The sequence below is a fragment of the Burkholderia sp. lig30 genome, assembly GCF_000687455.2.
Lineage (GTDB): Bacteria > Pseudomonadota > Gammaproteobacteria > Burkholderiales > Burkholderiaceae > Burkholderia.
On the sequence record NZ_JGVW01000108.1, the window covers coordinates 1 to 48364 of the forward strand.

The following is a 48364-nucleotide window of genomic DNA, read 5'->3' on the forward strand; positions in this document are numbered from 1 at the left end:
CGTCTCGGTCGCCGCGGCGACGTTCACGTCGCCGGCGGCCGCCAGCGTCGCATTGCCCTTGTCCAGGCTGATCGCGCTGCCGATCACGTTCAGATCCTTGCCTGCCACGATCGCCACGCTGTTCCCTCCGGTCAGCGTCGAACCGGTCAACTGCTGATCCGAAGAGTGATACGTCTCCGCATAACTGCGGTTCCCTTCGCTGCCGGCACTGTTGCTGTTCACGATCGACGTCGCGCTCGCCGCGCCCAGCGTTACGTTGCCGCCCGCCACGACCGTGCCACCACCGCCAAGCTCGATCTGCGCGCCTTTGGCCGTCAGGTCGCCGCCGACTGCAATCGCCGATGCACCGCCGACCTTGACGGAACTGCCGACCGCCCGGTTGATTTCCGTATCCGACACCCCGTTCGCGCGCTCGACGATCTTGTGCTCGCCGGTCTGCTGCGCGCCGAGCATCCAGTCGCCGCCAACCTGCATCCCCAGGTTTCCGCCCACGGTCAGCGCGCCCGCATTCTGCTGGACGTTGCCGCCTGTCACGATTGTCGCGTCGCCGGCGACATCGATGCTCGCCACGGGCCCGAGTGTCGTCGTGACGCGGGTCGCGCCGTCGGCGTTGACCTGCCTGCGCGTCTGCGTCGCAGTGTCGAGGATCAGGTCGCCGCCCGCCTGCAACCGCAGGCTGCCAGCGTTCACGCTCGCCGACGTCAAATCGACGTCCCCCTTCGTCGCGAGCGTCATCTGGCCGCCGCTTCGCAGTGTGCCGAAGCGGTTGTCGAGGCGTTGTCCGTCGATCGACAGGCTGTTCGATGCGCTGATCGTGCCGCTGTTGGAGAACGACTGCACGTTCTTCAGGTCGATGTCACCGGCCGCGATCAGCGGGCCGTTGCCCGTGTTCGACTGATCGGCCTGTGCCAGATAGACGACCGGCACGAGCACGGACTGGCCGTCGACGATGCGCGACTCCATCAGGATCACGTTGCTTTTCAGCCGCGCCACCTGCTCTGCCGACAGCCCCATTCCCAACGGCAGATCGAGCGTTTTGGCGAGCGTCGCGCCGGCACCCAGCAGCGCCTCGTACATCGACTGCACGTCCGTGTACGGCCCCGGCACCGCCTTGCCGGTCAACGACGTCATCTGATTGCGAACGAGCCATTGCTCGTAGAAGCCGTCGCCGAGCCGCTTTTCCGTCTGGCCCGGATTCAGTCCGAGTTGCCGCAGGTAGTAGTCGCTCGAGATGAACGAGCGCATGCGGGTGAACGCCGGATTCGTCTCGATCAGGTAGTGGGCATTCGGCGCGGGATTCGGACGGAACAAGCCGCCCTGCGGAATCGTCAGGTTCGTCAGTACATCGGCGGCCGTCGTGCTCGCGCTCACCCGGTTGCTGCCGCCGAACGGCGGCAGCGTCGCGTTGCCCGCCGGGTTGTCGATCCTCACGTCAGTGCCGCCCAGCGAACCGTTCGCCACGAAGCTCGATTCGTAGCTCGGCAACGCGTAGTGACGAGCGTCGGACGGGGCGTTGCATCCGGGCGCATCGCAGAACGAATAGCTCCAGAATTTGGAACCGTCGTAATTGCGATACCAGTATCGTCCGGTGTATGTCACCTGAATTTGCTGCGCCGCTTGCCCCTTCCAGCTGTCCTGGTCGAGCAAGCCGGGCATCGCAATGTCGCCGGCCGCAGCCACCCTGCTCCAGTAATTCTGGAACGTGCCGACCGACGAGGCGTCCAGATTCCCGCCCGCCACGATCTGCGCCGCCGGGCTGATCCTCGTGACCAGGTTCGCCAGCAGCGTCCCCGTATAGGTCGTGTACTGGTACGTGCTGTTGTATTCGCCGCCGTGCGGCGGCTCGACGTACACCCCGCCGATGCTGTCCGGGTCCTTCACCCCGACCTGGCCCGTGCGGCCGCCCAGGCTGATGCCCAGGCGTTCGAGCAGCGCCGGATCGACCTGCGTCGTCCATGCAGTCCGCATCTCGCGCCGCGTGTTCGTCACGCGATCCGCTCGCAGCGTCATGTCGCCGTCCGACTGGATCAGCCCCGACTGGTTCAGGATGCGCGCGGCGTTCCGGTAGTTTCCGTTCGTGTCCTTGCCACCGGCCAGCACCACGCTGCCAAGGCCATAAATCGCCGTCAGCGCAGAGGTATCGGCCGCCGTCGTGTCGTCGCGGTTCTGAATGTCATTGGCGAGCAGTTCGAGCGTGCCCGACGCATCCGACGCACCGATCAACGCGGCCGGACCGACGTTCGCCAGCGTCGACGCAGCCGACAACGACACGCTGCCGCCCACCATCGTGCCCGTGTTCGTCAGCGTGTTCGACTGCGTTCGCAGCCAGCCGCCCGCCGCCACCGCGCCGCGGTTGACGATGTCGCCCGCGTCGATGCTCAGGTCGTTCACGCTCGCCAGGCCGCCGGTATTGCTGAACGTGCCTGGCAGGCTGAGCGCCAGGTTGCGGCCCGCGTCGAACCGGTAGGCCGGCGTGTTCGTGAAATCGCCTTGCAGTTTCAACGTCAGATCGTTCGCGGCGCGGTACGTGCCGCCGCCGAGCAGCGTGCTGGCGCTCACCGCGAGATCGCGCGTCGCGCTGATCTGACCTCCCGCATTGGACACCGCGCCCGTCGCTGAAATGCCGACGTCGCCGCCTGCACCGGCCATGCTGCCGATCTGGCCACCGTCGTTGCTCAGGTTGCCCGTTCGAATCCGCACGTTCGCGCCGCTCAGCGTCCCGCCTTGCGTGTTGGCGAGCGAGCCGGAATCGACCGTGACGTCACCGTTTCCGCCGATCACGCCACCTTGCGCGCCGGTCGCGGTCGTGCCATTCGCGTTCGTCAGTTGGCCGATCGTCGACAGCGACAAGCCATCCCCACTGAGCGACACGATCCGGCCGGCCGTGTTGTCGAGCGACGTGCCCGATGCCGACAACGCGCCGCCACTCTGGATCGTGCCCTCGCGGTTGGCGATGTCGCCCGCATTCAGCGCCAGCGCACCGTCCGTGACCAGCGTACCGCGCTGGTTCGCGAACTGTCCGGACGTGTCGATCGCCAATGGTCCGCCCGCGGAGATCTGCCCCCCCTGATTCGACAGGCTGCCCGCGCGGATCGTCGTGCCGGCCTGGCTCGACAGCATGCCTTGGTCGTTGCGCAGCGCGCCCGACGCATACGCGTCGATTGCGCGTTGCGCGCTTGTCGTCGCGTTCGTGAGATTGAGATCGCCCGCTTGCGCGCGCAGCGAAACGTTTGCGTTCGCGGCCGTTCTCGAACCGGACAGATCCACGCCGCTGCCCGTCAGCGTGACGTTGCCGCCCGCGACGTTCTGGCCGGTCGCCGTCAATTGGTTTGCGGCCGTCACGCTCAGGCTGCCGCCATTGCCGACCGCACCGTCCGAATTCACGCCGGCGCCCAGCGAGCCGGTCGACGACACGTCGCCGCCCGAGACGTTCAGGTCCTGCTGTGCGGCCAGCGTTCCGCCATTCGACAATGTGCCCGAGGTCGTTACCGATACGTTATGCTGACCATAGGTCACGCCACTGTTCCGAATTCCGTCCCCTGCGGAAATCGACAGGTTGCCCGTCGCATTCGTCCTTCCCGTCAGCACGAGCAGACCGTTCGACTGCAGCGTCAGGTCGCCAGCTTGTGCCGCCAGCACGCCGGCGTTGCTCACGCCGACGCCACTTTCCGTGCCGACCAGATGGATGCTGTCCGCATACATCCCGCCGAGCTGGCTCACGTCGATCGACACGCCGGGCGCGGCCCCGTCGCCCCGGATCGCCGTCGCGTCAAGCGTGTCGTGAGCGACCCGATTCGCGCCGGTAACGACGTTCAGGTTCTTCGCGTAGATCGCGGCATTGACTCGCACGGCACGGGCCAGCAAGTCCACTTGATCGACGTTCGACGCGTTCAGGCCCGCCCCTTGCACCGTGATGAGGCCGCGGTCGACATGGAAACCGGCAAGCGAACCGTCCGCGCCGTAACGGGGCTGACCCGTGGTCAGCGTCGCGCGACTGGTATTGATGAAGCCGCCGCCATCGACGTGAATCCCCGCACTGTTGGCCAGCACGACCTCGGCGCGATTGCCCGCCACTTCGACGTAACCGCGCAATTGCGACGGCGCATTGCTGTTGACCTGGTTGACGATGATCCGCGCCGACTGGCCCGGCCCGAAATTCGGGTTGCCGTTGATCATGCCCGCTTGCTGCGTCCGGACCATCGTCGGCGAGTTGTTCAGGATCGAGCCGGCCTGCTGTACGTCGAACTGGTTGTACGTATTGACCGACACGCCCGCACCGGACGGCTTCGCGATATTGACCTGCGGCAGCCCGTTCGGCGTCTGGATCACGTGCGTCGGCGTGCCCGGCGTCGGCACGATCTGCGCGGGCGCGATGGCGGGCATCGCAGCCAGCACGGCGGCAGCCACGACGGCCACCGTGCCGCGCGACACACCGCGCCGGCTCGCCCGTGTTTCACCGTTGGCCGACTTGCCCGAAGCGGAAGCCGTTTCCTCCACGGCGACCGCCATCCCTCGAAGTCCGGAATACACGAGACGGTAGGTCTCTTTGTTCATCGTTCTGGAAGTGGCAATTTCTAGACCGATGAACCATAGCCGACAACATCGAAAGGATAACGATATAAATATGATGGTGTTTCGCAAACAATACGAAACCACCAAAATCAGACTGGTCTGATTGACGATCCTTTTATGTCGCGCAGAGACGTGAAAGCGAACACGAGGCCGGATGCCTCGTGTTCAGCACAGTGCGACGTCGTCCCTGCGCTTCAGCGCCGCCGCTCACAGAAACCAGCGATACTCCCGCGCGTTGATCTCGTTCATGAAATCGAGCTGCTCCTGCCGCTTGTTTTCGCAGTAAACCATCACGAACTCGCTGCCCATCCCCTCGCGCACGGCCGGATGATCCTGCATCGCGGTGACGGCCGACAACATGTCCTTCGGAAAATCGATGCCGCTGCCGCGATCGTCGTTGAGCGGCGCGATCGGCTCGATGCCCGCGTCGAGCCCATATTCCATCCCGGACAGAATCGCCGCCAGCACGAGATACGGATTCGCATCCGCACTCGCGAGGCGATGCTCGATCCGCAGGTTCCGTGCATCCGATTCGGGAATGCGGATGCACGCGTCGCGATCCTCGAAGCCCCAGCTCGCGCGGCTGGCCGCATTCACCATCGAGCCGTAGCGCCGGAACGCGTTGTGATTCGGCGCGAACACAGGCATGCAATGCGGCAACAGCGCGAGACAGCCCGCGACCGCATGGCGCAGCGGACGCTGGCCGTCCGCCGCGAGCAGGTTGCGCCCCGCCTCGTCGTACAGGCTCACGTGCACGTGCATGCCGCTGCCCGGTGCATGCAGGTACGGCTTGCCCATGAAGCTCGCGCGATAGCCGTGCTTGAGCGCGACGCCGCGCGTGCTGCGGCAGAACAGCGCCGACCAGTCCGCGGCACGCAGGCCGTCATCGGTATGGCCGAAGTTGATCTCGAACTGCCCCGGCCCCAGCTCGGCGGTGATGACCGTCGCGTCGATGTCCTGCTCGCGCGCGGTCTCCACCATGTCGTGCAAGACGTCGGCAAAGCGCGACAGGCGCTCGATATGCATGTTCGGCTGGTCGTCCCGATCGTCGCAGAGGCGGTCGCGCGGGAATTGCGGCAGGCCGTCGGCGAGGCGCGCGGCAAACAGGTAGAACTCCAGCTCGAACGCGACGACCGGCCGGATGCCGCGCCGCACGAGCCGCTCGAGCACCCGCGCCAACACCTCGCGCGGCTCGAACACGATCGGCGCGTCGGTACCGTCCGAGCTGATCAGCATCTGCGCGAGCGGCTGGCTCTCCCAGCGCACCGGCTTGAGCGTGCCGGGGATCAGCCGGCGCGTCGCGTCCGGGTCGCCGTCGTTGAAGCAATAGTCGCCGATCTTGTACAGCCCGCCCTGCGTGCCCAGCAGCACGCAGTTCTGCGGCAGCTTGAGCAGCGCGCCGGACGCGACCTTCTCGAGCGCGTCGATCGGATAACGCTTGCCATAGAAGTGGCCGGGCAGATCCAGGCAGATCAGGTCGACGTAGCGGATCTCGGGGTGAGCATCACGAAATGCACGCACTTCAACGACCAGGTCAGAAGCAACGGAAGCCATGTCCTCATCCTTCTCATACGAAAGTGACGATGCCGCGTGAAAAGCCGCGGCGAACCGGATTCGATCGGCCGGCGCGCACATCTGATGCACGCCAGTCGATCTGTACTACAAAATATTTTCGTTGGCCGGCGCGATGCCGGACACCGTTTACCCGCCAGGAACGCGCGTCAGGTGAACACCCAGATCACCCGCGTCGGTTTGTCGGTCAGGTTCGCATAGCGGAAGCGCGCATGCGCGGGCAACTGGAAGCCGTCGTTGGGACCGAGCGTGATCGGCTCCTCGTCGCCGTTCAGCCAGATCGTCAGCTCGCCTTCGAGCACGAAGCCGCCCTGCTCGTCGCTGTCGTCCACCGGCCGCTCGCCGCTGCTCGCGCCCGGCGCGAGATGGCTTTCGAGGATCGAGAAGCGTGCGCGCATGTTCGGCGACACGAGGACGTCGGTGATCCCCGCCGCGTAATACACGGTGCGGCGTTCGGCCGGGCGCGTGACCCACGGCACCGAGCGCGGCTTGCTGAGGCTGTAGAAATAGGTGGTCGGCGTGCCGAGCGCCTCGCCGATCGCGGTCAGGTCGGCGACGGTCGGCCGCGACAGCCCCCGCTCGACCTGCGACAGGAAGCCGACCGAGCGGCCGATCCTGTCGGCCAGCTCGCGCAACGTAACTTTCCTGTGCTTGCGCAGATCGCGGATCAGGATCGCCAGACTCTCTATTTCTTCCTGCTCGTTCATTGTCTATTCCTTGCTCAAACCTCAAACCGTGTCGCGCAAACGGTACCAGGCCTTGCCGATCGCCTCCAGCGGCGCCGCCAGCCGCTCGCCGCCCGGAAAGCGCCGGTTGCGGATGCGCTGGTACAGCGCGAGCAGCCGATCGTCGCCGAGGATCGCGTCGGCGACGGCGCGCGCGCCCGCGAGCGTCGGCAGCACGCCGTGGCCCGAAAAGCCCTGCAGCCAGTAGCGCTGCCCGCGGCGGCCGATATCGGGCGTGCGGCGCATGCTGATGTCGAGATGGCCGCCCCATGCGAAGTCCAGCTTCACGCCGCGCAACTGCGGAAAGGCCCGCTCGAGCGGCGGCCGCGTTGCCGCCGCGATGTCCGCTGGAATGCCGCCGAGATACGTGCAGCCGCCGCCGAACAGCAGCCGGTGATCGGGGCTCAGGCGGAAGTAGTCGGGCACGAACTGGTTGTCGATCACGCAGCTGTCTTGCGGCAGCAGCGAGCGCGCCAATGCGGGATCGAGCGGCGCGGTCGCGACCTGATAGGTGCCGACCGGCAGCATGCGGCACGCCAGATCGGGCTCGAGACGATCGACGTACGCATTGCAGGCGAGCACCAGCACGTCCGCGCGCACCTCGCCTTGCGTGGTGCGCGCCACGTAGCCGCCGGATGTCTCGCGGTAGTCGAGCACGCGGCTTTGCTCGAAGATGTGCCCGCCGTTGCGCTCGATCGCCTGCGCGACGCCGAGCGCCAGCTTCAGCGGATTCAGGTGCCCGGCTTCAGGATCGTGGAGTGCGGCGAGATAGCGCGCGCTGCCGATCCATTCGGACATCTCGTCGCGAGGAATCACGCGCAGCGCGTCGTAGCCCCAGCGCTGCGCGGCTTCGTCGCGGGCCTCATGCAGCAGCGCGACGCGGCGCGGCCGCACCGCCGCCCACAGGCTGCCCGCGCGGTAGTCGATGTCAAAGCCGTGCCGCCCCGGCAGCGCGCGGATCTCGCCGGCCGCCCAGCGCATGCTGTCCCACAGCTCGCGCGCGCCCTCGCGGCCGAGCGCAGCCTCGATCGGCGGCATGTCGCACGACCAGCCGAGCAGCGCCTGGCCGCCGTTGCGGCCGGATGCGGCCCACGCGACCCGGCTCGCTTCGAGCACGACGACGCGCTTGCCGGACAGCGCCAGGCGCAATGCGGTATGCAGGCCGCTGAAGCCCGCGCCCACCACGAGGACATCGGCGTCGATGCGCTCGTCCAGCGCGGGGCGCAACGGGATCGGCGCCGGATGCGTACCGGCGTAGTAGCTCGCGACGTGGTGGGCCGACTGAACGAACATGCGCGCTCCGATGAAAATTCGGCGGTGAACTTTCATGAAAAATTAGCACGCCAATTTCACGGTCGCAAGCGGATCGAGGGGACGCAGGATGGCGCGAAGCTCAGGGGAGCGAACTCATTGCCGCTATCGCCTTGCCCGGCCTCGCTCACGCCGCCCCTTTCAGGGTTTTCCTCATATTCCGGATCGGCGGATCGAACCACGACGCTCGCGCCGCAGCCGCACTGCCAGACTTCGAACACGCTCACTGGCGCAAAGCCAGTCGCGTCGCGGCGATACGCTGACGCTTCGCATCTTCGAGCAATGCCTTGAGCTTTCTCGCAGCGGATGAATCCCCGTTCGGGTGGAGCGTCGCAAGATCGGCCATGACAAGCATGGCCTGACGCATATCGTCGTAGTAGCGCAATTGCGCGTCGCGGAATGGCTGACGCGGAGAACCCGCCGGCAGAGGCGCATGGCTCACCGTTTCGTGAAGCGCGTTCCATTCCGGCCATACCGTCGTATGGATCTGTGCGGCGACCTCCGCCTGCCTCGACGGTATCCGGACCATTGCCGCGATCGTCTTCAGATCGGCGACGGCTTTCTGCTCAAGGGGGACCGTCTTCTCCTCCATCACGGCAAAGGCCAGCTCCTTTTGCCCGTCGGGGCTGGACGTCGCGCGCACCGCCTGCCAGCCGAGCCCGGCAAACACGAATGCGGCGAGCGAGCATGCGAGCGCACCTGTTCGACGCGGGTCCGGACGCGGTTCGCTGCGGTCAGCCGGTCGCGCCAGGATCCAGCCCATCGCAAACCCGGCGATCAGCCCGCCAAAGTGGGCAGCGTTGTCGACGCCGGGATGCGTGAGGCCATTGACCAGACTGTAGATAATGATCGAGGCCACCGTCCTGAAGCGTTTGGCGTGGAGGGTGCGCGGCATCGTGGACCAGAAGCGAACCACATAAGCGAGCAACGCGCCAAGCACACCGAAGATGGCCCCCGATGCGCCCGCACTGTTGAGTCCGTAGTGCAGGCACAGGCCCGTGAGACTGGCGGCCAGTCCCGCAAACAGGTAAAGCGCCGCAAAGCGCGCGTTGCCGTACAGGCGCTCGACGATGATGCCCACATACCCGAGCAGCAGCATGTTCAGGACGATGTGTGCGAAGCCGAGATGAACGAACATCGACGTCAACAGCCGCCACGGCTCGCCGTTCACCGTGTCCGGGCCGAAGTTCGAGCCGAACGCGATGGCCGAGTGGAGGCTGATCTTCGGGAAACCACCGCCGGTCCTGACCATGATCGCGTAGACGAGCACGTTCAACGCAATGATCGCCCACGTCACCCAGACGCGCGGCGTCAGCGTTTCCACGCCGTCGAGAAAATTCTCGAGCGCCGCCGCCTCGGCCGCAAATGCCGGCGTGACCGTATTGGGCAGCCTCGACGCGATCTCGCGGGCCTCGCGCCGGCTTCGCGCACGCAGGACGACCGTCCGGAGCCGCCCGTCTTCGCTGGCGGCTTCGAAGCCGACCAGCCGCTCATTGACGACGACATTGAAAATGTCAGGTGGAGCGAGCTGCAGCTTCGTTTCGATGCGTGGACCGAACAGCCTCGGAGCCGATGCGTCGATGCGCACCCGAGCGTCGGTGAACTCGATCGCGCCAATGGCCTTGAACGCGCGCGCACGATATTCGCCGCCCCTTCGCTCGGTGCCCGAGCCGTATGCAATGTCATAGCGATCAGGCATCGCGGGGGCACGACTCAGTCCGGCAGTATTGGCGTTTTCAGGCTCCCGCGATGAATCGACACCGTTCATAATCCGCCCCCGTGATCATGGCGTGAACTACATCAAAGCGACACGAGACCCAAGAGAAATCATCAACAAAGAAATTCGCATCGCCGGATGAGATGCCATGTTTTCCGAAAATGTCGCCCTGCGCATGAGGGCACTTTTTGTATAAATCCCCCGACTACGAAAGGTTACACGCCGTCGATAACGCCGACAATGGTGTATAAGCCGATGCGGCTTATACACTTGAATCCCGGAAGCGCCCTGTCCGTCATTTCGGCGGCAATCGGATCCCGGCATCGAGACGGATGCATTCGCCGTTGACATAGCCGTTTTCGACGATGAACTGCGCCAGATGCGCCACCTCGTCGGGGCGGCCGAGACGTTGGGGGTAGAGCGGGCTTTCGGAAAGCGCACGGACGGCGTCTTTCGGTAACCCGTCGAACATCGGTGTATGGATCAGCCCTGGAACAATGGTGTTCACCCGGATTGCATACCGCGACAGATCGCGTGCAATCGGCAGCGTCATCGACACGACGCCGCCCTTCGACGCGCTGTAGGCCGCCTGACCGATCTGGCCTTCATAGGCTGCAATCGACGCCGTGTTGATGATCACGCCACGGTCGCCGCTTGCAGCGTCAGGTTCATTCCTGACCATCTCCACCGCAGCCAGGCGCAGCACGTTGAATGTTCCCACCAGATTGACGCTGATGACCTTCTGGAAGTCGGCGAGCGGGAACGGGCCGTCCTTGCCGATCGTCTTGATCGCGTTGGCGATGCCGGCGAAGTTGCAGCACACGTGGATCGCGCCGAAGTTCGCGATCACCCGTTCGATGCCCGCCTGAACCGACGCTTCGTCGACGACGTTGATCCTCGCATACATCGCATGCGGGCCGAGTTCGCTTGCGATCGCCTCGCCGCGCGCATCGTCGATGTCCAGCACGGCAACCCTGGCGCCCAGTGCCGCAAATCGGCGAACCGTCGCTTCCCCAAGACCGGACGCGCCGCCGGACACGACAACAACTTTATCGGTGATATTCATGGATGGGTTTCTTCAAAAATGGCCTGCCGCTCCCGCCGGACAATGCCCGCCGGGAATGAAATTCGATGACGCCGCCGCTAACGTACGGACCGGCTCTCGTCTTCCCAAAAGCGCTCGCGCAGCTTGTACTTGAGGAGTTTTCCGGCACCTGAAAGCGGCAGCTCGCCACGGAATTCGACGCTGCGAGGACATTTGTAGCCTGCAATGAGATCCTTGCAATGCGCCTTGACCTCGTCCTCGGTCGCGTGAGCGCCTGGCTTCAGCACGATGACGGCATGGACGCTCTCACCCCACTTTTCGTCAGGAATACCAATCACAGCGCACATGGCAACTGCCGGATGTTTGGCAAGCGCGTTCTCCACCTCGACCGAATAGACGTTCTCGCCACCGGTGACGATCATGTCCTTGATGCGGTCGACAATGAAGACGAATCCGTCCTCGTCCATGTAACCGCCGTCGCCGGTATGCATCCACCCGTCGCGAATCGCCGCGGCCGTTTCGGCGGGCTTGTTCCAATAGCCCTTCATGACCCCCGCGCCGCGCGCCACCACCTCTCCGGCGCTGCCGCGCGGCACCTCCCTGCCCTCCACGTCGACGATGCGAACCTCCGCATAGAACGTTGCGCGGCCGGCCGCGCGCAGCTTGCCCATCTTGCAGCCTTCCGGCGTGTGGAAAAACGGCGGCAGCACCGCGGCAACGGGCGACAGTTCCGTCATGCCGTAGAGCTGCATGAACGCTACGCCGGGAAGCGCAGAGAACGCACGACCCAGCACCGCCTCGCTGATCGGGGAAGCGCCGTATTGAATCAGCCGGAGACTGCTGGTGTCGTGAGCCTTCACGGACGGGTGATCGACCAGCATCTGGATCATGGTCGGCACCAGCAGCGTGTCGGTGACGCGCTCCCGGGCGATGACTTCAAGCGCTTCCGCGGGGGTGAACGCGGGCAGGAAGGCATGCGTGCCACCACGCAACAAGATCGCCAGCATGAGCGTCACATCAGCCACATGAAACATCGGTGCCGCGTGCAGGCCGACGCAGTGGTCGGCGATGGCGCCCTCGGCGAGCATGTTGAGCGCATTGCTGAACAGGCTGGCATGGCTCAGCATCACGCCCTTCGGGATGCCGGTTGTCCCGCCGGTGTACAGGATGCCCGCGAGGTCGTCCCCCGAGCGCATGGCGTCAGGGACCGGCTCGGCCGCAGCGAGGATGCCCTCGCACGGCAGCATGCCTGCCGGTGTCTCGCCTTCGCCGGCGTGGATCACGGTGCGCAGCGCCTTTGACTTGCTGCGCAACTCGGACACCATCGGCACGAACGTGTCGTCGACCAGCAGAATCGCGGTGTCGCAATCATCGAGCGAATAGGCGATTTCAGTCGGGCTCCAGCGGATGTTGATCGGATTGACCACACCGCCTCCCCAGAAGACCGCGAGGTAGTACTCCAGGTAGCGGTCGGAATTCAGCGAGAGCATGGCGACCCGGTCGCCGGCATGCATGCCCTGCGCCTGAAGCGCGGCGGCCAGCTTCGCCACGCGCTGGCCAAGTTCGCCAAAGGTCCGGCGACGCCCCCGGAAGGTCGTCGCGACGGCATGGGGATGGTGTTGCAACGCGCGATGCAGCCCAAGTGTCAGATGCATGAGGAATCCTGACTGAGTATCGAGGTTAAAGGATCGGGAAGACGGCTCAAGCGCGTTCGAAGATGGCCGCGATACCCTGCCCGCCGCCGATGCACAGCGTGACCAGCGCGTACCGGCCACCCGTTCGGTGCAATTCGGCGATCGCCTTCGTGGCAATGATCGCCCCGGTAGCGCCGACGGGGTGGCCCAGCGAGATTCCCGAGCCGTTCGGATTGACCTTGGCCGGGTCCAGATCCAGTTCCCGGATCACCGCACAGGCCTGGGCGGCAAACGCTTCGTTGGCTTCGATGACATCCATGTCCTGCGTCCTGAGGCCGGTGCGCTCCAGCACCTTGCGCGTGGCCGGAACGGGACCGATACCCATATAGGCAGGCTCCACCCCGGCGTGGGCGTAACCCACCAGCCGCGCGAGGGGCTTGAGGCCCAGCGCCTTGACCCGCTCGCCGGTGGCCAGCACGACGGCGCCCGCGCCATCGTTGATGCCCGACGCATTACCGGCGGTGACGAGGCCGTCCCTCTTGAAGACGGGCTTCATGCCGGCAAGCGTTTCCACCGTGGCGTCGGCACGCACGTGTTCGTCCGTATCGAACAGCACGGTGCCTTTGCGGGTCCTGATTTCGACAGGGACGATCTGCTCCTTGAAACGGCCTTGCGTAATGGCCAGCGCGGCGCGGCGCTGGCTTTCGGCGGCAAGCGCATCCTGCGCGTCGCGCGAAATGCCATAGCGCGCGGCGACGTTCTCCGCCGTGATGCCCATATGCATTTTTTCCCACGGGTCATGCAGGATGCCGACCATATAGTCGATCAACTCGGCGTTGCCCATGCGTGCGCCATAGCGCGCGGCGGTGTCGAAGTACGGGCCGCGGCTCATCGACTCCGCCCCCCCGCCCACGGCGATATCGCAATCCCCGTGGCCGATGGCCTGCGCCGCCGACACGATCGCCTGCAGGCCCGAACCGCACAGGCGATTCACGTTGAAGGCCGGCGTTTCGATCGGGCAGCCTGCGTCGATGGCCGCGACGCGGCTGAGGTACGCGTCGTTCGGTTCCGTGGGGATGACGTTGCCCATCACGACATGGCCGATCGCATCGGGGGCCACACCGCTGCGCTCGATGGCTGCGCGCACGGCGGTAGTGGCGAGCCGGGTGTTGGGAACATCCTTGAGGGCGCCGCCAAACGTGCCGATGGCGGTGCGGGCGGTGCCGACAACATAAATGTCGTGCCGAATCATGGTTTCTCTCCGGAAGTCAGAATGGATGGATCAGTGGCCGGCAAAGCGGGCATCCTGGCGGGCGTAGAAGGCGTCCACGCCGGCTCTGAAATCTCGTGTGGCCGCGCATGCCTCGAAGGCCGCGGCTTCGGCGCGCAGCTGGTCCGGCAGGCTGCGGTCGAAAGACTCGCGCATCAGACGCCGCATCGCGCCATAGGCCAGGGTCGGGCCGCACGCCAGACGTTGCGCCAGCGCATGGGTTTCGGCGTCGAGGCGTTCCGCGGGCACGACCCGGTTGATCAGCCCGAGCCGCTCGGCGTCGACCGGGCCGAACGTTTCCCCCAGCATGGCGATTTCGAGCGCGCGCCGCAGCCCGACCAGACGAGGCAGCATCCACGAAGTGCCCGAGTCGCAGCTTGCGCCCAGGTTGATGAAGGCCGAGTTGAGGCGCGTGCCTTCCGCCACCCACACGAAATCGGCGTGCAGCATCAGGCTCAGGCCGGCGCCGGCCGCCACGCCGTGCACCTGGGCGATCACGGGCGCGTTCATGGTGGTCAGAATCGAGATCGCCTCATGAAACGGCGTGATCAGATCGATCGCGCCTTGCACGGGGTCGGCCCGCAATGTCGCCAGATCGCCGCCGGCCATGAATGCGTTGCCGGCTCCACGCAGCACCACCGCACGCACGGTCGCGTCGGACGCCAGATCCCTGGCGGCGGCCAATAGCGCACGGGCCATGCGTACGTCCAGCGCATTGAGCGCAGCCGGGCGGTTGAAGGTGAGCGTGGCCACCGCAGCGTCGCGCCGCAATTGCAGCACGGAGGGTTGCGACGTATCGGTCGAAGGACGAGCAGTCATAGTCATGGCCGTATCAGGAAGTCCATAAGCGACGGGGGGTTCACCGCCTTGATGGAACCAGGCCCCCACCGGCCATGATCCCGTTCCACCGCCAAACGCAAGTCACGCCATCCAGGTGCAACAACCGCATGGCAGCCGCTGTGGCGGCCTTTGTTACTTTTAAGTAACATAGTTACGTTTCGGTCAGATTATAGAATCCGAGCAATACTCAACTATCAGTGCTTTCCCGGGGCGCTTCTCATGTCCAACCACGCATCGGTACCCAAGGCGCGACAGCCCGCCACGAACGACTCGCCATGGACGCCCGCCGCCGAGCGCGAACAGCAGCGCGAAGCCAAGCGAAATGCAGTCCTGTCGACCGCCGCCCGACTCTTCAACGAGCGGGGGTTCCATGCCACGTCGCTCGACGACATTGCGGCCGAGCTCCATGTGACCAAGCCGACGCTGTACTACTACGTCAAGAACAAGGACGACATCCTGCTGCAGTGCGTGCGCAAGGGTCTGGAGATGATCCTGGAGGGCATCGAGCAATCGCGCAGTGCGGGTGGCAAGGCGGTCGACCAGCTTGTGGCCTCGATGCACGTGTATGCGCGCATCGTCACCATGGATTTCGGCATGTGCCTGATCCGCGTGGGTGACGAACAGTTGCCGCCCGACAGCCGCAAGGAGCTGCGGCGGCTCAAATCGTTGATCGACCAGCAGTTCCGCCGTCTCGTGGCGGAGGGCGTGGAAGAAGGCTCGCTGGCGCCCTGCGATCCCAGGATGGCTGCCTTCGTGATTGGCGGGGCGCTAAGCTGGATCGGGCGCTGGTACCAGCCCGGCGGCGAGTACGTTCCCGATCAGGTGGCCGACCAGTGCATTGCGACGCTGTGCGGCGGGCTGCTGCGGCGCCCGGGTGCGACCGCCCAATCCGCACCCGCGGCCGCGAAAGGCGGTGCCAAAGCCGCCGCGCGCAAGCGGACGGCGAGTTGACGCGCGCCGAGGCGGCAGCGCTGTTGCATTTTCGATGTCACGCCGTCGCCGGCCCGCTCGCGAGCCAGCGAACGAACCACGCGGCGGCGATCCGCGCGACGGCATCGAGCGCGCCCGGCTCCTCGAACAGATGGGTCGCGCCCGGGACGATTTCGATCGCCGTGTCGCACGTCAGGCGCGCAGCCGCCAGCCGGTTCAGATGCAGCACCTGTTCGTCCCGCGCACCGACGATCAGCAGCGTCGGCGCGACCACGTGCTCGAGCGCATCGCCGGCCAGGTCGGGACGGCCGCCGCGCGACACGATCGCGCGCACGGCGGGTTCATGCGCGGCCGCGACGAGGGCCGCCGCCGCGCCGGTGCTCGCGCCGAACAGGCCGAGCGGCAGCGCCCGGCACGCCGGCTGAGCGCCTACCCAGGCGATCGCGGCTGACAGCCGGCGCGCAAGCAGGCCGATGTCGAAGCGGTAGACGCCCGTGCTGTCGTCGGCACGCTCCTCGTCGCGGTCGAGCAGATCGAACAGGAGCGTCGCGAGTCCCGCGCTCACCAGCGTCGCGGCGACCGCGCGGTTGCGCGGACTGAAGCGGCTGCTGCCGCTGCCGTGCGCGAACACGACGATGCCGCACGCGTCCTGCGGCATCGTCAGCGCACCGTCGAGCCGGGTATTGTCGATCGGGATCGCAATCTCGCTCACCTGCATGCCGAACCTCGCTTGCCCCGCCCCGGACGAAACGACCGTCAACCGGCCGAACACCTCGCGCGCGCGTCGTGCCGCACTGGGGGAATCGCATCGATACCTATCACGCTATGTCTCGTGAAGCGGGGCGCGATTGATCCAGGTCAGTCGCGCGCCGCCGCGGCACCGCATCAGGCGCGGCGGCCGGCGGCGGATAACGGTCGGAATCCCAGGGCATCGCCGCGAGGTGAAGCGCACGAGCGTCAATAGAGCAGATACGCGGCCCGTTCGCGCACGAACGCCGCGCTTTGCGCGTCGGCGACGCGCTCGATCGCGTCGAGCGGACGCCCCGCTCCGAGCATGTCCGCAATCGCCCGCGAACCGACCGACGCGCGGATCGCATCGATACGGAAACGGTCCGGATAGCGCCGATGCAGCGCGAGCGCGAGCGCGAATCCCACGGCGCCCGGCTGCATGGCGCCCGGCAACCGGACGATCCGCACGCCTTCGCACAGCGCGCCGCGGTAGGTGCCCTCGGCCGGCACGAACCGGGTCGGCGCGAATTCCGCGTTCACGTGCATCGCGCGGAGATCGTCCGCGAGCGCCCGGCCGTCGATCCACGGCGCGCCGACCACGCCGAACGGCGTTGCGGTGCCGCGTCCCACACTGACATCCGCGCCCTCGATCATGCCGACGTCCGGATACAGCGACAGCGCGACGGTATCGCGCAGATTCGGTGACGGCGGCACCCAGCCAAGCCCGGTATCGTCGAATCGCATCGCACGCCGGTAGTGTTCCATCGGCACGACGACGAGTTCGGCACCGATCCGCAGGCGGTCGTTGAACAGTCTCGCCAGTTCGCCGGCCGTCATCCCGTGCATCAGCGGCAGCGGGGAGTAGTTCGTGAACGATCCGCCATCGGCATCGGAGACCGGTCCGCCGACCTGGTCGGCGCCGAGCGGATTCGGCCGGTCGAGCACCACGACCGGAACATGCGCGGCGGCCGCCGCCTCGAGCGTGTAGCCGAGCGTCGCGAGGTAGGTGAAGAAGCGCACGCCGGCGTCCTGCAGGTCGAATACGAGCACGTCCACGTCCGACAGGTCGGCCGGCGCCATCCGCCGCCGCGCGCCGTAGAGGCTGCGGACCGCCACGCCCGTGCGCGCATCGACCGTATCGCCGTACGTCGTGTCGAGATCGGTGCCAAGCCCGTGCTCCGGCGCGAAGATCGCCGTGACACGCGCCCCCGGCGCCTGCGCCAGCAGGTCGATCGTGCGCCGTCCCGCGCGATCGAAGCCGCTGTGGTTCGTGACGATGCCGATACGCTTGCCGGCAACCGCCGCGAATCCGCTCGCCGCAAGCACGTCGATGCCGGCCAGCACCGGGCCTGCCGACGTCGGCAGGCGCGCCGCCCGGGCGACGGCCGGCGCCATTGCAGGCACGCGCGCGGCGAGCTGCTCGCCCGACACCGGCGGCGCGCCGCTCGACACGCTGCCGAGCACCTGGGCGCGCAGCGGCTGCGCGTCGCCCGTCGCATCCGGATACAGGCGGCTCGTCAGCACGATGACGAAGCGGCGGGTAACGAGATCGATCCACAGTCCGGTTCCGGTATAGCCGAGATGGGCGAGCGTGCCCGCGGCCGGCAGCCGGTAGCGGTTTTCGACGAGCGGCGGCTGCAGCGCCCAGCCGGCCGTGCGCGCGTCCCCGTCGGCGTCGAGCGTCGCCGGCGCCTCCAGCATGGCGACGCTCGCGGGCCGCAGGATGCGCCGGCCGGCGAGCTCGCCGTCATGAAGCAGCATGCGTGCGAAGCGTGCGAGATCGTCGGCGGTGGAGAACAGGCCCGCGTTGCCCGACACGCCGCCCATCGCCGCGGCGATCGGATCGTTCACGCGCGCGAGCGCAACGGGCTGCTCCCGCGCGCGCGTCGGCGCAATGCGCGGAATGGCGCGGACACCGGGCCGGAATTGCGTATCGCGCATGCGCAGCGGCGCAAAGACGTGCGCGGCACACCATGCGTCGAGCGGTTCGCCGCTCACACGCGCGACGATTTCGCCGAGCACCACGTAGTTGATGTCGCTGTAGATCACGCGTACGCCCGGCGATGCGACCGGCGGCATGGCGGCGACGTCGGCGAGGACCGACGCGCGCGTGCGCAACGCCCGCGCCGACGAGACGCCTGCAGGCAGGCCCGACGTGTGCGCCAGCAGCTCGCGGACCGTGATGCCGTCCTTGCCGTGCGCGCCAAAGGCCGGCCAGTAGCGCGCGGCCGGCGCATCCAGTGCGAGCCTGCCCCGCTCGGCGAGCTGCATGATCGCCGTCGCGGTCGCGACGGCCTTCGTCAGCGAAGCGAGATCGAAGATCGTGTCGGCCGTCATCGATTCCGGCGCGGGCGCAGTCGCGCGCAGGCCTTCGGCGATCCGGTAGCGGACGCCCTGCGCATCGCCGACCAGCACGACCGCGCCGGCAAGATGACGATCCGCGATTTCGGCTGTGACGGCGGCGGTGATTCCGGCCACCGCCTGCGCGCCCGGATCGCGGATATCGTCGGCACCGGGCGCGGCGCACGGCACGAACGGCAAAAGCAACAGGCAAACGATCGACCGCACGGTCACGACGCACCTCGTGCAATGCTTGAAAACACATTAATCGTCACGACAATGACTGTTATCGTATATTTTTACGTACAACAATCATCAAAATGCTTTTTGATCTGGCGACCGCTCAGGAAGGAAGGACGCCGCATGAAGAAGCTCACTGTGGTCTACGCCGGCTGGGGCGAGCGGTTCCCGCTGGCGCAACTGCCCGACGACGGCCGCAACCTGCTGTTCCAGTACACGCCGGAGGCGCTAGGGCCCGAACTGTCGCCCGACCCCTGAAGCTGTCGCGGGACGCGTACGGCAATTTTCCCACTCACCAGCATCGCCTGCCGGGCCTCGTGAGCGACGCGCTGCCCGACGGCTGGGGCATGCTGCTGATGGATCGACTCTTCCGCAAGAACGGCATCGATAATCGCCACGGTCTCGCCTCTCGACCAGCTGGCCTTCATCGGAGAAGACGCGATGGGTGCGCTGGCGTTCGAGCCCCCACTGCGCAGCATCTGGAAAAGCGTGACATCGAACTGCTCGGGATTGCGAGAAGCGTGCGCAACGTCCTCTCGGGAAACGGCGAGGACATGCTTCGCGAGCTGGCGCTGATGGGTGGCTCCCCGCACGGCGCCCGCCCCAAGGTCCGCCTGAACCTCGATCCGGTCACGGACGCTGCGTCAACGGCGGAGGATGCGCCCGGCACGCCGTGGCTCGTCAAGTTTCCCGGACAGGGAGAGAATCCGGAGGTCTGCGCGATCGAATACCTCTACGCCGAGATGGCACGGCTGGCGGAAATCCCGATGCCGGCGACGCGCTTTTTCGCCCTTGCCGATGACCTGACCGCGTTCGGCATCGAGCGGTTCGATCGCGTGGACGGGATGCGTGTCCCCGTGCATACGGTTTCCGGACTGGCGCATGCGGATTTCCGGCACCCGACGCTAGACTACCTGTCCGTGCTCCGACTCACCCGCCTCCTGACGGCAGACGAGCGCGAGGTTCTCCAGATGTACCGGCGTTGCGTGTTCAATGTGGTGTTTCACAACCGGGACGATCACTCGAAGAACCTGTCGTTCCTGATGCAACGGAGCGGTTGGTGGTGCGTCACCCCCGGATACGACCTGACCTTCAACGAGGGTCCGGGCGGCTATCACCAGATGGATGTCTGTGGCGAGGCGATGCGGATCGAACGCTCGCACCTGCTCGATCTGGCGTCGAAGGCGGGACTCGGCAGGAAAGATGCCCTGGCGGTCATCGACCAGGTATGCGAGGCCGCGGGACATTTCCCGGCCGCGGCCGGCAACATGCCCATCCGGCCCTCGACCTGGGCGCATATTTCTGCGAAGGTCGCACGCTCGCGCCAGTGGGTCGGCACACGCACATAATCAAGCGCGCGGCCTTGCTTCGCGGAGGATCGACCAGCGGGGACAAACCCAATACCCGCGCAGACACGTAGCGTCTTACCTTCCCGCCCCCGTCGACAACACGTCTTTCATCGACCACGCACGCGCCCGGACGCGCGGCGTCGGCCGGCAGAACGGCCCGCCACCCGTTGCAGCGGCGGGCCTCGAGTGCGGTCCGCCCGCGACCGGATCGCGTTCGGTCGACTTCGACTCAACCGAACGCGCCCCGCGTCAGATCCCTGTCGAACTCCGCGGTCCACGCCGTGCCGTGGCCGGTGCGGTATCCCTTTTCCCGGTGTGTCGAGCAGCGGGTGACGGTCACGTAGCCATGCAGCGGGTAGACCTCGTCCACGGTCTCCGGCGTATCCGTCTCCTCGATCGTGAATTCCGACTCGGCGAAGTGATGGCGTTGCAGGACGGCGACGAAATTCGCCTTTTCGTCTGGAGCAATGATTGACATCTCGCGCCCCCTCTTGACTGAACGAGTGACGCTTTCAAGCTAGCACACCTGCGCCGACGCTGTGGCGCAACATCGCCGCCTATGGCAGACCCGCGAAATTTCGCCAATAATGGCCGAACATCCACTACGGGAGGATGGCGGCCATGGATTACCGTCCCGAAGCCATCCGCACGATCGCTCTGGTCGGGCACGCCGGTTGCGGAAAAACATCGCTCGCCGAGGCGCTGTTGCACCAGGGCGGCGCGGTTCACGCGCCGGGCAGCGTGAACCGCGGCACCGCGCTCTGCGATTTCGATCCGCTCGAACGCAAATACCACCACTCGCTCAGTTCCGCCGTCGCCCACGTCGACTACCGCGACACCCGCATCTATCTGCTCGATACGCCCGGCTACCCGGACTTCGCCGGGCTGTCGATCGGCGCGCTGCCCGCGGTCGAGACGGCCGCCGTCGTGATCGACGCGCGAACCGGCATCGAAATGACCACCCGCCGGATGATGACCTGCGCGCAGCAACGCAAGCTGTGCCGGATGATCGTCGTGAACGGCATCGACGGCGAAAAGGTCGACCTTCCGGCGCTGCTCGCGCAGATCCAGCAGATGTTCGGCAAGTCCTGCCTGCCGATCAACCTGCCCGCCCACGGTGGCCGCGACGTGGTGGACTGCTTTTTCAATCCTTCGGGCGAAGCCGACTTTCTTTCGGTGGAAGCCGCGCACAATGCGCTGATCGACCAGGTGATCGAACTGGATCCGGCGTTGATGGAGCTGTATCTGGAACAGGGTCAGGCGATCCGTCCGGAACAGCTTCACGAGCCGTTCGAGCGCGCGTTGCGCGAAGGCCATCTGGTGCCGGTCTGCTTTGCGTCGGCGGCCACCGGCGCCGGCATCCCCCAGTTGCTCGACGTGTTCGTGCGCCTGTTGCCCAACGTCACCGAAGGCAACCCGCCGCTCTTCTACCGCGAAACCGACGGACGGGTGGAGACCGTGCGTGCGGAGCCCGCCGCCGACAAGCACGTGCTCGCGCACGTATTCAAGATCGTGATGGACCCGTACATCGGCAAGATGGCGGTGTTTCGCATCCATCAAGGCACGGTCATGCGCGACAGCCAGCTCTATATCGGCGACGGGCGCCAGCCGTTCAAGGTCGCGCACCTGCTGATGCTGCAGGGCAAGGAACACGCCGAAATCCAGCGAGCCGGCCCCGGCAACATCTGCGCGGTGGCGAAGGCCGACGAGATCGACTTCGATGCCGTGCTGCACGATGCGCCCGAGGACGGCAACATCCACCTCACGCCGCTCGATTTCCCGACGCCGATCTATGGCCTCGCGATCGAACCGGCGCGCCGCGGCAACGAACAGCGCTTGTGGGAGGTGCTGCAAAAGCTCGCGGCGGAAGACCCCTGCCTGCTGATCGCGCACCCGTCCGGCACCAACGAGACCGTCGTGCGCGGCCTCGGCGAGCTGCACCTGCGCTACATGCTGGAGCGGCTGACCGACCAGTACAAGCTGGACGTGGTGACACGGCCGCCCACCATCGCGTGGCGGGAAACCATCGGCGGCAAGGCGGAGAGCCACTACCGCCACAAGAAGCAGACCGGCGGCGCCGGGCAGTTCGGCGAAGTCATGCTGCGCGTGGAGCCATTGCCGCGCGGCGCGGGCTTCGAATTCGTCGACGTCGTCAAGGGCGGCGCGATTCCGTCCCAATTCATGCCCGCAGTGGAGAAAGGCATCCTGCAGGTCATCGAGAGCGGGCCGCTGGCCGGCTTCCCGATGCAGGACGTGCGCGTCACGGTGTTCGACGGCAAGAGCCATCCGGTCGATTCAAAGGAAGTCGCGTTCGTCACCGCCGGGCGCAAGGCCTTTATCGACGCGGTGCTGAAAGCCCGGCCGATCGTGCTCGAACCCATCGTCGACATCGAGGTGATGACGCCGGAAGCGGCGATGGGCGACATCATCGGCGACCTGTCCGCACGCCGCGGCCAGGTGCATGGCACGCGCACGGCCGGCGGCAATGCGATGGTCATCACCGGCAAGGTGCCGCTTGCCGAGCTCAACGACTACCAGTCGCGCCTGAATGCGATCGCGGGCGGACACGGCAATTACAGCATCCAGCTGAGCCACTACGATCCGGTGCCGCCGGCCCAGCAGGAGCGGCTGGCGGCGCAGCACAGGAGCCGCGTGGGCAACGCCGAGTGAGACCGTCCGACGCGGATCGAAGAACCTCGGCGCGGAACATGCCGGCGCCGACGAACCCGATGGAGCACATGCGATGCGCTGCTGCGCGGCATCCATTCTGATCGTGTCGGCCTGCGCCGCCGGATTCGCGGCACGGACCGGCGCCGAGGAGCACACCATGAGCCTGACCCTGACGTCGCAATCCTTCCACGCGGGCGGCGAGATTCCCGCGCGCCACACCTGCAAGGGAGCGGACGTGTCGCCGCCGCTTGCGTGGTCCGGCGTACCCGCCAACGCGAAAAGCCTCGCGCTGATCGTCGACGATCCCGATGCGCCCGACCCGGCCGCGCCCCGGATGACGTGGGTCCACTGGGTGGTGTACAACATCCCGCCGACGGCGTCCGGCTTGCCGGAAGGCGTGGCCACGGGCGCGCTGCCGGCCGGCACGCTCGAAGGCACCAACGACTTCCAGCGCACCCGGTATGGCGGGCCATGCCCGCCGATCGGCCGTCACCGCTATTTCCACAAGCTGTACGCGCTCGACACGGTGTTGCCCGATCTTCACCACCCGACCAAGGCCGCGCTGGAGAAGGCGATGCAGGGCCATGTGCTGGCGCATGCCGATTTGCTCGGTACGTTCGCGCACTGACGGCACTGACGCGCGAAAATCATCCGTGGCGCGCGTTCTTCGCGACAGGCCGGGGACGAACGCCCCGCCGCCCGTCGGCGGGCGCGACGATCAAACGCAGATGCGGATCGGAATCCGCCGTCCGCCAGAGGGCGAAGCGTACCGCTCGAACCGGCCGGCCACCGGCGTGCGGCACTTCGGGCACGCGCCGTCGGCCGTCAGCCGGTAATGTTCGATCCGGTGCCAGTCGCGCACGATGAGCGCGGCGCCGCATCGCGAGCAGAAGGTGGTGCCGCCGTCGACGTCGCGGACGTTTCCCGTATAGACATATCGCAGCCCCTCCGACAGCGCGATCGCCCGGGCGCGCGTCAGCGTTGCGGGCGGAGTGGGCGCGACGTCGGTCATTCGGTAATCGGGGTGGAATGCCGTGAAGTGCAGCGGCACGTCCTCGCCGAGCGCTGTCGCGATCCACTGCGCTTCGGCGCGGATTTCCGCATCGCCGTCGTTCTTGCCTGGGATCAGCAGCGTCGTGATTTCCAGCCAGACGCCGGTTTCGTGCCGCAGATACTCGAGGGTCTCCAGAACCGGCGCCAGATGGCCGCCCGTGACCCTGACATAGAAATCGTCCGTAAAGGCCTTCAGGTCGACGTTGGCGGCATCCATCGTCGCGTAGAAGTCGCGGCGCGCCTGCGCGCCCATGTAACCGGCAGTCACGGCGACGGTCATGATCCCTCGCGCGTGGCAACTGTCCGCCACGTCCATCGCGTATTCGGCGAAGATCACGGGGTCGTTGTAGGTGAACGCGACACTCCTGCAGCCATAGGCCTGCGCGGCCTCGGCGATGGCGTCCGGAGTGGCGGCATCGGCGAGCGTATCCATGTCGCGCGACTTGCTGATGTCCCAGTTCTGGCAAAACTTGCAGGCCAGATTGCACCCCGCGGTGCCGAACGACAGCACGCTCGTGCCGGGGTAGAAATGATTGAGCGGCTTCTTTTCGATCGGATCGACGCAGAACCCCGACGAGCGGCCGTACGTGGTCAGGATCATGCGGTCATCGATCCGCCGGCGCACGAAACACGCGCCGCGCTGCCCTTCGTGCAGGCGGCAGTTGCGCGGGCACAGGTCGCACTCGATGCGTCCGTCTTCCAGAAAATGCCAGTAGCGGCCGGGGTAAGTCGAGTCCTTCATATCGGCAGGAGCTTCCATCAGCGAACCTCCGGATTCATTATCGACCCGATCGGCGCGTGCCGCGCTCCGTCACCATTTGAATGTTCCGGATTCGGCGGACGGCGGGAGCCGACGGCCATCGCGGCGCGCGTTCGGCGATCAGCCGCAGCAACGAAATCCGACGAACAGGTCGTTGCGGTGAGGCAGGTAGAAATTGCGGTAGCGGGGATGCCGGATGCGACTGCGCGTGACGAACGATCCGCCACGCACCGCGCGATGCGTGTGGAACCACGGCACCGAATACGCCTGGTACGGATCGGCCGAGAATCCGGGATACGGCACGAAAGGATCGGCCGTCCATTCCCACACCCCGCCGCCCCACTGGACCAGGTCGCGCGCCGCCGCGTACTCCCATTCCGCTTCAGTGGGCAGGCGCTTGCCGGCCCAGCGGCAATAGGCTTCCGCCTCGTAGGCATTGACATGGCACACCGGCCGGTCGAGCGGCAGCGGCACCCACTCGCCGAACCAGCGCCATTCCCAGTGCATCCCGGGGCCTTCCGCCACTCGCCAGCGCGCCGGACGGGTCAGGCCGCTCTGCCGCAGCCACGCGAGGCCGGCATCGGACCACCACTGCCGGTCGCGATAGCCGCCGTCCGCGACGAATTCCGCGAAAGCGGCATGGCTCACGCACTCGACATCGATCCGGAACGGCGAAACCCGGACCGGATGCGCCCACTTCTCGTTGTCGAAGACGAATCCGCCGCCGGCTGGCGATCCCATCAGGAACGCATCGCTCCCCCCCGTACCGATCCCGCATCAGGCCGCACCGCCGGCAGGCCGGCCGCGACCGGCAGCGAATAATCGAGGGTCTGGCGCATGTAGGTCAGCGCCTCCGCGTGCATGTCTTCGTGGAACAACGCGAGCCGGAAGAAATAGAGCGCGTCGTCGGTGTCGTCCGAGGCGTCGAGCGTGGCGAGCACGCGCTCCAGCACGGCGGCGGCATAGCCGCGCAGCGCGGCGAGCGGGGGCATCGCGAGATGCCAGCGATCCGGGTGAGCGACGCGCATCGAATCGAACAGGCGATCGGCGTCGGCCAGCATCGAAGGCAGCGTGGCGGTCAGGCGCCCGTCCTGGCCGGGACGCGGCGCCCTCAGCACCCAATGCTCCGTAAACCACGCGATATGGGCATACTCCCAGATGGGCGGGTTGATCCCCGGATCGTAGCGGACCTGCAATCGCGACGGCGACAGGTCGTCGAGGATCGCCCAGGTGCGCCGGTGCGAATCGGCCAATGCCGCGCGCAGCCCGGCCCGGCCGATCGTTCTTGCCGCCAACCCCTCAGACCCGTTCGCCATGCATCCTCCCGAGGCCACCGTCGCGATTATCAGCCCGGCGCTGCGTAAAGCCAATAACGGCAACTGGCAGACCGCCCATCGCTGGTCCCGCTTTCTGCAGAAGGATTACGACGTCACGCTGGCCGCCGAATGGACGGCCGACCACGAAGGCGGCGCCCTTCCGGCATGCCTGATCGCGCTGCACGCGCGGCGCTCCGCCTCGTCCATCGCCAGGTTCGCCGCTGCCTGCCCGGGACGCCCGCTGGTGGTGGTGCTCACCGGAACCGATCTGTACCGCGACATCCGTCACGACGCGTCCGCGCGGCACTCCCTCGCACTCGCGACCCACCTGGTGGTGCTGCAGGACGAAGGGCCGGCCGAGCTGCCCGCCGCGCTGCGCGGCAAGTGCCGGGTGATCTACCAGTCCGCTCCCGCATGCCGCGCGCCGGCAGCGCCACGGGACGCGTTCGACGTCGTGCTGGTCGGCCACATGCGCGCGGAGAAGGACCCGCTCACGCCGATGCGCGCCCTCGCGCTGCTTCCCGACGATTCGCGCGTGCGCCTGACCCACATCGGCAGCGCGCTCGACGATGCGTATCGGCAAGCGGCCCAGGCACTGCAGTCGCGAGCCTGGCCGGGCGTGCGGCGCTATGTGTGGCTGGAGAACCTGCCGCACGCCGACACGCGGCGGCGCATCGGACAGGCGCAGGCGATGGTCGTCTCCAGCGTGATGGAAGGCGGGGCCAACGTGATCATCGAGGCGGTCACGAGCGGCGTGCCCGTGCTGGCGAGCCGCATCCCCGGCAACGTCGGCATGCTGGGCCGCGACTACGACGGCTATTTCCCGCCCGGCGATGCCGCGCAGCTCGCGCTGCTGCTGGAACGCGCGAGCCGCGACGCCGCCTTCCTCGAGCGCCTGCGGCAGCAGTGCGCGCGCCGGGCGCCGCTGTTTTCGCCGGCACGGGAGCGCGCGGCGGTGATTGCCCTCGTTGCCGAAGCCCTGCAGGGGACTTAGACTCGCGAACGCAACGGGATACGGCGCGCAATGGCTTGTATCGAAATAGAACACGCTTCGCCCGGTAGAGGGGACGGCTCATGGTGACACTGCGTTCGTTGGGTGCGATGCTGGCGCTGCTGGCGCTCGTCGCGTGTGCCAGCCTTCCGCCGCTGGCCGACCGCGAAACGACGCATGCGATCGCCGACACCGACAATACGCGCCTGGCGATCGCATTCCGGCCACGGGCCGCCGCTCACCCGGGCCAGGACGCGTTCCACCTGCTGCGCGACCCGGTCGATGCGCTGGACGCGCGCGTGCTGCTCGCCGATCGCGCGGATCGTTCGCTCGACCTTCAGTACTACATCTGGCACGACGACCTGACCGGGCACGCGCTGGCCGACGCGGTCATTCGCGCGGCCGACCGGGGCGTGCGCGTACGCGCGCTGCTCGACGATCTCGGCACGAACGCGGACGACCGCAAGCTGCTCGAGATCAGCGCGCATCCGAACATCGAGATCCGGCTGTTCAACCCGGTCGCCGCCCGCACGTTCAAGAAGATCGGCGCCGCGCTCGAGTTCGCGCGCGTCAACCGGCGCATGCACAACAAGGCGATGATCGCGGACAACCAGGCCGCGATCATCGGCGGGCGCAACATCGGCGACGAGTATTTCGGCGCATCGTCGATGCTGGAGTTCGGCGATCTCGACGTCGTCGTGCACGGCCCCGTCGTGACCGACATCTCGACCGAATTCGATACGTTCTGGAATTCTCCGTATGCGTATCCGGTCAACACGCTCGTCGGCCACGACGCGCCACCGGGCGGGCTCGACGAGGAACGCGGGCGGTTGCGCGACTCCCTGCGGGCCATGGAGGACAACCCGTACGTGCTCCTCGCGAAGCAACGGCTCGACCAGATCGTCCATGGCCAGGGCACCGAACTGTCCTGGGGGCACGCGACCGTGCTGTATGACGATCCGTCGAAGATCGCGCATGCGCCGGACGACAGCGAAGGGCACCTGATGCCGCAACTGCGGGCGCTCGCGCTGCAGCCGCAGCACGAACTGCTGATCGTGTCGCCGTATTTCGTGCCGGGCGAGGACGGCGTCGAGCGGCTGCGCAAGCTGACGGCGCGCGGCGTACGCGTGACCGTGCTCACCAATTCGCTCGCATCGACCGACGTGGCGGCCGTGCACGCCGGTTACCGGCGCTATCGTCGCGATCTCGTCGAGGCGGGCGTGCGGCTGTACGAGCGGCGGCCGTCCGGGGACAAGAGCATCTCGAAGCAGGTCCTGTTCGGGTCGTCGCGCGCGTCGCTGCACGCAAAGACGTATGTGTTCGACCGCAAGAGCATCTTCATCGGTTCGATGAACCTCGATCCTCGCTCGCTGAAGCTCAATACGGAGATCGGCGTGTACTGCGAGAGTCCGGCGATCGCGGCCGACGTGGCGTCCGATCTGGACTCGCGGTTCGACCAGATTGCATGGCGCGTCGAGTTGCGGGCCGATCCGGCGGGGACGCGTCGTCTCAAGTGGATTCAGACCGCTGCGGACGGGACGACGACCGAGTTCGATGCAGAACCCGACGTGTCGGCGGCGCGCAGGATGGAAATCTGGTTTCTCGGTCTGTTGCCCATCGAGTCGCAGCTCTGAGCGTCATGCGCCTTCACGCCACGCGCAACCCGAGCGCATCGAGGTAAATGTCGAGCGAGCGGCGGACCGACTCGGCGACCAGCCGCGTAATGCCCGTGAAGTCGCCGCTCACGCATGCGTCGTCCAATGCGTCGAAGTACGCACGACGATCCTCGCTGCGGATCACTACCGGGGGATAGCCGGACTTCATCAGCTCGACGTTCAGCAACAGCCGGCCCGTCCTGCCGTTTCCGTCCACATACGGGTGGATCTTCACGAATCGCGTGTGAAGCTCGGCCGCGCGCATGACAGGATGCATCGCCGCCGCGTTCGCGTACCAGTCGACGAGCGCGGCCAGTTCGGCCGGCAGATCGAGGAAATCGGGCGGTGTCGTGGTCGCGCCCGCGATCGTCACATTCTCATGACGATAGCGGCAGGCCTCTTGGCCGGGGCCGCCCTTCAGCACGAGGTTGTGAAGGTTCCGGATCTGCCATACCGACAGCGGCTCGCGATTCGCGACGATTTCCTCGATGTAGGACAGCGCCTCGCGATGGTTCGTCGCCTCGCAGTGCGCCCGCAGCGGCTTTCCGCCCAGCGTGATGCCTTCGAGCACGAGTCTGGCCTCGCCGGGCGTCGGCGCGGCGCGCGCGATTGCATTCGCGTGATGCGTTGCGTCGCGAAGCAGCGTGTCGCGCAGCAAGGTCAGGCGCTGCGGCGTAAGCGGACGCGCCGCGTCCAGCTTCGCCTTGTCGGCATCGATTGCCACCAACCATTTCTGTACGGACAAGGACAAGGCCATCGCATCCCGCCACAGGACGATGCTCGCCGAATGTGGGCAAGCTCAATTCGCATCATGCGCCGGAAATGCCCGGATGAATTGCCGGAGCATGAATCGGAAAACCGTAAAGATCACACCTTCGGCTCGCCAGATTGATCCGGGGCAGCGGCGTGCGCGTCGCGACATGCAGTGCACGCCGGTCGAACGCCCTCGCAACCGAAGGGTCACGAATCAGGCATGACACAGCGCGGTATTTCGCGTAATGTCCCCAGGGTTCATCTGCATGACCTGCTCGACGGCGGCTTCGCCTGTCCGGAAGCCTCGTTGCGCGCAAGCGCCATCGAATCGCCGTCGTACCGACAACATCCATCGCCATGTCCTTTCCGCACTCCCCGAAGCGCCGCCGCCTGATCCAGGCCGCCCTCCTCTGCGTGAGCCTGCCGATCGCGGGCTGCTCGTCGCAGCCGGCCATCGGCGGCACGTTCCTGCAGCTCTGGCGCAGCCATCTCGACTGGTCGCACGAGCAATGGCGCAGCCGGCTCGCCGCCACACGCGAGTTCGGCTGCCAGGAGATTTTCGTGCAGTGGGTCGGCATCGACGGCGAGCCGGGCAACACCTGGAGCGCGCCCGACACGTTGATCCAGTTGCTGCTCGATCAATGCCAGCGCCTCGGCATCGGCGTGCATCTGGGCCTGCCTTACGACGAACGCTGGTGGCAGGCGATCGGCAGCCAGGACGGGCAGACGCTCGACGCTTTCCTGCAACGCACGCACGCGCGCGGCAGCGCGTACATGCGCGACGCCGCGTGGCCGCGGCACCCGGCATTTCGCGGCTGGTACGTGCCGTACGAGCTGGAGCAATACAACTGGGCCGCGCCGGCGCGTCTCGACCGGCTGGCCGGATGGCTGGCCGGCCTCTCGGATATTGCGGTCGCAACGAGCGGCCAGCCGCCCGCCATTTCCACCTATTTCAGCCAGTTGCCGACACCGGGCACGCTCGCCGGCATGTGGAGCACGCTGCTCGACCGAGTGAAGCTGTACCCGATGATCCAGGACGGCGTCGGCGTCGCGGGCATGCGCAACTATGCGTCGCTCGAGCCGCTGCACGACCTGTTCATCGCGCGCCGGGTGAAGTTCGACCTGATTCTGGAGTTGTTCGAGCAACTCCCGGCCGAGAAGGCGGACGGCTCCGACTTCCGCGCGCGCTCGGCCAGCTTCGGGCGGATCGAAGCGCAGTGGAAGATCGCGCGCGATTACGGCAGCCAGCGGCTCGTCGCGTTCGCGCTCGACCCGTGGGTGCTCGGCGATTCTCCCGAGGCCGCGATGCTGCGGCGCGAATGGGCATCGCACATCGGCTGACGTCACCGCCCGTCAGAATTGCTTGCCGATCATCTCGCGCAAAATTTCGCTGGTGCCGCCGAGAATGCGCAACGCGCGCGCATCGGCCCACGCGCGGCCGATCCCGTATTCGGCCATATACCCGTAGCCGCCGTGAAGCTGAAGCAGATCGTCCAGCACCCTGCCCTGCAGCTCGGTCGCGTTCAGCTTCGCCATCGCGGCGGTCACGCCATCGAGCGCGCCCGCCATGTGCTTCGCGAGGCAATCGTCGAGAAACACGCGCAGCATCGTGGTGCCGGCGAGCGCATCGGCGAGCGTGAAGCGCGTGTTCTGGTAATCGAGCACGCGCCGGCCGAATGCCTTGCGCTCGCGCACGTACGCCGTGCTCGCGTCGAGCATCCCCTCGATCGACGCCGCCGCGCGCAACGCGATCGCCAGCCGCTCCTGCGCGAGTTCGCGCATCACGTATTCGAACGCCGCGTTCTCGTCGCCCAGCCGGTGGCTCGCCGGCACGCGCACGGCATCGAAGAACAGCTCGCAGGTGTCCTGGCAATGCTGGCCGATCTTCGCGAGCGGCGGCCCCTTCGTGAAGCCCGCCATCCCCTCCTCCACGACGAACAGCGAAAGCCCGCGCGCCCCGAGATCCGGGTCAGTGCTCGCGAGGACGATCACCAGACCGGCATTCACGCCGTTCGTGATGAAGGTCTTTTGCCCGCTGATTTCGTAGACCTCGCCGCAACGGCGCGCGCGCGTGCGCACCGCCTTCAGGTCGCTGCCGGCGCCCGGCTCGGTCATCGCGATCGCGCCGATCGACTCGCCGGACGTCATCCGCGGCAGCCAGCGCGCGCGCTGCTCCGCGGTGCCGACGTGCGCCAGATACGGCGCGACCATGTCGGAGTGGATCGAAAAGCCGATGCCGAGGCAGTTGGCCCGCGCCAGCTCCTCGATCACGACGGCCGAGTGACCGAAATCGCCGCCCACGCCGTCGGGCGCGGGCACCATGCAGTTCAGCAGCCCGTTCTCCCCGGCCTTGCGCCACAGTGCGCGCGGCGTGATGCCGTCGCGCTCCCACTGTTCGTAATACGGAATAATTTCCTGCTGGACGAATCGCCGAACCTGGTCGCGAAACTGGTGATGGTCGTCGCGAAACACTGCGCGCGCACCGTCCTCTTGCCTGTTGCTCATCGTTGCTTGCCTCGGATTCGGCGCTCAGCGGCCGTATGGATCGGTTTCGCTCAATTGCCCGCGCAGCGTCGGGCGGCCGGGCGTGCCCGTCAGGAACAGGCTGTAGTGGTCGCCCGGCTGCATCGCCGGAAGCGTCAGCGGCGCGGATGCCGTCGCGCCGCACGAGGCAGCCAGCGTCGCGCTCACCGGATTGACGGCACGCGCCGCCGATGCACGCGCCGCCACCTTCTGGAACAGCGCCGGCCCGGACGGCGCGATCTCGACGCGGCCGGCCGCGCAGCCTTCGGCGAGATTGTAGAAACGCAACTCGGCCTTCAGCGCGTCCTGCGCACCGCCCGCGTCGTCGATCACCGCGAACCCCGCGCCGCCGCCGTCGCGTCGCGGCACGAGCGTGCTATAGGTGTCCGGCGCGACGCGCAGTGTGCCGGCCGGCTTGCCGTCGAGCCATACCGTGAAGGCGGCATTCCCCTTGACGATCGCGTACCGGCTCGCGACCGTGTCGCCGGCGAGGCGCTGCGTCGGGCCGTCGGCGATCTTCACTCGCAGCGGCGCGGCAAGCGGATTGACGAGGCGGACAAATGACGAGCCGGCAGGCGGGCGCGCGGCGTACAGTTGCGCGAATGCGCCTTCGGCATGGGCCGCGGTCGCGACGCTCATCGAGCAGATGCCGCCCAGCAGCGCGGCGAACAGCGTTCGGGTCGGTCGATTCATGATCAGGATTCCTGTTTTGTCGTCCGCGTGCGCGACGCGAGGTAAAAATGCTCCAGTTGCTTCCGGTCCGCCTTCTGCGTCTGCGTGAGCGGGAAGCCGTGATAAACGACGAGCTCGGACGGAATCATGTACGGCGGCAGGCGCCGGCCGAGCAGTTCGCGCCATTGCGCGAGCGCAGCCGGCGCCGGCAGCACGCCGGCCGGCCCCGGCACGTCGGGATCGACGAAGCCGACCGTGCGGACCAGCGTGCCGTCGGGCCGCTTCAGCGCGACCGCCGCGCCGGCGCGCACGCCGGGCAGCGTGGCGAGCGCCGCGTCGATCTCCGCCAGTTCGATCCGGTAGCCATGCAGCTTGATCTGGTCGTCGCGGCGGCCGCGGAACGTCACGAGGCCGTCCCCGTCGATCTCGCCGAGGTCGCCGGTGCGATAGCCGCGCTTGCCGTCGCGCGCGAACATGCGCGTCTCGTTCAAGTCGGGCCGGTTCAGATAGCCGCGCATCACGTGGTCGCCCGCGACGCAAATCTCGCCGTCGTCGACGAACACGTCCGCATAGGGCTTCGCGCGCCCGATCGGGAACGGCAACGGCGCGGCCGCCCGCAGCGCGGGCGTGATGTCGACCCAGGTGGTCGAGCACGTCGCTTCGGTCGGGCCGTACGAGTTGACGATCCGCGCGTCCGGAAAGCGGCTCCACAGCGCTTCGGCGACGCTCGGCGTCAGCGATTCGGCGCCGAACACGAACACCCGCAGATCGGGCAGATGCTGGCGGTCGAACGCCGGATCGAGCAATTGCTGGCGCACGAACGACGGCGTCGACGCCCAGACATTGACGCGCGCATCGGCGAGAAACGCGAGAAAGCGCGCGCGGTCGTCGACCACGTCGCGCGGGCACAGCGCACAGGTGCCGCCGGTCGCGAGCGCGCCGGCCCAGTTGAACAGCGAAAAATCGAAGCTGAACAGCATCTGGTCCATGAAAACCGGCGATGCGCCGAGCGCGAGGCAGTCGCGAATCCACGCGGCGAACGGGCCGACGCTTTCGCGGCCGATCTGCACGCCCTTCGGATCGCCGGTGCTGCCCGACGTGAACATTACGTACGCCAGCGCCTTTTCCGCCAGCGCGGCGGCGTCGAAGCCGGTCGCGACGAACGTGCGCGTCTGCGCGTCGTAGCGCTGCGCGGCGTGGACGAGCTCGGCAATGCGCGCGGCGCGTTCGGGCGGATTGATCACGTCGACCGGGACGAACGGAATGCCGAGCCGCAGGCAGCCGAGGATCGCGACAAGAAACGCGGCTTCCTTGTGGCCGGTAATGACGAGCGGCACGTCCGGCGCGAGACCGGCGGCCTCGGCCGCCCGCGTCCAGCCGGCGACGGCATCGGCGAGCGCGCCCCAGCTCAGGGTGTGTCCGGCGTCGATGACGGCCGCCTGCTCGCGTGCCTGATCTGTTTCGACGAAGTCGAAACGCTCAAAATCGAAACGCATGCTTGTCTCCTGGCAACGGCGGCATCGCGTCGGATGCCGCGCGGCGGTCGGTCATCAACGCGCCGCGTGCGACGCGACGTATGCGGCGAGCGCGTGCACCGATTCCAGGTGCACGTCGATTTCCGACGGCGGGATCTTCACGCCGAACACGCGTTCGACGGACAACGCAACGTCGACCGCGGACAGCGAATCGATCAGCCCCGAGTCGATCAGCAGCGTGTCCGGCTCGACGGCCGCGAGGATGATCTCTTCAATAAGCTTCGACACCTTGGTTTCGATATCGGTGAGGGACATGCAAGGGCTCCGGTTCGGAAATGAATGACGTCAGAATTGGAAATACAGGAAGCGCGTTTCCTTGTGCAGATTCACAAGGCAGACGCCGAGCAGCATCAGCGCAAGCGCCAGCCATGACGTGTTCGGCCGCCAGCGCAGCCATGCGCGCGCGGCCTCCTGCGCCTTGAACAGCGCGGGAGAATAACGGCCGAGGATCTGGTGCGCGTTCGGCGCGCACCACGCGATCGCGAGCAGCACGACGACGTAGACGAGCTGCAGGTGACGGCCGGCCAGCAGACGCCACGCGTCGCCGGGCGCCATCTGGAACGCCTGCACGGCCGGGGCGGCGGTCTCGACGCCGCGCAGCCCGAGCATGCCCCGCAGCAGCAGCCACGCATCGCCGACGCCGTGCGCGCGGAAGAACGCCTGCGCGACGAGCACCGCGACGAACGTCGTCAGCAAGCCGGCCACGTGCCGCGCGGCAGCCACCGCGCGCGGGCCGGCCGGCTTGCGGCGGGCAACGAAGATCCGCCACGCGTGGTTGATCGACAGATACGCAGCGTGCAGCAGGCCGAACACCAGATACTGGATGCCCGCGCCATGCCACATGCCGGCGAGGCTCATCGTGAACACGGTCGGCACGACGATCGTCGCCGCGAAGCCGCCCGGCGAGCGCGCGGCAGCCGAGCCGACCGTCAGGCCGCGCGCCTCGCGCGCGCGAGATCGCCATCGCGACCGGGTAATACAGGTAGGCAGTCAGATAGCGCGTCAGCGTGATGTGCCAACGCGCCCAGAAATCGATGATGCTGGTGGCCTTGTACGGCGAACTGAAATTCAGCGGGAAGCGAATGCCGAACATCTTCGCGAGGCCGAGCGCCATGTCGGAATACCCGGAGAAGTCGAAATAGAGCTGCAGCGCATAGGCGATGCTCGTGCCCCACGCCGCCCAGAACTGCAGGCTGCCCGGCGCGGCGAAGCCCGCGTCCGCGTAGGGCGCGACGGCATCCGCGAGCAGCACTTTCTTCGCGAGGCCGATCGCGAACAGCGCACCGCCCACCGACAGGTTTTCCGCGCGGAAGCGGTAGCGTTCCGGGTCGGCGAACTGCGGCATCATTTCCTTGTGATGCAGGATCGGCCCGGCGATCAGGTGCGGGAAGAACGTCACGAACAGCACGTAGCTCAGCAGGCTGCGCTCGCTGACGATGCCCGCGCGGCAATCGAGCAGATAGCCGATCTGCGTGAACGTGAAGAACGAGATGCCGAGCGGCAGGATGAGCGCATCCATCGTGCCGTGCGCGATGCCGAGGCCGGACAGGAAGTTGAACAGCGTCGCGAAATACTTGTAATGGATCAGCACCGCGAGATCCGCGGCGACGCCCGCGCCGGCGATCGCGCCCTGCAGGCGCGGCCGGCCGGCGGTGCGCAGCACGCACTGGCTGATCGCGTAGTTGAACGCGATCGACGCGGCCAGCAGCGCGACGAACTGCGGGTTCCACCAGCCATAGAACACGAATGACGCGACGCACAGCCACGCCGCCGCGACGCGCACGCTGATCGCGCCCGCCACGTAGTGGCCGACGAGCACGACCGGCAGGTACAGAAACAGAAACAGGTAGGAGTTGAACAGCATCGCAGGATCGGTATCAGGCCGGATGGGCGTCGTCGGATAAATGCGCGAGCGCGGCTTTCTCGTCGTCGGTGAGCGGCAGCGACAGCGCGTACTCCGAGAATTCCCAGATCACGAGCCTGAGCGCCGGCGGCCACGACGCGCGTTGCCTGAGCGCCGACAGCAGCGCGCCGGCGAACTGCCCGCCGTCGACGCTGACGTTCCAGACTTCGCGCCCGAGCCCGTCGCCGAGCCACGGCGCGAAATTGCTGCGCCGGCCGTTCGAGCTGCCCGCGAGCATCACGTCGGCGGGCGGCGCGTCGTCGAGCAGGCCGCCCGCGCGCAGCGGCGCGACGGTCTGCGGCGCGACGCGATCGAGCGCGGGGCGCCAGCCGTCGGGCGCATGCGTCAGCCCGGACAGCTGGATCAGATCCCCCATGCGCGGCGCCGGCGCGCCCGGCCGGCCGATCGAAAACGCCTGCGCGCCGCGCGCGCCGTCGAGCAGCGGCAGCGCCGCGCGCGCGACCGCGTCGGCCGCGATGCGCGCGCCGGCGGGCGTCATGTGCACGTCGGTGCGGAAGAACATCGGATCGGCACGGCCCGCCAGCGCGTCGCGCAAATCGACGAACGGCACGCCGTCGCCGCGCAGCGCGTCGCGCCACGCGTCGAGCCGGCCGCGCATCGGCACCGATGCCGCGAGCCCGCACAGGTGCCGCGCCTCGATGCGCGACTTGTCCGGGACCACGACCACCAGCAGCCGGATATGTTGCGCGCGCAACTGCTGGTTCCAATGCCGCATCAGCCGCAGGCGCGCGTCGAGCACGCCGGCGGCGACGCCCGGCTGCGGCCGCAGCCCGTCGCGATAGAACATCCATTGCGGGCAGCCGAGCGCCGCCTGATCGCCCAGATCGCCGAGCAGCCGGTAGCGCGCCGCCGCGCCGGCGGTTTCCAGCCCGGCCTGCGCCGGCAGGCGCAGCGACCGGTTCAGCGCGGCGCCCGCAGTCCCGTCGAGCCATGCGGCCGGCCGCGCGATATCCTGCCGGACGTCCGCATGGCCGAGCGACCACATCCCCCAGCCGAAGCCCGCCGCCAGCAATGTGGCCCAGACGGCGGCCGCCCCCCGATGCTCGCGCGACGCGCGTTCGTCAGTCTTCGCCACGCCGTCAGTTCCTCAACGCGGTCTTCAGGCGCGACAGCCACGCGTCCGCCGACATCACGGATGCGTTGTCCCACAGGCCCGCCGCATCCGGCCCCTGCGCGTAGGTCGGCTCGAACATCTGCCACACCAGCACCTGCGGCGGTTGCGCGCTGAACGCCGGCGACTGTGCGTATTCGAGCAGCATGATCCACTGGCCGACGTTGCCCGGTTTCCAGTTCACCGAGACCGGCCGGTCGATCAGGTTCGACAGCTTCTGCGGAAAGCCGAAGTACGGCTGCACCATGCTGTGGCCGGTCACGTGAACCGGCGCCGGCGCGTCGTCGACGAGGCTCTGCCCCGGCGCCTGGCGGCGCACCGAATACACCTCGCGGCCGACCTGCCGCTTCTCGTCGGCGGTCAGGAACAGCTCGGCCAGGTCGCCGTAGCGGCGCTCGTTGAAGATCGAGCCGAGCGCCATGCCGCTGCCCGGCTGGCCGGCAAGCCGCGGCGCGTCGCGCGCGACCATCTGCGCGGTCGCCTCGGCGGTGGCGTCGGCGGCGGGCTGCGTCCAGTGCTGGTCGGTGCGGTAAAAGACCTCCTGGCCGCCGTCCTTCACACGGCGCAGCACGGCTTCGTCGTCGACCGTCGAGATGCCGGCCTGTTTCAGCTTGTCGATAATCAGCGCGTAGCGACGCTGAACCTCCGCGCTCATCGCGCGCCCGTCCGGCAGCTTGTCCTGATAGAAGCGCGCCTTGTCCGGCAGCAGCAGCACTTCGAGCCTGACGCCGCGCGCGGCCAGCAGGTCGCGCGCCTGCGCGATCAGGCGGGTCGTGTTGTCGATGCCGCGAACGTCGACCGTCGTCAGGCTGCCCCACCCCGGAAACAGCCAGCCGTCCTTACCCTTGATGATGATCGACGACGCGTCCTGCGCGTGCGCGGGCGCCGCGCACAGCGCGCCGAGCGCCCCGGCGCACGCCGCCAGGCGGCGCGCGGCATCGCGCGCCGTGCCGGCCGCCGGACGGCGGTGCCGCGAAAAGAATCCACCCAACATCTGTCGCTGCTCCTTGTATGGGCCGGTGGCGCGCGCGGGCGACGCCGGCCGGCCGATGAATTTGCCGCCGCTCAATACGAAAGCGTCACGGTCATGAATAGCCCCTTCGCGCGGTCGGCCTGGCCGCCGCCGACATTGAAGCGGTACTGCGTCGCCCAGTCGAGATACGAACGCGGCGCGTCGTAGTGATCCTCGCGGAACCAGTAGCGGAAGTTCACGCCCACGCCCGCGCCCATCGACCACGTCCTGCCGCTGCCCTGCAACGCGATCGCGCCGCCGCCCAGGCCGGCCACGTCGACGCGGTCGTTCTCGTGGATGATGTCGCCGCCGAGCACCGCGTACGGGAACGCCACCAGCCGCTCGCTGACCGCATCCAGGCGGAAGCTTCGGCCGACGCGCACTTCGTACGCGGCGAACGCCTGGTCGCGCTTGTAGCGGCCGGTCGCGCGCGCCGTCTCGCGGCCGGTGGACTGATCGGTCAGCCAGAAATCCGACGGCAGGTCTTGCCACGAATAGCCGGCCTGCATGTAGCTCTCGACCGTGAACCAGCTCGGCCGGTCCATTCGCAGCGACGTGCCTTCGTAATAGCCGTAGGTCATGTAGGCGAGCCAGCCGCCGTTGCCGGCGCGCGCGCTGTAATGCGCGCTCATCGGCGTCGTGAGGGCCGGGCCGGTCGGGTTCAACGAATCGCGCCCGCTCAGCGTGCAGCGCAGGCTCGGCGACTGCGGCGTGACGGTTCCGGAGCGCGTCGCGGAGCCGAGCAGGAATTGCCGCTCGAGGCCGAACGTCAGGCCGACCACCGTGGACGGCGTGAAGCGCACGCCCAGCGAGCCCACCGTCGTCGGAATGCCGGACACGCCGTTGTTCGCCGTGCCGTCCAGGTTGATCGGCAGGCCGGTGCACGGATCGACGACGCTCTGCGTCGGCGTCGCGCCGTCGCTGTTCATCAGCGTGCTCGACAGGCGGCCGTAGAACTCCAGCACGCGCGTCGTGGTGTTCACGAAACTCGACGGCCGCCAGAACACTTCGGCGGAACCGAACACCGCATCGCCCGGCACGGTGATCGGCGCGCCGCCGAGCCCCGCGCCCGCCGGACGCGAGCCGCGATAGCCGGCCGACACCGTCGCGCCCCATTCGCGCGACAGGCCGGCAATCGCGTTGCGCGTGTCGAAGCGCTGTTGCGGCGTCATCGGCAGCGTCGCGGCGTCGTTGAGGTCGATCGCGCGCTTGAGCCGCTCGACCGCGCCGCGCTTGTCGCCCGCGTTCGCGAGCGCGTAGCCTTCGTCGAGCACCAGCGTCGGCGGCGCCTTGCCGGTCGCCTGCGCCGCGTGAAAATCCTCCACCGCCTTCTTCGGCTCGCCCTCGCGCTGGTGCAGATAGCCGCGCTGCGTCAGCAGCCCGACGTCGTCGGGTTGCGCGGCCAGTTCGACGTTGAGCCGCCGCTCGGCTTCGGCCATCTGCGCCGGCGTGCCGGCCGACAGCGTGGTCGTCAGCAGGCGCCGTGCAGTCGCGCTCTGCGGGTCCTGCTCGACCGCCTTGCGGGCCTGCGCGATCGCCTCCTGATAATCCTGCCGCGCATAGGCCGCGTACGCTTGCGCGATCGGGCCGCCCGCGCCGGCCGCGTCGAACGGCAGCAACTCGCACGACGTGCCGTACGGCGTGTCGCGGCAATCCTGCACCGGCGCCGGGTAGTTCGCGAGCGTCAGCTCGGCGGGTGCCGCCCGCTTCGCCTTCGCGTCGCGCACGCGCCGCGCGACGGACGCGTCCTTCGCGTCGAGCGTCTGCACCCGCGCCAGCGCGCGCTTCGGGTCGCCCGCCGCGAGCGCCGCATCGGCCGCGATCAGCCGGACATTGCGGCGTTGATCGTCGTCGAGCCAGTTCTGCGCGAGCGCCGCGTCGAAATCCGCATCGGCCAGTGTGGTCTTTCCCTGGCGCTGGCGCAGGTAGGCCCGCATCACCCGCGCGACCGTATTGCCGTCGTCGTAGCGCAGCGCGTCGGTGGCCGCGTCATCGGCCTCGGCGAGCTGGTTGTCGAGCATCAGCGCCGTGATCAGCAGCAGCCGATGGCTGTCGATGTCCGGCGCGAGCGACACCGCTTCGCGCGCAAACGGAACCGCGGCGGCCGGGTCGTTCGCAATCAGCGCCTGATAGCCCTTCTGCGCGGGCACGATCGCGAGACGCCGCCTGAGCGTGTCGCGGCGCGCGGCCAGATCGCTCCGGTTCGGCGCGCCGAGCGAGATCGCCAGCTCGGCCGCCTGCGCGGCGTCAGCGTATTTCTGCTGGCTTTCGAGTGCGTCGAGCCACAGCAGCGCCCACACGCCCTGCGCCGGATCGATGCGAAACGCCTGCTCGGCCCGCCGCGCGCTCGACGCGTAGTCGCGATTGTTGTAATCCGCATAGGCCTGCGCGGCGATCGGAAAGCCCTTGCGGTGCGCGGCGCTGTCGACGTTGACGCCCCCCGCCTGCACGGCGGCGAGATTCTGCTTCGCGTCGCGCAGCGCCGGCGCATCGACGCCCGCGACAAGCGCATCGTCGACGGCCCGCCGCGCGCCGGCGACGTCGCCCTGTTTCTGCAATGCGTAGATCAGCAGCATCCGCAGCCGCACGACGTCCGGACGCAGGCGGATCGCCGCGCGCGCCTGCGCCGCGGCCTGACCGTAGCGGCGGGCCTGATAGCTTGCATACGCCTGATTGGCGAGCGTCCACGCGCGGCCGTCGAGCTGCGCGTCGGCGCTCGCCTTCGACGGCGGCTGGGCGAGCACGGGCGGCATGGCGCCGCCGCAGGTCAGCGCCACGGCCAGCATCAGCGGACGAACGTGAACCTTCATGAGTCTCCGTGTTGACTGATTGGTCGGGACTGCGCGGCCCCCGCGCGGCGGCCGGGCCGGGGTGTGACGACAGCCGCTCATTGGGCTGCCGGCTGTTGCGCCGCCCCGTCGTTCGCGCCCTGCTGGAATGAAATCGCCTCGTGCAGCGTGGCTTCGTCGAGCCAGCCTTCGCGCAGCAGGATTTCGCCGAGCGGCCGCCATTCGCGCCGCTGCTCGTCGAGCGCGAACGCGAGCTTCGTCTCGTCGATCGCCTGCCACGACAGCAGCAGCTCGCCGAGCCGCTGACGCTGCTGCGTGAGTTGGTCGACGGACGGGAAGTCGTGCATCGTCTTGTCCCACACGAGCCGCCTGCCGGTGATCAGATGCCCGAGGAACAGCCGCCATGCGCGCGCCGCCGCCATCGCATTGATGAAATTGCCGATCACCATGCGCGGCAGCGCCATCAGCGCATGCTCCCAGCCGTACATCTGGTAGACGAACCAGCTCCGCTGCACCATGCGCAGCAGCAGTGCGACCGAGTTGATGCCCATCAACGTGACGAGCCAGCCGTTCGGCGAGAACACCGACGGGTAGAAGATCGTCCACCAGCCGAGCGTGTCGGCGAGCACGAACAGCATGAAATTGACGAGCAGCACGTACGCGAGAATCGCGACGAACGACGTGACGAGCCCCTTGCGGTCGCGAAACAGCAGGTATTTGGTCGCGAGCGAGCCGCGCCAGCCGACCTGCGCCCAGCCCTGCAGCCCGATGCCGAGCGTCCAGCGCGCCTTTTGCCGGTACGCTGTCCTGAACGTGTTCGGGAAATACTCGCGAATGCCCATCGGCATCGAGATCGTCGAGATCGTTTCCTTGCCGAGGCCGAACCACGACGTGCGCCGGGTCACGTATTCCACCGGGAATTTCCCGAAAATCTGCTTCATTCCGCGCTGCGCGAGGCGCGTGCCGATGTCGTAGTCCTCGGTCAGCGTGTCGGTGTTGAACGGCTGGTTGTGCGTTTCCGCGGCGAGCTGTTCGAGCGCGTTGCGCGAGAAGCAGGTGCCGACGCCGGCCGACGGCACCATCTTCGACAGGCTCTCGCGCACGACCAGATCCTTCGTGTGCCATTCCGCGAACTCGTCCATGTACGTGCCGGCGACGAGCTCGTACCACTCACGCTCGAGCGACGTGACCGGCAACTGGATGAAGTCGATGCGCGGCAGCAGATAGTTGTAATACTTCAGTTCCAGCGGGTGAAGCACATCCTCGCTGTCGTGCAGGATCACGCCCGCGAACGGCACCGGCTGCATCGTGTTCTGCCGGAAGATCGCCTGGACGATCCAGTTCAGGCAGTCCGCCTTGCAGGTCGGGCCGTCGTGCGGCACCTCGACGCGCACCAGTTGCCGGTAGCGCCGGCGCATGCGCTCCACTTCCATCTTCGTCCGCTCGTCATTGCGGTACGTGCCGACGAAGATCATGTAGTTCTTGTACTCGAGCGTGCTCACCATGTTTTCCAGCATCGGCGCGATCACGTCGTATTCCAGCCACGCCGGCACCATGATCGCGAGCGGCTGCTCGGGCACCGCGCGCAGTTGCGCCGCGTGCAGCGGCGTATACCGGCGGCGGATCGTCAGCGACCGGTAGGCCTCGCGAATCCAGTACCAGGCATCGACGAACAGGTCGTCGATGCTCGACAGCAGGATGATCACGCAGACCGTCGCGCTGACGATTTCGAGCGCGTGGTAATAGTCGGCGACCAGATACGGCAGATAGAGTGCGGAGATCACGGCGGGCCGCTCCGTTCGCTCAATCGCCCGAGCGCTTGTTGCGGCGCGCGCGCAGGGCCAGGATCAGCAGCAACACGAGCACCAGCAGCGCGATGCCGGCCGCCGGCACGCCCCACGAGATGTAGCGGCGCCATTCGTAGAACGCGCTCTCGCCGGCGCCCGGCGGCAGGCTCGCGTCCGGGTTGCTGCTGTCGATCCACGCGACCGGCCCGGCCGCGCCGATCACCGCGAGATTGCCGCGGTTGAGCAGGAACGGCGCATCGGGCGTGTCGGCCGGCGCGCCGAGCGCATACCAGAGCACGCCGTGCTGGCCGTTGCCGCGCACGACCTCCGCCGTCGACAGACGTTGCAGGCCGCGCACGTCGAGCCACGGCGTGTCCTTGCCGCCGATCCGCAGGTGCTGCCCGCCGGTCACGACCGCGGACGGTTTCGCGCCGTCGACGTCGACCTCCATCGCGAGGAACGGCCTGGCGGGCTCGGCCGGCTTGCCGCCGTCGACGACCGTCAACTCGGCGCGCGACGCGGACAGCCCGCTCGCGGCGGCGACGCCGATCACGCGGCCGAGGCTTTCCGGCGCGGCATCGAGGTAGCGCTTCGGCACGATCAGCTGCGGTTCGCCGCCGAGCAGCGGCAGCAGCCCGACGAAGGTGCCGTCCGGCTCCGCGTCACCCGGCGTGATGTAGCTCGACGACGGCAGCACGTCGACCGGATACGCCTGCGGGATCTCGTTGCAATCCGCCGAATACGGCTGGCGCTGCACCGACACGCGCAGCGCGTTGTTCACGCCGAGCGCATAGCCGGGCACGCGCGCCCGCAGCCGTTCGGGCGTGCCGTCCGCCGTCAGCTGGCGGGCGGCCAGCAGCACGCCGTTCCAGTACAGCGTCGCGACCGGACGCGACGACGACGGCCCCGGCGCCGCCGACACGTACACCGTCAGTTCGCTCGGCATCCGGCCGTCCGACGACACCGCGCTCAGCGGGAAATTGACGCTCCAGTCGCCGCGCGCGAGCACGTCGAAGCTCTCCGCCGAGCCGCCGAGGCTCGACAGGCGCACGACCTGCTTGTCGCCGGTCTCGGGCAGCCGCGCGACCGGCGCGGTCACGGCACCCGTCGCCAGCAGATGGCGCAGCCGGTCGTCGAACAGGCTCGCGGCCTGCGCGCCGGCGTCGCCGGCGATCGCGATGACCGGCTGGCCGCCGATGGACGACAGCACGATCTGCTTCGGCGCGAGCGCGCCGCCCGCGAGCAGCGCCCGTTGCGCCCGCCACGCGCCGAATGCGTCGCGCGCGTCGGCATCCCCGGCAAGCTGCGCCTGCAGCGCGTCGAAGGCGGCGGCAAGGCGCGCGTGCATCGCGGCGTCGGCCACGACGAGGTCGCCGCTCACGGCCGGCGCGCCCAACGCGAGCAACGCGCCCAGCTCGGCGTCGTTCGCGAGCCGGTGCGCCGCCGCGTTGTCGCGCAGCGCGGCGAAGGCCGGCACGGCGCTCAGCGCGGCGGGCACGTCGAGCCCGCGCGTGTCGACCGTCTCGCCCGCCGCCGGCAGCGCGCGCACCGCGACGCGCTTGCCGCTGCGCTCGAGCGCGACGCCGATGCGCCACGCGCTGTCGAAGGCATCCGCATTCAGCCTGCGGCCCGCGACGAGCACCGTCGGCGTGCCCGGCAGCATGCTCCATGCGTCGTCGAGGCTCGCCACCCCGCGCGGATCGACGCGGTAGGTCAGCCGGGTCTGCGGCGTGATCGTCACCGCGTTCGCCATCGAATGGTCCTCTTCGCAGCGGCGCACGCCGTTACGCGACAGCCAGTTCACGCCAAGACGCACGAAACCCGTGTCGCGCGGCCGCGGCGACACGGCGATCGCGCGCTGCAGCGGGCCGCCGCCGTCCGGCAGCGACTGCGACACGAGCGGCTCGCCATCGACGGTCAACACCATCGACGCCAGGCCGGGCTGCCCTTTCAGGTAGCGGCCGTCGAACGCGATCGACGCGTCCGCGAGCGTCTGCCCCTTCGGCACCGGCAGATAGAACTCCTGACGGGCGTCGCCGACCAGCGACACCGGCGCGTTCACGCCGAGGTCGGCCAGCGAGACGCTGCGCGTGACGGCGCGGCTTGCGCCGAGCTGGCGGATGCCGTCGCCGAGGCCGCTGGCGTGGCCGGCGAGCGGCGCGCACAGGGATGCCCCCGCGACGAGGCCGGCCGACAGACGAAGGGAGAAGCGCGATGCACGGGTGCTGAACGGTGTTTTCATCGAAATCATGCGAAGTGAACGGGCTGCGACGCGACGCGTCAGTCAGGCTGGCTGGCCGGCTGACGCCGGCAGTACGTTGAATTCTTCGACCGGGCGTCCGCATAACGCGTCGACGATCCGTCTGGCGGCCCGGCCGTCGCCATAGGGATTGATGCGGCGCGAGAACGACGCGTATTGCGCGGTGTCATCGAGCAGGCGCGTCACGCCCGCGACGATGCGATGGCGATCCGCGCCGACCATCGCGACGGTGCCCGCCGCGATCGCCTCGGGACGCTCGGTGACGTCCCGCATCACGAGCACGGGCTTGCCAAGATGCGGCGCTTCTTCCTGGACGCCCCCCGAATCGGTCAGGATCACGTACGCGCGCTGCATCAGCCACACGAAATCGACGTAGTCGACCGGATCGATCAGGTGAACGTTGCGAAAGCCGGCCAGCTCCGTCATCACGACGTCGCGCACGGCAGGATTCAGGTGGACCGGATAGACGATCTGCACGTCGCTGCGCTGCGCGAGATCCGCCAGCGCGGCGCAGATGTTGCGAAAGCCGTCGCCAAAGCTCTCGCGCCGGTGGCCGGTGACGAGGATCAGGCGCCGCGCCGGATCGATCCACCCATAGCGGGCGGCGACGGCGTTCGCGAGCGGCGCGTCCGACTTGAGCCGGTCGCACAGTGTCGACAGCGCATCGACCACGGTGTTGCCGGTGACGGCGATGCTGCCGGACAGGTTCTCCTGCAGCAGGTTCGCCTTCGACGACATCGTCGGCGCGAACAGCCAGTTGCCGATCGCATCGACGACGCGGCGGTTCATCTCCTCCGGGAACGGCATCGACAGGCTCCCCGTGCGTAACCCCGCCTCGACGTGACCGATCGGCACGCGCCGGTGAAAGGCCGCGAGCGCGCAGGCGGCCGCCGTGCTGGTGTCGCCGTGGACGAGCACATAGTCCGGCTTTTCCTCTTCGATCACGGCGTCGACGCGCGCGATCATCCGCGCAAACAGCCCGTTGAGCGTCTGGTTCGGGACCATCACGTCCAGATCGTGGGTCGCCGACAGGCCGAACAGCGCCATCACCTGATCGAGCATATGGCGGTGCTGCCCCGTCACGCAGACGACGCTTCGGATCGACGGCTCCTTGTCGAACGCCGCCACGAGCGGCGCCATCTTGATGGCTTCCGGCCGCGTGCCGAATATGGAAAGTAGCTTCAATGACATTGTCTCGGTTCCGTGCCGCGGCGCGCCGTTTTCAAGCGGCCCCGCGATATTGGCGAACGCTGCCGGCGTTTATTCAAGTACGGCAAATGCATTAATTGATGACATCGGATAGCACCGAAAACCATTCGCGCGCCGCCGGATTTACGCGGCGGCGAGGGCTTTAAATTGAATCCAGCCGAACTGCACGGCGGATACTATTACAAAGTTACGGAATTCGTATAGGTACCTGATTAACCGGATGCAAACCGAGAGATCTACTTTGATTCCATATAAAATCGAACATAGAAAACGTTTGCTTAACTGTATTTGACCTGTAACAGACAGTTACAGCCTCGCCGGCGTGGCGGTTTACGACAGGAAAAAGCTGACCCCGATTTACCTGATTTGACGTAAGTTACTGTCACGCCCGGCCTGACAGCACTTTGTCAACAGGACGACAATTACAAGAAACACCATCAAAAACAATGCATTATGCAAATCACACGTCCAGAAATAAATATCAAAATGTGCGGCTTTTACAGAAAACGCGCGCCATATTGTCGCAATGCCAGTCCGTTCCGTTCACCTTTGTCAAGGATGGTCAAACCACGGCCGACGCAATGATCTACACCGTAGAATCAAGGCGTCGAGTATTGTCGCCATGATCCGCGAGCCGCATGCGTTATGCCCGACAGGAATCGGAACCCCGATCGAAATGGGGTGCTCGCGCGAAAAAACGGATCATCGATCGACGAAAGAGATCGGCGTTCCGCGTATCGCTCGAAATATTTTTAGATGGATCGGAGTGGGGTCGACCACGATTTAAAAGACATCACCGTCGCCCCCCCCCGGACATCGATGCGCGCCAATCCGGGTCATGTTTTTCCTGAATCCGCCCGCCGGGTAATGGAACGAAGATCCCGCGAAAGCACGGCCGCCGCGGCGGACGGCTGGAAACGCCAGCCCGTCCGGCCCGCGCGGCCGAAACGAAGTCAACCGTAACCGGCTCATACCTATTCCTATGCTTGCTCCAGCCGCGGCCATCGGCACTTCGGCAGTGATGTGCGTGACCTTGCTGTTCGCGCTGGCGACGGTGCTGCGCTCCGGCATGCCGGGCGTGCGGGAATGGCTCGCCGCCAATGTCATGATGGTCGTCGCGTTGTCGCTCGTCCTGTTGCGCGGCACGATCCCGGCCGCGCTTTCGGTCGTCGCGGCAAACGCGTTGATGTCGATCGCGGCCTCGGCGTTCTATGCAGGCTGCGCGCGCTTTGTCGGACGCCGGCCATGCTGGCCGGCGCTCGTCGCGGGCGTGATCGCCACGAATGCCTGCGTCGTCTACTGGCAGTACGCCGCCAACGACATTCCGATGCGCGTGCTGGCGGCCAGCGCGTTCGCCTCGGCGATCTGCTTCGCCGTGGCGGCGTTGCTGACGCGTCACGCGCCGCCGGGCCAAGCCGCGTATCCGCGCTGGCTGATGGTCGGGATGGCCGTGATCTTCGGCGCGTCGCAAGCCGCCCGCAGCGTGCACGCGATGACGCTCGCGGACATGTCGAACCCGTTGACGTTCACGTCGCCCGTCAGCGTGCTGCTGATCGTCGTGTCGGCGGCGACGATGCCGATGCTGACGATAGCGGCGCTGGTGATGGTGCATGACGCGCTGCTGTGCCGCGCGCGGGATGCGGCCCATCGCGACTTCCTCACGTCGGCGCTGTCGCGGATGGGGATCGAGGCCGCCGCCACCACGTTGCTCGCGGACGCGAAGGGCAACGGGTCGCCGTTGTCGCTGCTGCTGCTCGATCTCGATCGATTCAAGTCGATCAACGACGTTTTCGGGCACGCGGGCGGCGACACCGTGCTGCGCGAGTTTGCCGCGCTCGCGCTGGGCCAGCTGCGACGCACGGACGTGCTGGGCCGGATGGGCGGCGAAGAGTTCGCGATCCTGCTTCCGCAGACCGGCGAAGCGGACGCGATTCGTCTCGCCGAACGGCTCCGCGCCGCGCTTGCCGCGCATGCGGTCACGACGCCGGACGGCCGGGTGTGCCGCTGCACCGTGAGCATCGGCGTGGCGGAGTCGCAGCCCGACGAGACCTTCGCGCAGGTGTGCATCCG

36 protein-coding genes and 1 pseudogene are annotated in these 48364 nt (G+C 67.5%); 9 read left to right on the plus strand and 28 right to left on the minus strand.

Features of this window, described 5'->3' with window-relative positions; all coding sequences use genetic code 11:
* From LIG30_RS21310 to LIG30_RS21350, 9 genes are all read right to left on the minus strand, one after another.
* Positions 1-4554, minus strand: a 4554-nt coding sequence (locus LIG30_RS21310; RefSeq protein WP_038715266.1) for a two-partner secretion domain-containing protein, incomplete at its 3' end; no start/stop codon positions are given.
* A 225-nt stretch (positions 4555-4779) separates the two neighbouring features.
* Positions 4780-6126 carry a glutamine synthetase family protein gene (locus LIG30_RS21315; protein ID WP_038715267.1) on the minus strand — a complete coding sequence of 449 codons (1347 nt, stop codon included), beginning with the start codon at positions 6124-6126 and terminating at the stop codon, positions 4780-4782.
* Positions 6127-6293: 167 nt separating this feature from the next.
* Positions 6294-6851, minus strand: a complete 558-nt coding sequence (locus tag LIG30_RS21320) for a helix-turn-helix domain-containing protein (RefSeq protein ID WP_038715223.1) — start codon at positions 6849-6851, stop codon at positions 6294-6296.
* A 21-nt stretch (positions 6852-6872) separates the two neighbouring features.
* The gene (locus tag LIG30_RS21325) at positions 6873-8162 is read right to left on the minus strand and encodes an NAD(P)/FAD-dependent oxidoreductase (RefSeq protein WP_038715224.1); all 1290 of its coding nucleotides are present in this window, start codon (positions 8160-8162) and stop codon (positions 6873-6875) included.
* 241 nt (positions 8163-8403) lie between these two features.
* Positions 8404-9879 (minus strand): rhomboid family intramembrane serine protease, encoded by a 1476-nt coding sequence (locus LIG30_RS21330; RefSeq protein ID WP_051995114.1) that lies wholly within the window; start codon positions 9877-9879, stop codon positions 8404-8406.
* A 313-nt stretch (positions 9880-10192) separates the two neighbouring features.
* Positions 10193-10963 (minus strand): SDR family NAD(P)-dependent oxidoreductase, encoded by a 771-nt coding sequence (locus LIG30_RS21335; protein WP_038715226.1) that lies wholly within the window; start codon positions 10961-10963, stop codon positions 10193-10195.
* Positions 10964-11040: 77 nt separating this feature from the next.
* The gene (locus LIG30_RS21340) at positions 11041-12597 is read right to left on the minus strand and encodes a long-chain-fatty-acid--CoA ligase (RefSeq protein WP_038715228.1); all 1557 of its coding nucleotides are present in this window, start codon (positions 12595-12597) and stop codon (positions 11041-11043) included.
* A gap of 46 nt (positions 12598-12643) precedes the next feature.
* Positions 12644-13828, minus strand: coding sequence for an acetyl-CoA C-acyltransferase family protein (locus LIG30_RS21345; RefSeq protein WP_038715230.1), 1185 nt, complete (start codon positions 13826-13828; stop codon positions 12644-12646).
* Between the two features lie 30 nt (positions 13829-13858).
* Positions 13859-14665, minus strand: a complete 807-nt coding sequence (locus tag LIG30_RS21350; protein WP_038715232.1) for an enoyl-CoA hydratase/isomerase family protein — start codon at positions 14663-14665, stop codon at positions 13859-13861.
* A 240-nt stretch (positions 14666-14905) separates the two neighbouring features.
* On the opposite strand from LIG30_RS21350, the gene LIG30_RS21355 reads away from it, so the two are divergent.
* Positions 14906-15637: a TetR/AcrR family transcriptional regulator gene (locus LIG30_RS21355; RefSeq protein ID WP_038715234.1), complete on the plus strand. Its 732-nt coding sequence runs from the start codon at positions 14906-14908 to the stop codon at positions 15635-15637.
* A 37-nt stretch (positions 15638-15674) separates the two neighbouring features.
* On the opposite strand, the gene LIG30_RS21360 is transcribed toward LIG30_RS21355, so the two are convergent.
* Together LIG30_RS21360 and LIG30_RS21365 are read right to left on the minus strand one after the other, a co-directional pair.
* Positions 15675-16334, minus strand: a complete 660-nt coding sequence (locus tag LIG30_RS21360) for a dienelactone hydrolase family protein (RefSeq protein ID WP_038715237.1) — start codon at positions 16332-16334, stop codon at positions 15675-15677.
* Between the two features lie 239 nt (positions 16335-16573).
* The gene (locus LIG30_RS21365) at positions 16574-18892 is read right to left on the minus strand and encodes an exo-beta-N-acetylmuramidase NamZ domain-containing protein (protein WP_442856878.1); all 2319 of its coding nucleotides are present in this window, start codon (positions 18890-18892) and stop codon (positions 16574-16576) included.
* Positions 18893-19048: 156 nt separating this feature from the next.
* Here LIG30_RS21365 and LIG30_RS27475 point away from each other — a divergent pair, with 156 nt between their 5' ends.
* Together LIG30_RS27475 and LIG30_RS21370 are read left to right on the plus strand one after the other, a co-directional pair.
* The gene (locus tag LIG30_RS27475; protein WP_268760722.1) at positions 19049-19183 is read left to right on the plus strand and encodes a hypothetical protein; all 135 of its coding nucleotides are present in this window, start codon (positions 19049-19051) and stop codon (positions 19181-19183) included.
* Between the two features lie 59 nt (positions 19184-19242).
* The gene (locus LIG30_RS21370) at positions 19243-20274 is read left to right on the plus strand and encodes a type II toxin-antitoxin system HipA family toxin (protein ID WP_051995115.1); all 1032 of its coding nucleotides are present in this window, start codon (positions 19243-19245) and stop codon (positions 20272-20274) included.
* 229 nt (positions 20275-20503) lie between these two features.
* On the opposite strand, the gene LIG30_RS21375 is transcribed toward LIG30_RS21370, so the two are convergent.
* Complete coding sequence (locus LIG30_RS21375) at positions 20504-20752, minus strand: hypothetical protein (protein ID WP_038715238.1); 249 nt, start codon at positions 20750-20752, stop codon at positions 20504-20506.
* 143 nt (positions 20753-20895) lie between these two features.
* On the opposite strand from LIG30_RS21375, the gene fusA reads away from it, so the two are divergent.
* Together fusA and LIG30_RS21385 are read left to right on the plus strand one after the other, a co-directional pair.
* Positions 20896-22944, plus strand: coding sequence for an elongation factor G (fusA, locus tag LIG30_RS21380; RefSeq protein WP_038715239.1), 2049 nt, complete (start codon positions 20896-20898; stop codon positions 22942-22944).
* A gap of 157 nt (positions 22945-23101) precedes the next feature.
* Positions 23102-23572 carry a YbhB/YbcL family Raf kinase inhibitor-like protein gene (locus LIG30_RS21385; RefSeq protein ID WP_038715272.1) on the plus strand — a complete coding sequence of 157 codons (471 nt, stop codon included), beginning with the start codon at positions 23102-23104 and terminating at the stop codon, positions 23570-23572.
* A 90-nt stretch (positions 23573-23662) separates the two neighbouring features.
* On the opposite strand, the gene amrS is transcribed toward LIG30_RS21385, so the two are convergent.
* From amrS to LIG30_RS27345, 3 genes are all read right to left on the minus strand, one after another.
* Entirely contained in the window at positions 23663-24757 is a 1095-nt protein-coding gene (gene amrS / locus LIG30_RS21390) for an AmmeMemoRadiSam system radical SAM enzyme (protein WP_235510350.1), read from the minus strand.
* 120 nt (positions 24758-24877) lie between these two features.
* A complete protein-coding gene (locus LIG30_RS27340) occupies positions 24878-25498 on the minus strand; it encodes an SUMF1/EgtB/PvdO family nonheme iron enzyme (RefSeq protein WP_235510351.1) in 621 nt (206 codons plus the stop codon).
* Entirely contained in the window at positions 25498-26010 is a 513-nt protein-coding gene (locus LIG30_RS27345; RefSeq protein ID WP_235510352.1) for a DinB family protein, read from the minus strand. Before LIG30_RS27345 ends, LIG30_RS27340 begins: the two co-directional genes overlap by 1 nt.
* Positions 26011-26071: 61 nt before the next feature.
* Between LIG30_RS27345 and senB the strand changes: the two genes are divergently transcribed.
* Both senB and LIG30_RS21405 read left to right on the plus strand, forming a co-directional pair.
* Positions 26072-27067, plus strand: coding sequence for a selenoneine biosynthesis selenosugar synthase SenB (gene senB / locus LIG30_RS21400; protein ID WP_038715243.1), 996 nt, complete (start codon positions 26072-26074; stop codon positions 27065-27067).
* Between the two features lie 80 nt (positions 27068-27147).
* The gene (locus LIG30_RS21405; RefSeq protein ID WP_038715245.1) at positions 27148-28698 is read left to right on the plus strand and encodes a phospholipase D family protein; all 1551 of its coding nucleotides are present in this window, start codon (positions 27148-27150) and stop codon (positions 28696-28698) included.
* Positions 28699-28711: 13 nt separating this feature from the next.
* Here LIG30_RS21405 and LIG30_RS21410 read toward each other — a convergent pair whose 3' ends face one another.
* The gene (locus tag LIG30_RS21410; protein WP_442856877.1) at positions 28712-29443 is read right to left on the minus strand and encodes a Fic family protein; all 732 of its coding nucleotides are present in this window, start codon (positions 29441-29443) and stop codon (positions 28712-28714) included.
* Positions 29444-29829: 386 nt separating this feature from the next.
* On the opposite strand from LIG30_RS21410, the gene LIG30_RS21415 reads away from it, so the two are divergent.
* A complete protein-coding gene (locus tag LIG30_RS21415; RefSeq protein ID WP_083494122.1) occupies positions 29830-30813 on the plus strand; it encodes a DUF4434 domain-containing protein in 984 nt (327 codons plus the stop codon).
* Between the two features lie 12 nt (positions 30814-30825).
* On the opposite strand, the gene LIG30_RS21420 is transcribed toward LIG30_RS21415, so the two are convergent.
* The 12 genes and pseudogenes from LIG30_RS21420 to wecB all read right to left on the minus strand — a co-directional run bounded on the left by LIG30_RS21420 (position 30826) and on the right by wecB (position 46270).
* On the minus strand, positions 30826-31977 hold the full coding sequence (locus tag LIG30_RS21420; RefSeq protein ID WP_038715249.1) for an acyl-CoA dehydrogenase family protein: 1152 nt from the start codon (positions 31975-31977) through the stop codon (positions 30826-30828).
* Between the two features lie 24 nt (positions 31978-32001).
* Complete coding sequence (locus LIG30_RS21425; protein WP_038715252.1) at positions 32002-32688, minus strand: alginate O-acetyltransferase AlgF; 687 nt, start codon at positions 32686-32688, stop codon at positions 32002-32004.
* A gap of 2 nt (positions 32689-32690) precedes the next feature.
* Positions 32691-34163, minus strand: coding sequence for an AMP-binding protein (locus LIG30_RS21430; protein WP_038715254.1), 1473 nt, complete (start codon positions 34161-34163; stop codon positions 32691-32693).
* 54 nt (positions 34164-34217) lie between these two features.
* Positions 34218-34457, minus strand: coding sequence for an acyl carrier protein (locus tag LIG30_RS21435; protein WP_038715255.1), 240 nt, complete (start codon positions 34455-34457; stop codon positions 34218-34220).
* Positions 34458-34487: 30 nt separating this feature from the next.
* Positions 34488-35078: a hypothetical protein gene (locus tag LIG30_RS27350; RefSeq protein ID WP_235510354.1), complete on the minus strand. Its 591-nt coding sequence runs from the start codon at positions 35076-35078 to the stop codon at positions 34488-34490.
* Between the two features lie 148 nt (positions 35079-35226).
* Positions 35227-36066 (minus strand): annotated as a pseudogene (locus tag LIG30_RS27555) (MBOAT family O-acyltransferase); the annotation flags it as partial.
* A 13-nt stretch (positions 36067-36079) separates the two neighbouring features.
* On the minus strand, positions 36080-37201 hold the full coding sequence (locus LIG30_RS21445) for an alginate O-acetyltransferase AlgX-related protein (RefSeq protein WP_038715258.1): 1122 nt from the start codon (positions 37199-37201) through the stop codon (positions 36080-36082).
* A gap of 4 nt (positions 37202-37205) precedes the next feature.
* Positions 37206-38231, minus strand: coding sequence for an alginate O-acetyltransferase AlgX-related protein (locus LIG30_RS21450; RefSeq protein WP_051995117.1), 1026 nt, complete (start codon positions 38229-38231; stop codon positions 37206-37208).
* Between the two features lie 71 nt (positions 38232-38302).
* Entirely contained in the window at positions 38303-41059 is a 2757-nt protein-coding gene (locus LIG30_RS21455; RefSeq protein ID WP_038715260.1) for an NfrA family protein, read from the minus strand.
* Between the two features lie 77 nt (positions 41060-41136).
* Positions 41137-42819, minus strand: a complete 1683-nt coding sequence (locus LIG30_RS21460) for a glycosyl transferase family protein (RefSeq protein ID WP_442856879.1) — start codon at positions 42817-42819, stop codon at positions 41137-41139.
* Positions 42820-42841: 22 nt separating this feature from the next.
* Entirely contained in the window at positions 42842-45067 is a 2226-nt protein-coding gene (locus LIG30_RS21465; protein ID WP_051995118.1) for a hypothetical protein, read from the minus strand.
* Positions 45068-45109: 42 nt separating this feature from the next.
* Entirely contained in the window at positions 45110-46270 is a 1161-nt protein-coding gene (wecB, locus tag LIG30_RS21470) for a non-hydrolyzing UDP-N-acetylglucosamine 2-epimerase (protein ID WP_038715263.1), read from the minus strand.
* Positions 46271-47321: 1051 nt separating this feature from the next.
* Between wecB and LIG30_RS21475 the strand changes: the two genes are divergently transcribed.
* Positions 47322-48364: GGDEF domain-containing protein (locus tag LIG30_RS21475; RefSeq protein WP_160326717.1), on the plus strand; the 1043-nt coding region annotated here is incomplete at its 3' end.

Excerpts from the sequence above, each read along its gene's own strand:
- LIG30_RS21315 (WP_038715267.1), bottom strand. The coding sequence starts at position 6,126 with ATGGCTTCCGTTGCTTCTGACCTGGTCGTTGAAGTGCGTGCATTTCGT.
- amrS (WP_235510350.1), bottom strand. The coding sequence starts at position 24,757 with ATGGAAGCTCCTGCCGATATGAAGGACTCGACTTACCCCGGCCGCTAC.
- LIG30_RS21465 (WP_051995118.1), bottom strand. The coding sequence starts at position 45,067 with ATGAAAACACCGTTCAGCACCCGTGCATCGCGCTTCTCCCTTCGTCTG.
- LIG30_RS21340 (WP_038715228.1), bottom strand. The coding sequence starts at position 12,597 with ATGCATCTGACACTTGGGCTGCATCGCGCGTTGCAACACCATCCCCAT.
- LIG30_RS27340 (WP_235510351.1), bottom strand. The coding sequence starts at position 25,498 with ATGGGATCGCCAGCCGGCGGCGGATTCGTCTTCGACAACGAGAAGTGG.
- LIG30_RS21420 (WP_038715249.1), bottom strand. The coding sequence starts at position 31,977 with ATGAGCAACAGGCAAGAGGACGGTGCGCGCGCAGTGTTTCGCGACGAC.
- LIG30_RS21335 (WP_038715226.1), bottom strand. The coding sequence starts at position 10,963 with ATGAATATCACCGATAAAGTTGTTGTCGTGTCCGGCGGCGCGTCCGGT.
- LIG30_RS21360 (WP_038715237.1), bottom strand. The coding sequence starts at position 16,334 with ATGCAGGTGAGCGAGATTGCGATCCCGATCGACAATACCCGGCTCGAC.
- LIG30_RS21355 (WP_038715234.1), top strand. The coding sequence starts at position 14,906 with ATGTCCAACCACGCATCGGTACCCAAGGCGCGACAGCCCGCCACGAAC.
- fusA (WP_038715239.1), top strand. The coding sequence starts at position 20,896 with ATGGATTACCGTCCCGAAGCCATCCGCACGATCGCTCTGGTCGGGCAC.
- senB (WP_038715243.1), top strand. The coding sequence starts at position 26,072 with ATGCATCCTCCCGAGGCCACCGTCGCGATTATCAGCCCGGCGCTGCGT.
- LIG30_RS21320 (WP_038715223.1), bottom strand. The coding sequence starts at position 6,851 with ATGAACGAGCAGGAAGAAATAGAGAGTCTGGCGATCCTGATCCGCGAT.
- LIG30_RS21435 (WP_038715255.1), bottom strand. The coding sequence starts at position 34,457 with ATGTCCCTCACCGATATCGAAACCAAGGTGTCGAAGCTTATTGAAGAG.
- LIG30_RS27475 (WP_268760722.1), top strand. The coding sequence starts at position 19,049 with ATGAAGAAGCTCACTGTGGTCTACGCCGGCTGGGGCGAGCGGTTCCCG.
- LIG30_RS21450 (WP_051995117.1), bottom strand. The coding sequence starts at position 38,231 with ATGTTGGGTGGATTCTTTTCGCGGCACCGCCGTCCGGCGGCCGGCACG.
- LIG30_RS21455 (WP_038715260.1), bottom strand. The coding sequence starts at position 41,059 with ATGAAGGTTCACGTTCGTCCGCTGATGCTGGCCGTGGCGCTGACCTGC.
- LIG30_RS21330 (WP_051995114.1), bottom strand. The coding sequence starts at position 9,879 with ATGCCTGATCGCTATGACATTGCATACGGCTCGGGCACCGAGCGAAGG.
- LIG30_RS21430 (WP_038715254.1), bottom strand. The coding sequence starts at position 34,163 with ATGCGTTTCGATTTTGAGCGTTTCGACTTCGTCGAAACAGATCAGGCA.
- LIG30_RS21405 (WP_038715245.1), top strand. The coding sequence starts at position 27,148 with ATGGTGACACTGCGTTCGTTGGGTGCGATGCTGGCGCTGCTGGCGCTC.
- LIG30_RS21375 (WP_038715238.1), bottom strand. The coding sequence starts at position 20,752 with ATGTCAATCATTGCTCCAGACGAAAAGGCGAATTTCGTCGCCGTCCTG.
- LIG30_RS21415 (WP_083494122.1), top strand. The coding sequence starts at position 29,830 with ATGTCCTTTCCGCACTCCCCGAAGCGCCGCCGCCTGATCCAGGCCGCC.
- LIG30_RS21385 (WP_038715272.1), top strand. The coding sequence starts at position 23,102 with ATGAGCCTGACCCTGACGTCGCAATCCTTCCACGCGGGCGGCGAGATT.
- LIG30_RS21350 (WP_038715232.1), bottom strand. The coding sequence starts at position 14,665 with ATGACTGCTCGTCCTTCGACCGATACGTCGCAACCCTCCGTGCTGCAA.
- LIG30_RS21425 (WP_038715252.1), bottom strand. The coding sequence starts at position 32,688 with ATGAATCGACCGACCCGAACGCTGTTCGCCGCGCTGCTGGGCGGCATC.
- LIG30_RS21345 (WP_038715230.1), bottom strand. The coding sequence starts at position 13,828 with ATGATTCGGCACGACATTTATGTTGTCGGCACCGCCCGCACCGCCATC.
- LIG30_RS21325 (WP_038715224.1), bottom strand. The coding sequence starts at position 8,162 with ATGTTCGTTCAGTCGGCCCACCACGTCGCGAGCTACTACGCCGGTACG.